At 48.9% G+C, this 57,671-nt stretch carries 50 protein-coding genes (2 of these 50 running past the window's edge); 44 read left to right on the top strand and 6 right to left on the bottom strand.

Annotated elements, in window-relative coordinates; genetic code table 11:
• The 8 genes from C7U56_RS06100 to C7U56_RS06065 form a co-directional block, all read left to right on the top strand.
• On the top strand, nucleotides 1-686 hold the 3' portion of the coding sequence (locus tag C7U56_RS06100; RefSeq protein WP_107000987.1) for a 2,5-dihydroxypyridine 5,6-dioxygenase NicX family protein. The gene continues 361 nt to the left of window position 1, outside the view; the window shows 686 of its 1,047 coding nt (coding positions 362-1,047); its start codon lies off the left edge, out of view; its stop codon occupies nucleotides 684-686.
• 32 nt (nucleotides 687-718) lie between these two features.
• Nucleotides 719-1,951, top strand: coding sequence for a M20 family metallo-hydrolase (locus C7U56_RS06095; RefSeq protein WP_107000604.1), 1,233 nt, complete (start codon nucleotides 719-721; stop codon nucleotides 1,949-1,951).
• Nucleotides 1,952-1,988: 37 nt separating this feature from the next.
• Nucleotides 1,989-3,041 (top strand): 2,5-dihydroxypyridine 5,6-dioxygenase NicX family protein, encoded by a 1,053-nt coding sequence (locus C7U56_RS06090; protein WP_107000603.1) that lies wholly within the window; start codon nucleotides 1,989-1,991, stop codon nucleotides 3,039-3,041.
• A gap of 96 nt (nucleotides 3,042-3,137) precedes the next feature.
• Nucleotides 3,138-4,652 (top strand): PucR family transcriptional regulator, encoded by a 1,515-nt coding sequence (locus tag C7U56_RS06085; protein WP_146143911.1) that lies wholly within the window; start codon nucleotides 3,138-3,140, stop codon nucleotides 4,650-4,652.
• 27 nt (nucleotides 4,653-4,679) lie between these two features.
• The gene (gene sdaAB / locus C7U56_RS06080; protein ID WP_107000601.1) at nucleotides 4,680-5,342 is read left to right on the top strand and encodes an L-serine ammonia-lyase, iron-sulfur-dependent subunit beta; all 663 of its coding nucleotides are present in this window, start codon (nucleotides 4,680-4,682) and stop codon (nucleotides 5,340-5,342) included.
• Between the two features lie 111 nt (nucleotides 5,343-5,453).
• Nucleotides 5,454-6,329, top strand: a complete 876-nt coding sequence (sdaAA, locus tag C7U56_RS06075; RefSeq protein ID WP_107000600.1) for an L-serine ammonia-lyase, iron-sulfur-dependent, subunit alpha — start codon at nucleotides 5,454-5,456, stop codon at nucleotides 6,327-6,329.
• On the top strand, nucleotides 6,326-7,369 hold the full coding sequence (locus tag C7U56_RS06070; protein ID WP_107000599.1) for an asparaginase: 1,044 nt from the start codon (nucleotides 6,326-6,328) through the stop codon (nucleotides 7,367-7,369). The genes sdaAA and C7U56_RS06070 overlap by 4 nt, the downstream gene beginning before the upstream one ends.
• A 166-nt stretch (nucleotides 7,370-7,535) precedes the next feature.
• A complete protein-coding gene (locus C7U56_RS06065) occupies nucleotides 7,536-8,276 on the top strand; it encodes a YoaK family protein (RefSeq protein ID WP_107000598.1) in 741 nt (246 codons plus the stop codon).
• Nucleotides 8,277-8,403: 127 nt separating this feature from the next.
• Here the strand turns inward: C7U56_RS06065 and C7U56_RS06060 are convergent, their stop codons facing one another.
• Entirely contained in the window at nucleotides 8,404-9,216 is an 813-nt protein-coding gene (locus tag C7U56_RS06060; RefSeq protein ID WP_107000597.1) for an ABC transporter permease, read from the bottom strand.
• Complete coding sequence (locus tag C7U56_RS06055; RefSeq protein WP_107000596.1) at nucleotides 9,206-9,988, bottom strand: ABC transporter ATP-binding protein; 783 nt, start codon at nucleotides 9,986-9,988, stop codon at nucleotides 9,206-9,208. The genes C7U56_RS06060 and C7U56_RS06055 overlap by 11 nt, the downstream gene beginning before the upstream one ends.
• A 388-nt stretch (nucleotides 9,989-10,376) precedes the next feature.
• Between C7U56_RS06055 and C7U56_RS06050 the strand changes: the two genes are divergently transcribed.
• The 25 genes from C7U56_RS06050 to C7U56_RS05930 all read left to right on the top strand — a co-directional run bounded on the left by C7U56_RS06050 (nucleotide 10,377) and on the right by C7U56_RS05930 (nucleotide 39,066).
• On the top strand, nucleotides 10,377-11,210 hold the full coding sequence (locus C7U56_RS06050) for a carbon-nitrogen hydrolase family protein (RefSeq protein ID WP_022358927.1): 834 nt from the start codon (nucleotides 10,377-10,379) through the stop codon (nucleotides 11,208-11,210).
• 112 nt (nucleotides 11,211-11,322) lie between these two features.
• Nucleotides 11,323-12,438 carry a response regulator transcription factor gene (locus tag C7U56_RS06045; protein WP_107000595.1) on the top strand — a complete coding sequence of 372 codons (1,116 nt, stop codon included), beginning with the start codon at nucleotides 11,323-11,325 and terminating at the stop codon, nucleotides 12,436-12,438.
• A gap of 39 nt (nucleotides 12,439-12,477) precedes the next feature.
• Nucleotides 12,478-14,067 (top strand): sensor histidine kinase, encoded by a 1,590-nt coding sequence (locus tag C7U56_RS06040; RefSeq protein ID WP_107000594.1) that lies wholly within the window; start codon nucleotides 12,478-12,480, stop codon nucleotides 14,065-14,067.
• A gap of 179 nt (nucleotides 14,068-14,246) precedes the next feature.
• The gene (locus C7U56_RS06035; RefSeq protein ID WP_107000593.1) at nucleotides 14,247-15,305 is read left to right on the top strand and encodes an ABC transporter substrate-binding protein; all 1,059 of its coding nucleotides are present in this window, start codon (nucleotides 14,247-14,249) and stop codon (nucleotides 15,303-15,305) included.
• A gap of 189 nt (nucleotides 15,306-15,494) precedes the next feature.
• A complete protein-coding gene (locus C7U56_RS06030) occupies nucleotides 15,495-17,009 on the top strand; it encodes a sugar ABC transporter ATP-binding protein (protein WP_107000592.1) in 1,515 nt (504 codons plus the stop codon).
• Between the two features lie 2 nt (nucleotides 17,010-17,011).
• Nucleotides 17,012-18,070, top strand: coding sequence for an ABC transporter permease (locus tag C7U56_RS06025; protein WP_107000591.1), 1,059 nt, complete (start codon nucleotides 17,012-17,014; stop codon nucleotides 18,068-18,070).
• Nucleotides 18,071-18,073: 3 nt separating this feature from the next.
• On the top strand, nucleotides 18,074-19,087 hold the full coding sequence (locus C7U56_RS06020; protein ID WP_107000590.1) for an ABC transporter permease subunit: 1,014 nt from the start codon (nucleotides 18,074-18,076) through the stop codon (nucleotides 19,085-19,087).
• A 456-nt stretch (nucleotides 19,088-19,543) separates the two neighbouring features.
• Nucleotides 19,544-20,746, top strand: a complete 1,203-nt coding sequence (locus C7U56_RS06015) for a sugar ABC transporter substrate-binding protein (protein WP_107000589.1) — start codon at nucleotides 19,544-19,546, stop codon at nucleotides 20,744-20,746.
• 137 nt (nucleotides 20,747-20,883) lie between these two features.
• Entirely contained in the window at nucleotides 20,884-21,855 is a 972-nt protein-coding gene (locus tag C7U56_RS06010) for an ABC transporter permease (RefSeq protein ID WP_107000588.1), read from the top strand.
• Between the two features lie 18 nt (nucleotides 21,856-21,873).
• Complete coding sequence (locus C7U56_RS06005) at nucleotides 21,874-23,373, top strand: sugar ABC transporter ATP-binding protein (protein ID WP_107000587.1); 1,500 nt, start codon at nucleotides 21,874-21,876, stop codon at nucleotides 23,371-23,373.
• Nucleotides 23,374-23,383: 10 nt separating this feature from the next.
• The gene (locus tag C7U56_RS06000; RefSeq protein ID WP_107000586.1) at nucleotides 23,384-24,355 is read left to right on the top strand and encodes an ABC transporter permease; all 972 of its coding nucleotides are present in this window, start codon (nucleotides 23,384-23,386) and stop codon (nucleotides 24,353-24,355) included.
• A gap of 32 nt (nucleotides 24,356-24,387) precedes the next feature.
• Complete coding sequence (locus C7U56_RS05995) at nucleotides 24,388-25,500, top strand: GntR family transcriptional regulator (RefSeq protein WP_107000585.1); 1,113 nt, start codon at nucleotides 24,388-24,390, stop codon at nucleotides 25,498-25,500.
• Between the two features lie 23 nt (nucleotides 25,501-25,523).
• Complete coding sequence (gene araA, locus C7U56_RS05990; RefSeq protein WP_107000584.1) at nucleotides 25,524-26,963, top strand: L-arabinose isomerase; 1,440 nt, start codon at nucleotides 25,524-25,526, stop codon at nucleotides 26,961-26,963.
• A gap of 161 nt (nucleotides 26,964-27,124) precedes the next feature.
• A complete protein-coding gene (locus C7U56_RS05985) occupies nucleotides 27,125-28,732 on the top strand; it encodes a xylulokinase (protein ID WP_107000583.1) in 1,608 nt (535 codons plus the stop codon).
• A gap of 3 nt (nucleotides 28,733-28,735) precedes the next feature.
• The gene (locus C7U56_RS05980) at nucleotides 28,736-29,434 is read left to right on the top strand and encodes an L-ribulose-5-phosphate 4-epimerase (protein ID WP_107000582.1); all 699 of its coding nucleotides are present in this window, start codon (nucleotides 28,736-28,738) and stop codon (nucleotides 29,432-29,434) included.
• A 147-nt stretch (nucleotides 29,435-29,581) separates the two neighbouring features.
• On the top strand, nucleotides 29,582-30,238 hold the full coding sequence (fsa, locus tag C7U56_RS05975; RefSeq protein ID WP_107000581.1) for a fructose-6-phosphate aldolase: 657 nt from the start codon (nucleotides 29,582-29,584) through the stop codon (nucleotides 30,236-30,238).
• 135 nt (nucleotides 30,239-30,373) lie between these two features.
• Nucleotides 30,374-30,841: a ribosome maturation factor RimP gene (locus C7U56_RS05970; protein WP_022358582.1), complete on the top strand. Its 468-nt coding sequence runs from the start codon at nucleotides 30,374-30,376 to the stop codon at nucleotides 30,839-30,841.
• A gap of 23 nt (nucleotides 30,842-30,864) precedes the next feature.
• The gene (gene nusA / locus C7U56_RS05965; RefSeq protein WP_107000580.1) at nucleotides 30,865-32,055 is read left to right on the top strand and encodes a transcription termination factor NusA; all 1,191 of its coding nucleotides are present in this window, start codon (nucleotides 30,865-30,867) and stop codon (nucleotides 32,053-32,055) included.
• A 105-nt stretch (nucleotides 32,056-32,160) separates the two neighbouring features.
• On the top strand, nucleotides 32,161-32,436 hold the full coding sequence (gene rnpM / locus C7U56_RS05960) for an RNase P modulator RnpM (protein WP_107000579.1): 276 nt from the start codon (nucleotides 32,161-32,163) through the stop codon (nucleotides 32,434-32,436).
• Complete coding sequence (locus tag C7U56_RS05955) at nucleotides 32,423-32,731, top strand: L7Ae/L30e/S12e/Gadd45 family ribosomal protein (protein ID WP_107000578.1); 309 nt, start codon at nucleotides 32,423-32,425, stop codon at nucleotides 32,729-32,731. Before rnpM ends, C7U56_RS05955 begins: the two co-directional genes overlap by 14 nt.
• A 73-nt stretch (nucleotides 32,732-32,804) precedes the next feature.
• Complete coding sequence (infB, locus tag C7U56_RS16145) at nucleotides 32,805-35,705, top strand: translation initiation factor IF-2 (RefSeq protein WP_107000577.1); 2,901 nt, start codon at nucleotides 32,805-32,807, stop codon at nucleotides 35,703-35,705.
• Nucleotides 35,706-35,721: 16 nt separating this feature from the next.
• A complete protein-coding gene (rbfA, locus tag C7U56_RS05945) occupies nucleotides 35,722-36,114 on the top strand; it encodes a 30S ribosome-binding factor RbfA (RefSeq protein WP_022360140.1) in 393 nt (130 codons plus the stop codon).
• Nucleotides 36,107-37,078, top strand: coding sequence for a DHH family phosphoesterase (locus C7U56_RS05940; protein ID WP_107000576.1), 972 nt, complete (start codon nucleotides 36,107-36,109; stop codon nucleotides 37,076-37,078). Before rbfA ends, C7U56_RS05940 begins: the two co-directional genes overlap by 8 nt.
• A gap of 82 nt (nucleotides 37,079-37,160) precedes the next feature.
• Nucleotides 37,161-38,138: a tRNA pseudouridine(55) synthase TruB gene (gene truB / locus C7U56_RS05935; protein WP_107000986.1), complete on the top strand. Its 978-nt coding sequence runs from the start codon at nucleotides 37,161-37,163 to the stop codon at nucleotides 38,136-38,138.
• A gap of 1 nt (nucleotide 38,139) precedes the next feature.
• Entirely contained in the window at nucleotides 38,140-39,066 is a 927-nt protein-coding gene (locus C7U56_RS05930; RefSeq protein WP_107000575.1) for a bifunctional riboflavin kinase/FAD synthetase, read from the top strand.
• A 21-nt stretch (nucleotides 39,067-39,087) separates the two neighbouring features.
• Here the strand turns inward: C7U56_RS05930 and C7U56_RS05925 are convergent, their stop codons facing one another.
• The gene (locus C7U56_RS05925; RefSeq protein ID WP_107000574.1) at nucleotides 39,088-39,513 is read right to left on the bottom strand and encodes a DUF3842 family protein; all 426 of its coding nucleotides are present in this window, start codon (nucleotides 39,511-39,513) and stop codon (nucleotides 39,088-39,090) included.
• A gap of 410 nt (nucleotides 39,514-39,923) precedes the next feature.
• Between C7U56_RS05925 and carB the strand changes: the two genes are divergently transcribed.
• A complete protein-coding gene (gene carB / locus C7U56_RS05920; protein WP_107000573.1) occupies nucleotides 39,924-43,136 on the top strand; it encodes a carbamoyl-phosphate synthase large subunit in 3,213 nt (1,070 codons plus the stop codon).
• A gap of 157 nt (nucleotides 43,137-43,293) precedes the next feature.
• Here the strand turns inward: carB and C7U56_RS05915 are convergent, their stop codons facing one another.
• Nucleotides 43,294-44,058, bottom strand: a complete 765-nt coding sequence (locus C7U56_RS05915; protein ID WP_107000572.1) for a TMEM164 family acyltransferase — start codon at nucleotides 44,056-44,058, stop codon at nucleotides 43,294-43,296.
• A gap of 322 nt (nucleotides 44,059-44,380) precedes the next feature.
• Between C7U56_RS05915 and C7U56_RS05910 the strand changes: the two genes are divergently transcribed.
• The 5 genes from C7U56_RS05910 (at nucleotide 44,381) to C7U56_RS05885 (ending at nucleotide 48,753) form a co-directional block, all read left to right on the top strand.
• A complete protein-coding gene (locus C7U56_RS05910; RefSeq protein WP_107000571.1) occupies nucleotides 44,381-44,980 on the top strand; it encodes a methyltransferase domain-containing protein in 600 nt (199 codons plus the stop codon).
• Nucleotides 44,977-45,447 (top strand): LURP-one-related/scramblase family protein, encoded by a 471-nt coding sequence (locus tag C7U56_RS05905; protein WP_107000570.1) that lies wholly within the window; start codon nucleotides 44,977-44,979, stop codon nucleotides 45,445-45,447. The genes C7U56_RS05910 and C7U56_RS05905 overlap by 4 nt, the downstream gene beginning before the upstream one ends.
• 866 nt (nucleotides 45,448-46,313) lie before the next feature.
• Nucleotides 46,314-47,147, top strand: a complete 834-nt coding sequence (locus C7U56_RS05895; protein ID WP_107000569.1) for a basic amino acid ABC transporter substrate-binding protein — start codon at nucleotides 46,314-46,316, stop codon at nucleotides 47,145-47,147.
• A gap of 174 nt (nucleotides 47,148-47,321) precedes the next feature.
• Complete coding sequence (locus C7U56_RS05890) at nucleotides 47,322-48,011, top strand: amino acid ABC transporter permease (protein WP_107000568.1); 690 nt, start codon at nucleotides 47,322-47,324, stop codon at nucleotides 48,009-48,011.
• 19 nt (nucleotides 48,012-48,030) lie between these two features.
• On the top strand, nucleotides 48,031-48,753 hold the full coding sequence (locus C7U56_RS05885; RefSeq protein ID WP_181357209.1) for an amino acid ABC transporter ATP-binding protein: 723 nt from the start codon (nucleotides 48,031-48,033) through the stop codon (nucleotides 48,751-48,753).
• A 477-nt stretch (nucleotides 48,754-49,230) separates the two neighbouring features.
• Here the strand turns inward: C7U56_RS05885 and C7U56_RS05880 are convergent, their stop codons facing one another.
• A complete protein-coding gene (locus C7U56_RS05880) occupies nucleotides 49,231-50,178 on the bottom strand; it encodes a tyrosine-type recombinase/integrase (RefSeq protein ID WP_233430203.1) in 948 nt (315 codons plus the stop codon).
• Nucleotides 50,179-50,380: 202 nt separating this feature from the next.
• The gene (locus tag C7U56_RS05875; RefSeq protein WP_107000566.1) at nucleotides 50,381-50,881 is read right to left on the bottom strand and encodes a MarR family winged helix-turn-helix transcriptional regulator; all 501 of its coding nucleotides are present in this window, start codon (nucleotides 50,879-50,881) and stop codon (nucleotides 50,381-50,383) included.
• 260 nt (nucleotides 50,882-51,141) lie between these two features.
• Here C7U56_RS05875 and ftsH point away from each other — a divergent pair, with 260 nt between their 5' ends.
• The 5 genes from ftsH to C7U56_RS05850 all read left to right on the top strand — a co-directional run.
• Nucleotides 51,142-53,019 carry an ATP-dependent zinc metalloprotease FtsH gene (ftsH, locus tag C7U56_RS05870; RefSeq protein ID WP_107000565.1) on the top strand — a complete coding sequence of 626 codons (1,878 nt, stop codon included), beginning with the start codon at nucleotides 51,142-51,144 and terminating at the stop codon, nucleotides 53,017-53,019.
• A gap of 429 nt (nucleotides 53,020-53,448) precedes the next feature.
• Nucleotides 53,449-54,642 (top strand): BMP family ABC transporter substrate-binding protein, encoded by a 1,194-nt coding sequence (locus C7U56_RS05865; RefSeq protein ID WP_107000564.1) that lies wholly within the window; start codon nucleotides 53,449-53,451, stop codon nucleotides 54,640-54,642.
• A gap of 191 nt (nucleotides 54,643-54,833) precedes the next feature.
• Nucleotides 54,834-56,390 (top strand): ABC transporter ATP-binding protein, encoded by a 1,557-nt coding sequence (locus C7U56_RS05860; protein ID WP_107000563.1) that lies wholly within the window; start codon nucleotides 54,834-54,836, stop codon nucleotides 56,388-56,390.
• Nucleotides 56,387-57,463 (top strand): ABC transporter permease, encoded by a 1,077-nt coding sequence (locus tag C7U56_RS05855; RefSeq protein WP_107000562.1) that lies wholly within the window; start codon nucleotides 56,387-56,389, stop codon nucleotides 57,461-57,463. The genes C7U56_RS05860 and C7U56_RS05855 overlap by 4 nt, the downstream gene beginning before the upstream one ends.
• Nucleotides 57,460-57,671, top strand: the 5' portion of a protein-coding gene (locus C7U56_RS05850) for an ABC transporter permease (protein ID WP_107000561.1). It continues 751 nt past the right edge of the window; 212 of the gene's 963 nt are visible here — the first part of the coding sequence; its start codon is at nucleotides 57,460-57,462; its stop codon lies off the right edge, out of view. Before C7U56_RS05855 ends, C7U56_RS05850 begins: the two co-directional genes overlap by 4 nt.

The raw sequence follows: 57,671 nt of genomic DNA, 5'->3' as shown, positions 1-57,671 counted from the left end.
CGGAACTGTTGGTTCGCAACATTGGTAAAGTAGACAACATTCTTCTGAACAAGTTTATCCAGGGATTCTCGGATTACTGTGAGGCAGGACATCATATGCGCTTTACAACTCCGGCAGGAACGGATTTGGAGTGTGATAATGAACCGGGTCGTGATTATGTAACGGCGGATGGATTCGTTCGTAAGAATGATATTAAGATGTTCCCAGGTCAGATCAGCTGGTCTCCGAACTTTGAGAGTGTAAATGGCGTGCTTGTGGTTGATGGAACTCTTTCTCCGCCAATCGGAGCATTACAGGGACCGGTTAAGTTCTATATCGAGAAGGGCTATATCAAAAAAATTGAAGGTGGAAGAGATGCTGAAAACTTCCGTGCATGGCTGGAGAGCTTCGATGATCCGAATATGTTCCTGATGGCTCATAGTGGTCTTGGATTTGGACCGATGGCACAGCTTAACGGCGACATCGTAGAAGATGAGCGTGTATGGGGCTGTACAGAATGGGGTATCGGAAATGTTGGTCCGCAGCTGGTATCTGATATGGAAGGTGGAATTGCTGCAGCTTCTCATTCGGACGGTATTGCATTGAACTGCAGCCTCTGGATTGATGGTGTGCAGGTTCTTGATGAAGGTAAGGTGGTCGGCCCGACCGAAGAGTTTGTAGAGCTGGCAAGACAGCTTGGTCATTAATCAATAAGTAATAAATTACGGAGAGGTACACGATGGATGTTCAGAAATTGCAGAATCTGATTTCAGAAAAACGGGAACAGATGGTTGCAGATATGATAGAGATGAGTTCGATACCTGCTGTCAATCCGAAGATGGGAGGCACCGGCGAATATGCAAGAATGCAGTGGATCATGCGATGGTTCGATAAGCGCCAGATCCCCTATGAGGTATACGAGGTTCCGGACGAAAATGTCAAAGAAGGCGTGCGCCTCAACGTAGTTGTGACAATCCCCGGAACTAAGCTTACGGATCGTTCTCTGTGGTTTATCAGCCATGTGGACACCGTAGGTCCGGGAGATTTAAGTGCCTGGGATACGGATCCTTTTACTCCTACAGTAAAGGATGGAAGAATCTATGGACTTGGATGTGAAGATAACAGCCAGTCAGTGATTACTACCATGTATGCATGCGAGGCGTTGTTTGCCGAACATATCCAGATAGATAGGAATTTGTGCTTCTATTATGCGTCGGATGAAGAAACTGGAAGTGATTTTGGCATGAAGGCACTTCTTGATAAAGGACTCATTCAGCCGAAAGATGAGGCAATTGTTCCGGATGGGGGCAGCGCGGATGGCTCTTTTGTTGAAATTGCAGAAAAATCGCAGATTTGGCTTAAATTTACAATAAACGGAAAAACATCTCATGCAGCGATGCCACATCTGGGTATCAATGCATGTTATATAGGAATGAAATTTGGTGTTGAATTGGAGGATGCTCTTAAAACGAGATATGATAAAGAAGACACCATGTTCAATCCACCAATGTCGACCTTTGAGGTGACACAAAAATTTGCCAATGTGGAAAGTCCTAATGTCATGCCGGGAAAAGATGTATTTTGTATGGATTTAAGAATTTTACCGGATTATTCAGTGGATGAAGTGATGGAGTTTATCCAAGGACTTATGAAGCAATATGAGGCAAAATACCCGGGAATTAACATGAATGTGGAGTATCTGACCCGGGTGGTTGCACCGCCGCCTACCTCGCCGGAAAGTAAGGTAGTACGGAGCTTGATGGAGGCAATCTCGGAGACGGGAACAAAGGCCTACTGCGGTGGTATCGGAGGCGGCACCTGTGGCGCCATTCTCCGGGAAAAAAATATTCCTGCTGTAATCTGGTCTACACTGGATGATATGTGTCATACACCGAATGAATATGTGGTAATTGATAACTTGGTTCGTGATACAAAGATTTATCTGGCTGCGTTGGCTAGATACGAAGAGTAGGATAAGAAAACAATAAAATGATAGGAGGTACACATACATGTACGAATTAGAATTGACGAATGCGTGCTATAAGCTGCTTCATGATATGTTTGATTTGCAGCCCGGAGAATCCCTTGCTATTACGTGTGATACAGAGTCGAATATGGACGTTGTAAACGCAACAGCAAAAGCTGCTTTTGCGCTGGGGGCAAAACCGCTGGTCCTGAAAATGTCAACACCAAGAGACTGTGGAAAAGCCGGAGATATTGATATGCCGATTGAGCCGTTAGTGGCAGCTATCAAGGGATGTGATGCCTGGGTAGAGTATAACAATAAATGGATCTTCTATTCAACTGCATATGATAAGATTGTAGCGGATCCGGAAGATAGACCAAGATACATGAATCTGTGTGGAGTTAATCCGGAGCTGATGGTTCGTAATATCGGTAAAGTTGATAATAATCTTCTGACTAAATTTATCATGGCAATCTCTGATTTCTGTGAGGCTGGAAAACATTTTGTAATCACATCTCCAAATGGTATGCACCTGGAATGCGATAATGAGCCGGGTAGAGCTTATGTGACAGCAGATGGACATGTACGTAAGGGCGAAATTAAGATGTTCCCAGGACAGATTAGCTGGTCTCCGAACTTTGACAGCATCAATGGAACGATCGTGGTAGATGGTACTATCACACCGCCTCTGGGAGCTGTAAAGAATCCGATTACATTTACCATTGAAAAGGGTTATGTTACCAAGATTGAAGGCGAAGGAACGGATGCAAAGGCTTATGCAGAGTGGATGAAATCATTCAATGACAAACAGATTTATCTGGTTGCTCATGGAAGCTTTGGTTTTGGACCGAATGCAATGCTCAATGGAGATATCGTAGAAGATGAGCGAGTATGGGGATGTACAGAGTGGGGATTTGGTAATGTTGGTCCTCAGCTTGTTTCGGATATTCCGGGTGGTATCCCGGCAGCAACCCATTCTGATGGTATTTGCTTAAACTGCAGCGTATGGGTAGATGGTGTTCAGATTCTTGACGAAGGTAGAGTTGTTGGCCCTACTCCTGAAATTGTAGAAATGGCACATCAGTTAGGTCATTGATCAGGATAGAAAAATAGGCAAGGGGATGCTGCAGATTTGCAGCATCCCCCTTTTTTGAGGGTTTGTGTAATGTGTTGAGTTGAATCTTTATTTTAGGTGCGGGTTCGGGCAATTTGTAGTATAATTGATCGCTATATAACACGACTCGGAGGTGCTGGCAGAATGATAAGAGCAATTGATATATTGAATCTGCCTTCCATGCGTGAAGGCTATATTGCAGCGGGAGGAAATGGTGCGTATCGTGTGATACGACGATTCGAGATTCTAGAAGAGACCTATCCAGCGGTTGTTCAGTATTTGGATGAGGGGATTTTTTATCTGACGAGTTTCTGGAGCCTGGCGGATAATAAAGAAAACCGGATACATCTGATTGAGGCGATGATCGAGCATCGATGTGCTGGGATCGGGATAATGCCTGGAAGTTACCTAAATGAGGAGATAGATCCTGAGATATTGAAATTGGGAAATGAATGTGGTTTTCCGATTTTATATATTCCTGTAACTGTTCGGTGGGGAGATATGGTTTCGGAATATAGCATCATCGCAAACAACAGCATGGAATCGATCGAACGCAGTTGGATGGATATGGCATTGGGGACCTTTGTTGATTTTCATGTGAATAAAGATCCGGATATGCTGTGCCGGAAAATGAGTGAGATTTTGCAGCTTCCGATTGTGATGAGTGCATTGACGGTTTACAGTTATGGAACAGAAGGAATTACGGTAGCTTTTTTGATTTCCCGGATTCAGAAGATACGACAGAATGAGGGGAATACGATGCAATCTCCGATGATGCTTCGAATTGATAGTTCACGCCTGGCAGTTGTATATTTTGGAGAAAACAGCATGGTGGCCTGCTGTCCGAGCCGGGGGTCAGTGCAGGAGAATATGCTTCAGCTATATCATCAGATGGCGCCTTATATAGTTCGGGAACTGGATAATATTTCTCAGGGCAGTAAAATACGAAAAATTGAACCAGCAATACCATACTACGGGAAAGCAAAAATATACATAGTGTTCATGCGATTTGATAGTTTTGACAAATCGAAATTAAACTTTGACAGAAAGTATATTTTGTATGAAAGTAACTATAATCAGAAATACTGTATTTTGTTAATTCCGGAAGAGGAAGGGATGAAATCGCCATATGATGTTTATTGCAGGTTGTCAGAAGATAATAAACCGAATTTGTTTGTGTTTTCACAAAGAAAATATAAAAATAAGGAACTGCATCGAGAGATCATGCGAATAAAAAATTTATTGAATTCTCTTCTGTTTTTGAAGGGACTTTACAGTATGGATGAGCTTTCTTTACTTTACCTGCTTACGAATGCGCCGAGGGAACAGAAAGTTCTTTTGTATTCGGCGGATCAATTAAAAATCAAATATTCAGATGAAGTGATAATTTTTTTGAACACACTTCGCCTTTATCTGGTTCTTCGCAGTATTAAAGAAGTATCACAGCTTTTGGGAATTCATGTTAATTCCGTAAAATATAGAATTGAAAAAGCAGTACAGTATATGGAAATGGGGAGCGATTTATCATTGAATGAAATATCATCGCTAGGAACACTTCTTTATCTGGAACGGATGACGGCAGAAAGACGTTAATGCACTCTGACTATCAGGAGGAGAAAGATGGATATTAGTATTATGGATGTGATAGGACCGGTCATGATAGGACCGTCCAGTTCCCATACAGCAGGGGCTGCAAGATTGGGAGGGGCTGCCCGCGCACTTTGCGGAAAAACGTTTAACAGAGCAGAATTTGGCTTACATGGATCGTTTGCGAAAACATATCGCGGACATGGAACTGATCTGGCATTACTTGCGGGTATTATTGGTATGAGTCCGGAAGACGGGCGGATTCCCGACGCGTTCCAGATTGCTGCTGAACAAGGACTCACCTGGAAATTTTTTGAAAAGCAGATGGAGGGAGTTCATGAAAATGCAGTAGAAATTCGCCTTTTTGATGGAGAGGAGCAGGTTCTTTGTATGGTAGGATCGTCTATTGGAGGTGGTCGTATCATGATTAATGATTTAAATGGCTGCCGGATTGATCTTTCAGCTGAGTTGCCTGCAATTGTGATTAGTCACATGGATCGAAAAGGCATGATTCATCAGATTACCAGCGTTCTTTTGGACGAAGACATGAATGTAGGAACTCTGAAGCTGACGAGAAATACGAAAGGAGAGCATGCACTGAGCATTATAGAGGTGGATGAGTCGGTGGATGATAAAATTCTTGAACGTCTTCGCCGGATTCCGGATGTATTGAGTGTACAGGCAGTACAGATATAACTTTCGGCAGGAAGGCCTAAGGTTACTGGGCACGTATGCGTGAACAGTAACGACCTAAGATATGTGCCAGGAATATGCAGTAGAATATAGAAGAAAGTGGGGAAGGCAGAGGTGTATAATACAATTGAGGATTTGTGCCGTACAGCCGAGGAACGAAATCAGCCGATGTGGATGGAGATTCTTGAAGATGAGATGCGTTGTACGGATAAATGTGAGGATGATGTCTGGAAAGAGCTGGAGAATCGATATGACATCATGAAAAATGGAACGACAGCGGCACTTGGTGAATCTGGAAAACGCCTTCGGAAAACAATGATCACCGGTATGGCGGAGCGCCAGTTCAGCTATGCAGAAAACGGAAATAGTCTGTGTGGGGTGGGTATCAATAAAATGATGGCACGTGCCATTTCGTTAAGTGAGACGAATGCGGCGATGGGTAAGATTTGTGCGGCCCCGACTGCAGGCTCGTGCGGAATTCTTCCAGCCGTTCTGGTTACGATGGAAGAAGAGTGGAATCTATCTAAGAGAAAGATCCTGGAAGGACTTCTCATTGCTTCCGGAATTGGAGCGGTGGTAGTGAAAAATGCCACTGTTGCAGGAGCGGAGGGAGGATGTCAGGCAGAATGTGGAGTGGCGGCTGCTATGGCAGCTGCAGCCGTAGTGTATCTGGCAGGCGGAACCTGCAGACAGCAGGCAGCAGCGGTGTCATTGGCATTGATTAATGTGATGGGATTGGTCTGTGATCCGATTGCAGGATTAGTTCAGATACCATGTGCACAGAGAAATGCGTCTCAGGCGGTGAATGCCATTGTCAGTGCAGATTTGGCACTGGCAGATACGGTGTGTCCGGTTCCGGCAGATGAGGCAATTGAGGCTATGTACAGAGTAGGAAAGCAACTGCCAAGAGAACTTCGGGAAACTGCATTAGGAGGAATTGCGGAGTCTGAGACAGGGAAGAGAATTGCCGATGAAATAAGGAATCAATGAGTAGTTTAGTAAAAGACAGGGTATTAAAGCGAATTTTAATGCTTGGAACGGGAGGCACGATTGCCTGTAAAAGCAGTGAGGATGGGCTCAAGCCCCTTCTTACATCGGAAGAACTGCTTAGGTATGTTCCGGATACAAAAGAGTTTTGTAAGGTGGATTCGCTGCAGGTGATTAATATTGACAGTACGAATATGCAGCCGCGTTACTGGCTGATGATTGCAGAGACCATTGAAAAACACTATGAAGATTATGATGGATTTGTGGTCTGCCATGGAACCGATACCATGGCTTATACGGCGGCAGCGCTTTCCTATCTGGTGCAGAATTCGAGAAAACCTATCGTTGTGACCGGCGCACAGAAGCCGATTGATTTGGAAATCACTGATGCCAGAACAAATCTTTCAGACAGTTTGCGGTTCGCCAGCAGCGATAAGGCATATGGTGTAACGATTGTCTTTGACGGCAAGGTGATTGCCGGAACCAGGGGAAAAAAAGAAAAAACGAAGAGCTACAATGCCTTTTCCAGTATCAATTTCCCTTATATTGCAGCCATCCTAGATGGGCATATTATTTTCTATCTGGATGATAAAGAGCAGATGAAAGAACCGGTGAGGTTTTATCATTCATTGAATTCGAAAGTGGGCCTTTTGAAGCTGATACCGGCCATGGATTCCGGCGTGCTGGATTACATGGCAGAACACTGTGATGCGGTGATTTTGGAGTCCTTCGGTGTCGGAGGCATTCCAACTTATGATTCGGGTGATTTTCATAAATCCATTGAAGATCTGGTGCGGACCGGGAAAACAGTTGTCATGACCACACAGGTAACCAATGAGGGCAGCAATATGTCAGTCTACGAGGTGGGAAAAAGCATTAAAAAGGAATTTGACCTCTTGGAGGCCTATGATATGACGCTGGAAGCGGTTGTGACAAAATTAATGTGGATTCTGGGACAAACCAGTGATCCGGAAGAAATACGGGAGATGTTTTATAAAACCATTAACCGGGATATGCTTTTTACTTGTGCGGTGCATGATTAAAGGAGATAGAAAAAACACTTCGGACAGTTTTTTTGGGAGACTATCCGGAGTGATTTTTTTGCCATTATATAGATAATGTCTATGATAGAAATGGTAATTTTTTGTAAATTGTCATTGACGATCCAGCCGCCGCGCGATACAATCAACCGCGAAAGGCGGTAATGGTATGGTACAGAAAGTGATTCGGGATCGCCTGGATGCGATCCTTCATTGGAATATATCCCTGGTCGGGGGATTTCTCGGAGCCTATGCGATTTTGCTTCATGCCGGAAACTTTGGCTCTGCTCAGACAGGCAACCTGATGGAGATGGGAGCGGAACTGGTATCGATGGAATGGTTTAACGTCCTTCTGCGTCTGGCTGCGCTGGTGCTGTTTGGACTGGGCGTGGCATCCGCATATCTGCTCACGAACTTTACGAAAATAAACATGCGGAAATTTGCCCTCTGGGTGGATGCGGCTGCGCTGGCACTGGCGTCGATGCTGCCGCTTGAACCGGCGCTGGTTGGAATTTATCCGATTTTCTTTGCATCCGCATTTCAGTGGGGCGTCTATTCCGGTGCCGACGGATTTAACAGTGCGACGATCTTTATGACGAACAACTTCAAACAGTCGGTGCTTGGCTGGCTGCAGTATGGTCTGACAAAGGATAAGGAATTTAAGAGAAAAGCAATTCTTTATACCTATACGGTCATCAGCTTTTTCCTGGGCGTGGTACTCGGAGCGTGGGCGGTCGGTCAGTTCGGCATCTACAGCGCCTATGTAGGCTTTCTGCCATTGGCGGCTGCGAGAACCTTTATCGCGGTCGGTACGGCTCCGCTTGAAAGCGAGACTCCGGAGGAGACGGCAGTCGAGGCGGCAGAGGAGATGGAAGAAGCAGAGAAGCTGGAGAAGGAGCAGAAGCTGTAAAGTCTGTTCCCTGCAAGTTTTCTACAGGATGAGGGAAAGAAAAGCGGCAGGAAACAGGCTTCGGCGGGAACAGGATGCGGAAAAATGCAGGCGTTTAAGAACAGCAAACGTGAAGCAGTGGACAGATTTAATGCTGGTGATATTGCTGCTGTAGAAATTTTCCCAGTATTCCTACTCCCTGATATAGCGCCGCAGACATAATACATAAAAGAATAATACTCATCACAACCATATCCATCTGGAATACCTGTGAGCCGTAGATGATCAGATATCCGAGTCCCTGTTTGGCAGCGAGAAATTCACCGATGATGACGCCGACCAGGCAGAGACCGATGTTGACCTTCATGTTGGCGAGAATCAGTGGGATTGAGCCTGGCAGCAGGACTTTGGTTAAAATATGAATCCGGTTTCCTCCGAGGGACCGGATTAATTTGATCTGGTCGGGATCCATCGAGGAAAATCCGTTGTGGAGTGTCAGGATCGAGCCGAAGACAGCGACCGAGATGGAGGCAACGATGATCGTGCGGATGTTGCTTCCAAGCCAGACGATGAGAATCGGGGCGAGGGCAGATTTCGGCAGACTGTTGAGCATGACGAGGTACGGCTCCAGAATCTCTGAAAGATTCCGGCTCGACCAGAGGAGAACCGCGCCGATCAGCCCGCAGAGGATGACCAGTGTAAAGCTGATCAGCGTTTCATAGAGCGTCACGCCGGTGTGGATGAGGATGCTTTTGTCCTGCATCATCCGCAGGAAACAGCGCACGGTGCGTGACGGGGAACTGAAAATAAACGCGTCGATGAGCCCCAGTCGGGCGCTCATTTCCCAGCATATTAAAAAGAAAACGAATAAGAAAATCCGGCAGAAGAGAACCAGACGGCGCCGATGGAGCTGGCGGCGGAGGTAGGCTTTCTGGGCGGTGGATTCTTTCTTACATTTCATACTTTTTGCCCTCCCCTTGCAGTGTCTTCCATAGTTCATTGAAATAAAGAGAAAAAGCCGGATCATTCCGGCGTTCCAGCGGTCGGTTAGCGGACAGCGGGAAGGTAACCGGCAGGATGCGGCAGATGGTTCCGGGGCGTTTAGTCAGAACCAGGATGCGGTCGGCGGCACTCACGGCTTCGGAGAGGTCGTGGGTGATCAGAATCGCTGTTTTGCGGCTCTCCCGGATGATGGTGCTGATATCGTCGCAGACGGTTAAGCGTGTCTGATAATCGAGCGCCGAAAATGGTTCGTCGAGAAGCAAAAGCTCCGGTTCCAGCGCCAGTGTCCGGATCAGGGCGGCGCGCTGGCGCATTCCACCGGATAGTTCGGAGGGGCGGGAATGCTCAAATTGTTCCAGTCCGTAGATTTTTAAGAGCCGGTGAAGGCGGTCTTCCGCGGCATGATCCATTTTTTTCTGAATTTCCAGCCCGAGGGCAGCATTCTGGATGATCGTCCTCCACTCGAAAAGCTGGTCGCTTTGCAGCATATAACCGATGCGGCACTGGCTTTTCGAGAGCGGAACCCCATTTATAAGAATGGAACCTTCTTCCGGCGGCAGGAGCCCGCTGATTAAGGAGAGCAGCGTGGATTTTCCACAGCCGGACGGTCCGACAATGGCGATAAATTCGCCGGTTTCTACCTGAAATGATATATCAGAAAGGGCTTTCGTCTCCCCGGATATCGTGTGGTAGGAGTAGGAAAGCCCGGAAACTTCCAGAATGGGCGGCATAAGCAAATACCTGGGTAACTGTGTATCAGTGGGACAGTTACGCTCCTTGAAACATTCTTACTTTAATAATATGCGGAAGTGAAAAGCCGGGTTACTGTATACGGGTAGGCACTTTTGGAACCGAAAGTGCCGTAAGAAAACGTGGTGGCAGCAGGAATTTGCCGTATTGAAATGCGAAGCCACGGCAAATTCCGTTACTGGACACGCATGCGTGTACAGTAACAAAGCCGGGTTACTGGTTCAGGCATACGTGCCCAGTAACAGCCGGGTTACAGGTTGTGTGAGAAGCGCCTTGCATTGGTTGACCCGTGTGGAAAAGAGATGCTATAATAAAATATAGGTAATTGTGGAGAGAAAAGCGTTTATAGACAGGATACAGGGGGTATTTATGATACGCAGATATACAGTGGCATTGATGCAGATGGATACACAGAATGATAAAGGAAAGAATCTGGAGACGGCATGCGCCTGGATTGACGAGGCGGCGGCAAAAGGGGCGAAGCTTATCTGTTTCCCGGAGGTGATGAATCTGATCGGCAAAAATATCGGTGAAGGCGGCGGACGCGAGGAAATTCCGGGGTACACGACCGAGCGCCTCTGCGCGAAAGCGAAGGAACACGGCGTCTATATTCACGGGGGCAGTATCACGCAGGCACTTCCGGGGGAAAAACGATCGGCAAATACGAGTGTGCTGATTTCTCCGGAGGGGAAGATTCTGGCGACATACAGCAAACTGCATATGTTTGACATCACGCTGGCGGACGGCACGCCATACCGGGAGTCGGACCGGGTCAAACCGGGCGATTCGATTGTGACGGTGGAGACGGAGCTGGGCGTTTTTGGAATGTCGATCTGCTATGATGTGCGTTTTCCGGAGATTTACCGGCTCATGGCGCTTCGCGGGGCGCAGGTTATCTTTGTTCCAGCGAGCTTTACGATGCCGACGGGAAAGGATCACTGGGAGGTTCTTCTGCGGGCGCGGGCGATCGAGAACGGCTGTTACATCGTGGCACCGGGACAGATTGGACAGAAACCGGCGTATGCGGCATACGGCAACAGCCTGGTGGCAGATCCGTGGGGAACGGTGATTGCACGGTCAAAGGATGCACCGGGGATCACCTATGCGGAGATTGATTTAGATTATCTGGATAAGATACGGAAGCAGATTCCGTCGCTGGAAAACCGGCGGAGTGATTTGTATGAAGTGAGTGAGAAGAAGTAAGGCGTGAATATTTTCAGCCGGCAAAATGGCATGTGGACGGAAATGAAAAACGGGTGTATTCGGGCAAATGGATAAAAAGAACAGAGAAAAATGGAGTCCAGGGGGGAAAACCATGGTAAAGGTGTTTCTGGTAGAGGATGAGGCGATCATCCGGCACGGTATACGGGATAATATTGACTGGGCGAGCCACGGATTTGAATTTGCGGGGGAGGCGGGCGACGGCGAGTACGCGTATCCGCTGATATTGAAGGCACAGCCGGATATTCTGGTAACGGATATCAAGATGCCGTTTATGGACGGGCTGGAGCTGAGCCGTCTGGTGAAAAAGGCGCTTCCGCGCACGCGGATCATTGTGCTCAGCGGCTACAATGAATTTGAATATGCAAAAGAGGCGATCAAGATAGGAATCAGCGATTATCTGCTGAAACCGGTATCCTCGGCGGGACTCATCGACGCGTTGAAAAAGGCGGCGGACGAGATCCGGGAAGAACGGGAAAAATCGAGGCTTCTGGAGCGGTATTTTGTCAGCTACGAAAAATATACGGAATTTCTGGATAAAACGGATTACAGCGGTGTTGACCGGAAGCTCATCAACGATTTTTTAAAGCTCGGCTCAGTCGAAGAGTGCAGTCCGTTTGTCGAGGAGTATTTCGCAGCGATCGGTGAACATAATTACAAATCGCTCTTGCTGCGTCAGTATATGACGATGGATATTTTTTACTGTGTGCAGGAGTTTTTGAAGAAATTGAAAGCGGATCCGCCGGAGGTTCCGGAAAGTGTGGTTGACATAAAACGGGTTCCGAAGGTGATCGAGAGCGTGGAGATGACGAAAGCCTATCTGGTCGATGAGTTTACGGTTGCCCTGCAGGCGCGTGACCGGGCATCGAACGACCGTTATGGCAGCGTGATCCGGGATGCAAAGGAATATATCCGGGCAAATTTCAGCCAGAGCGACCTGTCACTGAACCGGATTGCCGTGCACATTGGCGTCAGTCCGAGCTATTTCAGCTCGATTTTCAAGCAGGAGACGGGGCAGTCCTTTGTGGAGTATCTGACGCAGGTGCGGATGGAACGTGCATGTGAGCTCTTGAAATGTACCTCCTACCGGACTTCCGAGATTGGAGAGCAGGTGGGATACAACGATTCACACTATTTCAGCGCGGCGTTCAAGAAAGCGATGGGACAGTCGCCGAAAGAGTATAAGGCGAGCCAGACGCGGCAGGAGTAAGAAAAGTGTCAGTACATAACTGAAAAAGGGAGGAAAGATATGGGAGTGGAGCAGGGGCAGATTGGAAAAACAGAAGAGATGGCAGAGTTGAATAAAAATCAGGATCCGGGCGTTGATTCGTTATCCGCTGCCCGTCCATATCGCCCTCTTTCTCTCCGCGCCCGTCTGATCCTTCTCCTCTTCGTGATTGCCATTCCATTAACAGGCATGGCGCTCGGATTCCAGAAGATGATCGCCTCCTATTCTGCTTCCTACGACGCGATTCTGGCAAATCTCAAGACGGCGAATGAGTACAACATAAAGTTTAAATCGGATATGGAGTATTCGATGTACCGTGTTATGATCGGGCTGATTGACGCGGAACAGTTCGAAAATGGAGATATTGTCGAGGGCGAGACGAAGTATGCGACGGTGGTCAAGAATCCCCACAGCCTGATTGCGTCGGCGAGACAGGCGTTCGGAACGACGATCGAGCGGGAACCGGGGTCGGACTGTGATATCAAGATAAGAGGTATCCTCTCCTGTCTGGATTCCCTGGAGCGGGCAGTGGATAAAATGATTGGAAATGCCGCCGCCGGTGGATATTACGATGAAAATGTCAATATCTGGGAGAATGACATCCAGGGTCTGTGCTCGATGATTCAGGATTACATCACGCAGTATACCTATTATGAGATGATCAACATGGAGCAGCTTCAGAAAGAGCTGAAGGTGCAGATGGCGGATCAGATGCAGAGCTATCTGGCGCTTCTTCTGGTGGTGCTGGTGGTCGGTATGTTTCTGGCAGTCACGATCACGAAATCCATCACGGAACCGCTGCAGCAGTTACAGAGGACGGCAGAACAGCTCGGCCGCGGGAACCTGAATGCGAGGGCGAGAACGGGCGGACTGGAAGAGATCAACGTGCTGGCACGGGCGTTTAACCAGATGAGCGACCGCATCCGGCGGCTGCTTGATAAGACGAGGCAGGAGCAGAAGAACCTGCGGGAGCTGGAGCTGCGCCTCCACCAGGAGCAGATCAGTCCCCATTTCCTCTATAATACACTTGATTCGATCGTATGGATGGCAGAGGGCGGCAACAACCGCCAGGTCGTGGAGATGACGACGGATTTAAGTGACTTTTTTCGCACGGTTTTATCGGGCGGGCGCGATTTCATCACGATCGAGGAGGAAGAATCACACATCCGGAGCTATTTAAAGATTCAGAAGATCCGGTACGAGGACATTCTCGACTATTCGATCGAGATCGAGCCGTCCATCCGGCACCGGATTGTGCTGAAAATGCTGCTGCAGCCGCTGGTGGAAAATGCCCTCTACCACGGCATCAAAAATAAGCGCGGCGGCGGATGCATTGTGCTCCGCGGCTATGAGGATCGGAATGGGCTTGTCTTTGAGGTGGAGGACGATGGGATTGGCATGGATGAGGCGGAGCTTGCCGCCGTGCGCGCCAAGCTGACACTGGAGCCGGAAGAGGAACTTGCCCCGATCGGCAGCGGCGGATTTGGGTTACATAATGTGGCACAGCGGATTCAGATGTATTATGGCGATCAGGCTGAGATCCTGGTTGAATCTGAAAAGAATATCGGCACCTGCTTTAAGGTTTATTTGGGAAATCAAAAAAAATCATAACTTTTTCGAAAAAAATTGTAATTTTTTAAAGACATACCCGGAAAAACACAGAAAACGACAAACATCGCAAAAAAATAATATACCTTTTTCCAAAGATGCCCCGTATCCATGATGCGGGGTGTTTTGTTATAATAAATACGCAAAAACAAATATATTGGGTCTTATAAGGAGGAAACAGTATGAGAAAAAGATTAGTGTCCGCAGCTTTAGCAGCAGCAATGGCGTTATCCATGACCGCTTGTACAAGCAATCCGGCTGAGAAAGAGACGGAGGCAGCAGCTCCGGCTGATACAGAGGCAGCAGAAGAGGGCGAAGAGAAAGAAGCGGCAGCAGACGGCGATCTGATTACCGTAGGTTATGCACAGGTTGGTGCTGAGTCTGACTGGAGAACAGCCAACACCGAATCTTTCAAATCTACATTTACTGAGGAAAATGGTTACAAACTGATTTTCGACGATGCACAGCAGAAACAGGAAAATCAGATTAAGGCAATCCGTTCTTTCATCCAGCAGGGTGTTGACTACATCGTAGTTGCTCCGGTTGTTGAGACTGGCTGGGAGACCGTTCTGGAAGAAGCAAAAGAGGCTGGTATCCCGGTTATCCTTTCTGACCGTCAGATGCAGCTTTCTGATGACAGCCTGTATGAGGCATGGGTAGGCGGAAACTTCGTAAAAGAAGGCGAGACCTGCGGCGACTGGCTGGCTAAATACTTAGAGGATCAGGGACGCGGTGACGAAGAGATCAACATGGTTACCATTCAGGGTACCATCGGTGCATCCGCACAGGTTGGCCGTACAGAAGGTATGGACAACAAGCTGAAAGAGCACTCCAACTGGAAGATGCTTGACAGACAGTCTGGTGAGTTCACACAGGCAAAAGGACAGGAAGTTATGGAGTCCTTCTTAAAGAGCTATGATGACATCGACGTTGTTATTTGTGAGAATGATAACGAGGCATTTGGCGCCATCGATGCTATCAAGGCAGCTGGCAAGACCTGTGGTCCGGAGGGCGACATCATCGTTGTAAGTTTTGACTCTGTAAAGGCAGCTTTCGAGTCCATGATCGCTGGTGACTTAAACGCAACCTTCGAGTGCAACCCGCTTCATGGTCCGCGTGTAGCTGAAATCATCCAGAAGCTGGAAAAAGGCGAAGAGGTTGAGAAGATTCAGTACGTAGACGAAGCATACTTCGATACAAGCATGGATCTGGAAGAAATCTTAAAGACAAGAGCTTACTAATTCGATTTTGAATGGTATTTTTAAATGTAAATAATCGGACAGGCAATCGCTTTTGACCGTAAGTGAATGAGTGTCAGACCGGAGGTTTCGGCGGACGGCAGGCACTTGGCAATCAGGAGGCGCGGGGCTGGAGGCTTAGGTTTCCGTCCCTGCGCTTTCTTTTTCAAAAAATAAGGAGGCAAAGCTTTTATGGAAAAGGATTCCGTTCTTGAGATGAGGCATATTTATAAGACATTCCCGGGTGTAAAAGCTCTGCAGAATGTGGATTTTACCTTAAAAAAAGGCGAAATTCATGCCCTGATGGGGGAAAATGGCGCAGGAAAATCCACGCTGATCAAAGTCCTGACGGGTGTAGAGGAGTTTGAAACAGGGGAAATCATGATAGACGGCTGCGATCATGCGATCATCAACCGCAGCCCGCAGGAAGCACAGAACCGGGGCATCAGCACCGTGTATCAGGAAGTCAATCTCTGTCCGAACCTGACGGTTGCAGAGAATCTGTTTATCGGACGCGAACCGCGAAAAGGCGGATTGATTGACTGGAAAACAATGAATAAAAAGGCCAGCAAACTGCTGCAGGACCTTGACATACATGCAGATGTAACACAGACGATCGACAATTATTCGATTGCAATTCAGCAGATGGTAGCGATCGCCCGTGCAGTCGATATGTCGGCAAAGGTATTGATTCTTGATGAACCGACCTCCTCCCTTGATGATGGGGAGGTAGAAAAGCTCTTTAATCTGATGCGCCGCCTGAAATCCGAAGGCGTCGGCATCATATTCGTTACCCATTTCCTGGAGCAGGTGTATGCAGTCTGCGATAAGATCACCGTTCTTCGGAATGGGCAGCTGGTAGGACAATTTACGACGGCGGAGCTTCCGAGAGTCCAGCTGGTTGCCAAGATGATGGGAAAGGATTTCGATGATCTGGCAGCGATCAAGAATTCCAAGAGTGAGGAGAAACACGGCGAAGAGGACATCGTCATCAAGGCGGTGGGACTCGGAAAGAAAGGATACATAAAACCGTTTGATCTGGTGATTCACAAGGGTGAAGTTGTCGGATTTACCGGGCTTCTGGGTTCGGGACGTTCTGAGACGGTTCGTGTCCTCTATGGAGCGGAAAAACCGGATGAGGGCGAGCTGAGCGTCAAGGGCAGACCGATCGCGGCGCGCCACCCGCTGACTTCGATGAATGCCGGCATGGCATATCTGCCGGAGGATCGGAAAAACGAGGGTATCATCGCGGATCTGTCCGTGCGTGAGAACCTGATCATGGCGCTTCAGGCAAAACGCGGTATGTTCCACCTGCTCAGCCGCAAGCAGCAGGAAGAATTTACCGATAAATACATTGATATGCTTCAGATTAAGACCGCCAGCCGTGAGACACCGATCAAATCACTCTCCGGCGGCAACCAGCAGAAGGTAATCATCGGACGCTGGCTTCTGACAAACCCGGATTTCCTGATTCTGGACGAGCCGACCCGTGGTATCGACGTCGGAACCAAGACAGAGATTCAGAAATTGGTCGTAAAACTGGCAGAACAGGGCATGGCAGTCGTGTTTATTTCTTCCGAGATCGAGGAGATGCTCCGTACCTGCGACCGCATGGTCGTTATGCGCGATGGTGCAAAGGTAGGAGAACTTTCCGAGGATGAGATGAACCAGTCCAACATTATGTCAACCATTGCAGGAGGACAGTAGCTATGAAAAATATGACGTTCAAAAAAATTACCTCGCAGAGGCTGTTTCTCCCGATTTTCTGCCTTGCGCTGGTATTGCTGGTAAATATCGTCACGACGCCGAACTTCTTCGCGATCGAGGTGCGGAACGGCGTTCTCTACGGATACTTAATCGATATCATCAACCGTGCGTCAGAGCTGGTGATTCTGGCAGTCGGCATGACGCTTGTCGTATCGTCCTCCGCTGGAACAGATATTTCCGTCGGCGCGATCATGGCGGTCAGTGCGGCAGTCTGCTGCAACCTCTTAACCGGCGGCGAGCGCGCAGCAACTGCATATGCCAATCCGCTGATTCTCGGCTTCATGGCAGCGCTCATCGTCGGCGCGGCGATTGGCTGCTTCAACGGTTTTCTGGTTGCAAAGTTAAACATCCAGCCGATGGTAGCGACTCTTATCATGTTTACCGCCGGGCGCGGTATCGCCCAGCTGATCACGGATGGACAGATCACATACGTGCGCGTGGACAGCTACCGTACCCTGGGCGCTTCCCTTCCGGGATTCCCGGTTCCTACCCCGTTTATCGTGGCGGTCGTCGTTGTGGCGCTGACTTCATTACTCTTGAAGAAAACGGCACTGGGTATGTACATCCAGTCGGTCGGTATCAATAAACGGGCGTCCCAGCTTGTCGGCATCAAGTCGGTCATGATTATTTTCCTCACCTACGCGTATTGTGGACTCTGTTCCGGTCTTTCCGGTCTGATTGCTTCCAGCCGTATCTACTCGGCGGATGCGAATAACATCGGTCTTAATATGGAACTGGATGCGATCCTGGCAGTTGCCATCGGCGGAAACTCCCTTGGCGGCGGTAAATTCTCGCTGGCAGGTTCCATCATCGGCGCGTATACGATTCAGGCGCTGACGACCACTCTGTATGCGATGCACGTATCCTCGGATCAGGTTCCGGTTTACAAGGCGATCGTGGTTGTCATCATCGTAGCACTCCAGTCACCGGGATTTGCTAGATGGAGAAAATCCCTGGCACAGAAAAAAGAACTGGGCGCGGCAGGAAAGGAGGCGGCATAAATCATGAAAGAAAAGAAGAGATTAAATCAGAACACGTTCCTGCTTCTTGTCACGATCCTGCTGTTCTTCGTGATGTACGCGATCGGCTGCGTGCTCTTTAACGCACAGGGCTTTGCCAAGACACAGAACTTCTTAAACCTCTTTATTTCCAATGCGGGTCTGATTGTCATCGGTATCGGCATGACGATCGTCATGATCACCGGCGGTATCGATATCAGCGTCGGTTCCTTCGTGGCGATGGGCTGTATGATGTTGGCATGGATGATGGAAAAAGGCGGTATCGGTGCGGTTCCGGCGGTTCTCATCGTGCTGGTGACCGGGATTGTCTTTGGTCTGGTACAGGGATTTCTGGTTGCCTACATGGATATCCAGCCATTCATTGTTACCCTGGCGGGTATGTTCTTTGCCCGCGGCATGACTGCGATCATTTCCAAGGACATGATCAGTATTACGAATGAAACTTTCATGGCATGGGCGAAGATGAAACTTTATATTCCGTTCGGCGGCTATCTCAACAAAAAAGGCATGATGATTTATCCATATATCTATCCGACGGTTGTGATTGCGCTGGTTCTTCTGGTTCTGGCATTTATCATGCTGAAATATACGAAATTTGGACGCAGCATTTATGCGATCGGCGGCAACGAGCAGTCAGCGCTGATGATGGGCTTGAATGTGCGCCGGGTAAAACTGAAAGCCTATATCCTGGACGGTTTCCTTTGCGGCGTCGGCAGTGTCCTTTTCTGTCTGAATACGCTGGGTGGCTTCGTTGAGCAGGCAAAGGGCTTCGAGATGGATGCGATCGCTTCCTCTGTTATCGGCGGCACGCTCTTGACCGGCGGCGTCGGTAATGTATTCGGAACCCTGTTTGGCGTCCTTATCAAGGCGACGATCGAGGCATTTATCACTTTCCAGGGAACACTTTCTTCCTGGTGGACCCGTATCACGATCGCGGCGCTTTTATGCTTCTTCATCGTGCTTCAGTCGATCCTTGCGATGGTAAAGAAGAAAAAGTAGAAATTCTCTTCCGGAGACAGACAAACCGGCATGAATGTCTGGTATGACAGCATCAAGATAGAACAGTCAAAATGACGGGAAATATCCATGCAAAGAGAGAGAAGACATCTGAAAAAAGTACAGTACATATTAGAAACAATATAAAGCTGTATTCTCTTGATTCGACATAATTCGAGAGGAAATCAGCAAACCTATACATGATGCATAAATATTTAGCGAAAACAGCCGCTTTAATTTATGCATCATTTGTATTCCTGCTAAAATGATGTCAAAATCAGGCGTTAAATTTATAACAATATACAAAATAAAATACAACTTTATGAAAAAATGCTCTTGTATTTACTTGCACAATTTGTCCTGGATTGTTATAATAAAGTTACTAAAAGTTGTGAAAAGCAACAAAGCAGTGCGGCTGGGGTGCCGCTTGCAAAGAAAATTTTATGGGAGGTAGTTAGAATGAAAAAAATGTTCAAACGTGCCGCTGCATCCATGACAGCAGCAGCGATGGCAGTGAGCATGACCGCATGCGGCGGCTCTGGAGCAGCAAATGCGACACAGGCAGCAGATGCTTCTGCAGCAGAAGGAAGCGAGGCAGCAGCTTCGACGATCGACAACAAAGACATTAAGATCGGTGTTTCCATCTGGTCCTCCACCGATGTTCTTGGTTCCCAGTGTAAGCTGATCATCGACGAGGCAGCAAAGGCTCTGGGCGTTCAGGTTCAGTACGTTGACCAGGGTCATGTGTCGGAGAAGGTTACCGCATCCGTAGAGCAGTTAGCAGCAGCAGGATGCCAGGGTATCATCATCTGCAACTCTTCTGATACAGAGATGACATCCGCTATTAAGACATGTAATGACAATAAAGTATATCTGGCACAGTTCTTCCGTGTTATCAGCCAGGAGAACAGCAAGGATATCTATGATTTAGCAACCGCATCACCGTACTACATCGGCGCTGTTCATGAGAACGAGCCGGAGAACGGTGAAAAATTAGTTCAGATTCTTCTGGACAAGGGCGACAGAAACATCGGTCTGATCGGCTGGGAGCAGGGCGACGCTACCTGGCTTGGCAGATGGGAAGGCTACAAAGCTGGCGTTGAGAAATGGAACGCAGAGCATCCGGATGATCAGGCAAAACTGTCTGAGCCGCAGTACGCAGGTACTTCTTCTGAGGGTGGTTCCAAGGCAGCAGAGGCTCTGATGTCCGCAGATCCGACTCTGGATGCACTGATTCCGGCAGGCGGCGGCGGTGACCCGCTTCAGGGCGCTATCGCAGCAGTTGAGCGTGCAGGCAAGACTCAGGATATCGACATCGTTTCCACAGACTTCCTTCCGGATCTGGGCGAGAGACTTGAAAATGGTTCTATGGCCGGTGAGTCCGGTGGACATTACTGCGATCCGCTTATCGCTTTCATGATGGTTTACAACGCAATCAAGGGCAACTACACAGGTATCGAGGGCAACTTCGAGGATGTTCCGTTCCCGTATCTGTATGTATCTTCTCCGGACGACTACAAAGCATATGAGCAGTACTTCGTAGATCAGCTTCCATACACCGATGAGGAACTGGTAGCTATGTCCGAGCTTAGCCTGGATGACCTGAAAGCAACTGCAGCTGGTATCTCCATCGAGGATGCTGCACAGAGAGCAGGCAACTAATTAGTTCAGAAACTGATTCGAATTATAGAATTTTAAGAGGCTGAATGTAATAGAAAAGGCCGGTATCGCACGGCGCGATGCCGGTCTTTTCTTTAAAAGAAAAAAGAAACTGAGCAGTTATGAATGAGGTATAAAATATGGGTTCTTCTGTTGTTGAAACAACCGGAAAGAAAAAACTTTCGGGAACTGCCAAGGGTTATATCATCCTGGTGGGTTTGGTAGTGCTTTCCTGGGCGATTTTTAAAGCTCTGACGCCGGGCAATTTTGGTTCTCCGGCCAATATGCTGAGTTATTTTCAGGCCAGCCTGATCGCGACGGTTGGCGCTGTTGGTTTTTACTTTGTTATGGTTATGGGTATGTTCGATTTCTCCATCGGCGCGAACATCATGCTTTCAGCGATTGTAGGCTGTGTATTTGCCTCTCGTTTCGGCATGGGATATGCCGGTCTTATCATCGGCAGCGTGCTGACTGGTACGATTGTCGGACTTTTAAACGGTGTTTTTTATGTAAAACTCCGTATCCCGTCCATGATTGTAACGACGGGTCTGGCTCTTATCTATGAGTCGGTTGCCAACTACATCGCAGGCGGCGTGGAGCAGACGCTTCCGTCCAACCTCCGTGCATTCGGACAGATGCCGTGGAACATTATTCTGGCACTTCTGGCATGTGTGGCAGCTTACATTTTCTTAAATTATACAAAGATTGGTACTTATACATATGCGATCGGCAGCAACGAGTTCGTAGCGAAAAACATGGGTATCAATGTCAATAAGTACAAAGTGCTTGCATTTATTTTGAGCGGCGCATTTTTAGGTGTTATGGCTATCTTGACGATCAGCTATGGTTCCTCTATGGTAGCGGTAACCGGTATGGCGTCGATGAGCCGTAACTTCGTTCCGACGATGGGATGCTTCTTCGGTCTGGCATTTAAGAAATATGGTATGCCGCTGCAGGCGATTGTCATCGGAGAGTTCGTTATCAACATTATTTTCTTTGGTTTCATCGCGATGGGCGCACCGACAGCAATTCAGGACGTTATCACGGGTCTGGCACTGTTAATTATCATCACGCTGACCACAAAAGCAGAAAAAGGCGAGATTGTCAAGTAAATCGAGGGAGGAAATGCAATGAGCGAGGTAAGATTACAGGTAAAAAATCTTTGCAAGTCCTTCGGTATCACGAAGGCAGTTCAGAATGTGTCTTTTAATGTCAATAAAGGCGAGGTTCACGCGCTGATCGGAGAGAATGGTTCCGGTAAATCGACGCTGACCAACATGCTGACCGGCATCTACAGTATCGGAAGCGGTACCTTCATTCTGGATGGGAAAGAGATTCATCCGAAGAATCAGGTAGAGGCCAACAACGAGGGTGTTTCTATCATCGTACAGGAGTTAGGAACCCTGTCGGGACTTACAGTAGCGGAAAATATATTCCTGGGACACGAAGATCAGTTCGTACATATGGGAATTAAAAATACAAATGCCATGAATAAAAAGGCGACGGAGCTTCTGAAACAGTACGGCTTCGAGCGCATCAAGGCGGCAGACATCATCGACAACTACAATTTCGAGGATCGGAAGCTGGTCGAGATCGTAAAGGCGACCTACTTCAATCCGAAGATTGTTGTCATTGATGAGACGACCACGGCACTTTCCCAGGAAGGTCGTGAAGAACTTTACAAACACATGAACCGCATCCGTGAGAGCGGCAACACGGTTATCTTTATCTCCCATGACCTTCCGGAGATTCTGGAGAAGTCAGATACCATCACGATCCTGCGTGACGGCGTTTACATTGATACCGTCAAGAGCAAGGATGTGACCGAGGACGATCTGAAACGTCTGATGGTAGGCCGTGAGGTAACGGGTGATTATTACCGTGCAGATTACGGCGAGAAAGTATCAGATGAAGTTGTTCTTTCTGTTAAGAACGTGACGGTTCCGGGACTCATCGAGGATGTCAGCTTTGATCTTCACAAGGGCGAGATCCTTGGCTTTGGCGGTCTGTCCGAGTCTGGTATGCATGAGATCGGCAAAGCAATCTTCGGCGCTTCCTATGACAGAACCGGTACGGTACAGCTGGCAGACGGAACGCAGATCAACGATATCCCGAGCGCGATCAAGCACAGCATCGCGTATACGTCGAAGGATCGTGATAATGAGTCGGTTGTTTTAAACCAGAGCATCGGCGACAACATCTGCCTGCCGTCCCTGGATTCGCTGGCAAACAAGCTTCACCTGTTGAGCGATAAGAAATTAAGAGAATTTTCCAACCAGTTTGCAAAACAGATGTCCGTTAAGATGGTAAACGTAAACCAGTTCGTTTCGGAGCTTTCTGGTGGTAATAAGCAGAAGGTCGTTCTGGCAAGATGGATTGGAAAAGATTCCGATATTGTCGTTCTCGACAGTCCGACCCGTGGTATTGATATCAAGGTTAAACAGGACATTTACCAGTTAATGAACCAGATGAGAAAGAACGGAAAATCGATTATCATGATTTCCGAGGAGCTGATGGAGCTGATTGGTATGTGCGACCGCATCATTATCATGAAGGACGGCAAGATCAGCGGTGAGCTGGAACGTGATGAGGCGATGGATGAGAACAGCCTGATCACGATGATGGTATAAGGAGGATGCAATGGAGAATCAAGTTAAGACAAGTACGGAAAATAAAGAGCAGCAGCTCAAAAAGTTATCAAAAATGACGATGATCCGTTCGCTTCTGCCGATTGCGGGACTGATTATTATCTTTCTTATGTTCAATGCCCTGACGAATTTCCGGATGATGAATAACCTTCCTCTGGTACTTTCCCAGGTGTATGTCACTATGATTTCGGCAACCGGCGTATTCTTTATCATGACGATGGGCGGTCTGGATTTCTCCCAGGGTTCCATCCTTGGTATTGCATCGATTGTTGTCTGCATGGTTTCCAAGACCAGCATTCCACTGGCGATTGTGGCAGGTATCGCGGTTGGTGCAGCGATCGGTGCCATCAACGGTTACTTCTATGTATACCGCAAGATTAAATCCTTCATCGTTACGATTTGTACGATGTTCTTATTCCGTGGATTTATCAAATATCTGACGACCAACGCGCCGGTAGCCGGCTCTGCGATGTTAATCAACTTCGACAGCACTGAATTAAAGCTGGCTTGTACGTTGGTGGTCCTGATTATCGGATTTATTTTATTCCGCTTTACCAAGTTTGGTACTTATTTAAAGGCGATCGGAGCAGGTGAGAAAGCAGCGATGTTCTCCGGCATCCGTACCGACCGCATGAAGTTCCTTATCTACACACTGGCAGGTGCGATCACAGGATTTGCCGCATTTATCAATGTTATCAAGGTTGGTTCGGTTACTTCTTCCGGTGGTAACCAGCTTGAGACCCAGATCCTGATTGCACTGGTACTGGGCGGTATGCCGATTTCCGGTGGTGCGAAGGTACGTTTTGAGAATATCATCGTTGGTTCTCTTCTGTACATCGTCCTGAACAGTGGTCTGACGATGATGGGCTTTACCACACAGATGATGCAGCTCATCCAGGGTGTTGTATTCCTGATATTCGTAGCTGTATTCGCAGACCGTCAGTCTCTGCAGGTTATCAAATAGGACAGACAAAAGCGACATCTGGAGGTTACAGTATGAGGGAGAACAGCAGCCGGAATCAGGGTGGACTTAAATATCAGAAGCTCTACAACTGGGGTCGGACGCTGATTATGAGCGGGGTGCTCCGGAATATGGACAAGTTTCCATCCGAGCATATGCTCCAGAATAAATTTGGATACTCCCGCCAGACGGTCCGCAACGCGCTCGACCGCCTGGAGCAGGACGGGCTGATTGCCCGGGTCAAGGGAAGCGGCACCTACGTTTCCTATGCGCCGGAGAAGGATAAGGAAGAACGTCCCCGCATCGGACTGATTCTCAGTTATTTTTCAGATTACCTGTTTCCGCAGGTGTACGAGGGAATCGAGTCCGTCCTGCGGGAGGAAGGTTATGAGATCAGCGTTTCGGTCACGCGTAACCGCTTAAATGATGAGGCCCTGTATCTCAAGGGGATGCTGGGGCGCAATGTGTCCGGACTCATCATCGAGGGGACGCGTTCCAGTTTCCCGAATCCGAATCTGCGGCTTTACAAGGAGATACGGCGGAGAAATATTCCGACGCTGTTTATTCACAATCATTACCAGAATGAGACGTTTGACAGCGTGGAGATGTCGGATGCGCGCGCGGGCTATGAGTTGACGCGGATTTTGATACAGAACGGACATACCCGGATCGGCGGTATTTTCAAATACGATGACTGGCAGGGGATCGAGCGTTACCGCGGCTTTATCGAGTGCCTGTCGGATTTCGGGATCGATTTCCAGGAGGACTGGATCCGCTGGTATTCGACCCGGGATATGGAAGAAAAATTAAGCAAAAAAGGACTCCAGCGGATGTACCGCCGGACGAAGGACTGTACCGCGATGATCCTCTACAACGACGAGGTAGCGGGCAGCTATATGGATTTTTTAAAGGACCGCGGACTGCGCGTGCCGGAAGATATTTCCCTGGTATCGTTTGATGATGCCGGACCGGTGCAGGAGGGGGATCTCACGATCTTGTCCGTGATTCATCCCAAGTACAATCTTGGGCGGCTGACAGCGCGCAATCTTCTGCGGATGATAGAGGATTCGGATTGGCAGGAAAAGAAGTATTCGTACCGGTTTCCGGTGATGTTTAACAACGGAAATTCGGTTCGGGATATACATTGAAAATGACAAGGAGGCAGATTAAAATGAAAAAGTTATACTTTATTGTGGGTTCCCAGGACTTATACGGAGAGGAATGCCTGAAACAGGTTGCAGAAGACAGCCGTCAGATGGTTGCATTCTTAAACGAAAAAGTGGGCGATCTGGCAGAGATCGAACTTCTTCCAACCGTAGAGACTTCTGAAATCTGTATTCAGGATATGCGGAAAGCTTCCAATGATGATGACTGTGTCGGCGTTATCACATGGATGCACACCTTCTCCCCTGCAAAAATGTGGATCAAGGGTCTGCAGGAATTAAGAAAACCGCTGCTTCATTTACATACACAGGCAAATGAGAAGCTTCCGTATGATGAGATCGACATGGATTTCATGAACCTGAATCAGTCCGCACATGGCGACCGTGAGTACGGCTTCATCGTTGCCAGAATGGGTATTCCGCATGAGGTTGTAGCTGGATATTACAAACATGATGATGTGGTAGCAAAGATCCGCCAGTTTGCATCCGTTGCAAAGGCCATCTCCTACTCTAAGTCCTTAAAGGTAGCTTCCTTCGGCAACAACATGCGCGAGGTGGCGGTTACCGACGGCGACCGCGTAGAGAGCCAGATCAAATACGGCTGGGAGTGCAACTACTATGCACTGGGCGATCTGGTTGACATCATCAACCAGATAACCGAGGAAGAGATCGACGCGAAGATGAAAGAGTATACCGATAAGTATACAATGAAGACCGACCGCATTGATTCTGTCCGCGAGCAGGCTAAATACGAAGTGGGTCTGGAGAAATTCCTCTCCACGAACGGAATCGGTGCATTTGCAGACACCTTCCAGGATCTGCACGGCTTAAAGCAGCTTCCGGGTATCGCAGCACAGAACCTGATGGGCAAAGGCATCGGCTTTGGTCCGGAGGGCGATTACAAGATTTCCGCTCTGTCTGCAGTCCTGATGAAGATGTCCGAGGGCAAAGAGGGAGCAACCGGATTTATTGAGGATTATACCTACGATCTGACTCCGGGACAGGAGTTAGAGTTAGCTTCCCATATGCTGGAGGTTCCGCCGGCATTTGCAGCAACCAAACCGGAGATCGATGTAATTCCGCTGGGTATCGGCGGCAAGGAAGATCCGGCAAGACTGATTTTCGACGGCGTGACCGGCGATGGTATCCAGGTAACGATGGTAGATATGGGCGATCATTTCCGCATCATCTGTGCAGATATCGAGCTTGTAAAACAGCCGAAACCGATGCCAAAACTTCCGGTAGCGAGAATTATGTACCGTCATAAACCGAACTTCCAGATCGGTACGGCTGCATGGTGCTACGCAGGCGGCGCTCATCACTCCGTTGTATCTACCGCTCTGACGAGAGATGACATCGCTATGTTCGCGCGTCTGACCGGTACCGAGTTAATTACAATCGGCGAAGATACGACAGAGGCTGATTTACAGAAATTCTTTATGAAATAATAGGGCGTTTGAAAGATAAAAATTTTTGAAAAAGACGTAACTGCATAAGTTTTTGCCACAACTGTGAAAATAGAATAGTTATGAATGACGGGGCGTGCCGCAGCCAAGGGGATGAAAATTCCGGCGGCGGTGCGCTTTTTGCTACAATGAGGAGGATGGATATGGGCCGCAGTGCGGAAGAGATCAAGAAAGACATAGAGAGCGGAAATACAGCGCTCGGAATTGAATTTGGTTCGACCCGAATCAAGGCAGTCTTGACGGACGGCACGACCGCGCCGATCGCGCAGGGGAGCTATGAGTGGGAAAACCGTCTGGAAAATGGTATATGGACCTATTCCCTGGAAGATATCTGGAAGGGCTTAAAGGACTGCTATGCGGATCTGGCTGCCGATGTGAAGAACCAATACGGTTTAACGCTTAAAAAGGTTGGTGCGATGGGCGTCAGCGCCATGATGCACGGCTATATGGCATTTGATGCGGACGGAAAACTGCTCGTTCCGTTCCGTACCTGGAGAAATACGATGACCGCCGAGGCGGCAAGACGCCTGACGGACCTGTTTAACTACAATATCCCGCAGAGATGGAGTATTGCACACCTGTATCAGGCGGTGATCAACGGCGAGGAGCATGTATCCCGCGTGCATTTTCTGACCACCTTAGCCGGATATGTACATTGGAAACTGACCGGTAAGCAGGTACTTGGCGTCGGCGATGCTTCAGGTATGTTCCCGATCGACCCGGCAACCGGACAGTATGATGCTGAAATGCTGGATAAGTTCGAAGAAATGATGGTTCCGAAGGGATATCCGTGGAAGCTGCGCGACCTTCTGCCGGAGGTTCTGAGCGCTGGCGATGAGGCGGGAACGCTGACGGAGGAAGGCGCGAAGCTGCTGGATGAGAGCGGCAATCTGGAAGCTGGCATTCCGCTGTGCCCGCCGGAGGGCGATGCAGGAACCGGTATGACTGCAACCAATAGTGTGGCAGTCCGCACCGGTAACGTATCTGCCGGAACTTCCGTATTTGCAATGGTTGTTCTGGAAAAGACTCTGGAGACGGTTCACCAGGAGATTGACATGGTAACTACGCCGGACGGTCATCTGGTCGGCATGGTTCACTGCAACAACTGTACCTCCGATCTGAATGCCTGGGTAGGTCTGTTTGAAGAGTTCTATGAGCTGATGGGTCAGAAAACAGACCGCAACACCCTGTTTGGAACCCTGTACCGCAAGGCGCTTGAGGGCGATGAAGATTGCGGAGGACTGATGTCCTACTGCTACCTCTCCGGCGAGCCGATCACCGACTTCGAGGAGGGACGCCCGCTGTTTATGCGCCATCCCGACAGCAAGCTGGGACTGGCAAACTTCATGCGTACCCACTTATACAGTTCCCTGGCAACCCTGAAATATGGTCTGGACATTCTGTTCAAGGAAGAGCACGTGACACTGGATAAACTGATGGGTCATGGCGGATTCTTCAAGACTAAGGGTGTTGGACAGCGTATCATGGCGGCAGCGGCTGACGTGCCGGTATCCGTTATGGAGACAGCCGGTGAGGGCGGTGCCTGGGGTATCGCGGTTCTGGCGGCGTACCGCAAGGATAAGAAGCCGGGACAGAGCTTGTCCGATTACTTAAATGAGCAGGTATTTGCAGATGCAAAGGCGGAGACGATGGAGCCGGATGCAAAGGATGTCGAGGGCTTCAATGCGTTTATGACAAGCTATATCAATGGTCTGGCTGCCGAGAGAGGCGCCGTAGAAGGAAGGTTTTAATCGATGCTGGAAGAATTAAAAAAAGAAGTATACGAAGCCAATATGCTGCTTCCGAAATACGGTCTGGTTACTTTTACCTGGGGCAATGTTTCCGGGATTGACCGCGAGAAGGGGCTGTTTGTCATCAAACCGTCTGGCGTGGACTATGACAAACTGACGCCAGATGATATGGTTGTCATGGATCTGGAAGGAAACCGCGTTGAGGGAACGCTGAATCCGTCCTCTGATACAAAAACCCACCTGATTCTTTATAACCGTTTTCCGAAGATCGGCGGCGTGGTTCACACGCACAGCCCGTGGGCGACTTCCTGGGCGCAGGCGGGACGCGACATTCCGTGCTACGGAACGACCCATGCAGATTATATCTACGGTTCCGTTCCATGCGCGAGAAACTTAAATGAGGAAGAATTAAAGAATTATGAGTGGAACACAGGCGTGCTGATCGCAGATTTGTTTGAGGAGAGGAAGCTCGACCCGATGGCGGTGCCATGTGTGCTCTGCAAGAACCATGGACCGTTTACTTGGGGCAAGGATGCCCATGAGGCGGTTCACAACGCGGTTGTACTCGAGGAGGTTGCCAAGATGGCGGCGCGCTGCGAGATGATCAATCCGGATGTGAAGGAAGCGCCGCAGTGCCTGCAGGATAAACATTATCTGCGCAAGCATGGCCCGGGGGCGTATTACGGACAAGGGAATTTGTAGTTACTGGGCACGTATGCGTGAACAGTAACAATTTGTAAAATATAGATTCAAGTATGGAAATAGATGGGACAAGTATGGTATACTTATGTATAGCAGATATAGGAGATACTGGCTATCTATCTTATAAAAATTAGGAGGATATGGGAAATGAAATTTTTTATTGATACCGCGAATGTTGATGAGATCCGTGAAGCGAATGATATGGGTATTATCTGTGGCGTTACCACAAACCCGTCTCTGATTGCAAAAGAAGGCCGTGATTTTAATGAGGTTATCAAAGAGATCACCAGCATTGTAGACGGACCGATTTCCGGTGAGGTTAAGGCTACGACTGTGAAGGCAGAGGATATGATCGCTGAGGGCCGTGAGATCGCTAAGATTCATCCGAACATGGTTGTTAAAATCCCGATGACTACCGAGGGCTTAAAGGCTGTGAAAGCTCTGTCCGCTGAGGGCATCAAGACCAACGTAACCCTGATCTTTTCTGCCAACCAGGCACTTCTGGCTGCAAGAGCAGGCGCTACATACGTTTCTCCGTTCTTAGGCCGTCTGGATGACATCTCCACCAACGGTACAGACCTGATTTACGATATCGTAGAGATCTTTGACAATTATCCGGAGATTTCCACCGAGATTATCTGTGCTTCCACCAGACATCCGATGCACATCATCGAGTGCGCGAAGGCTGGTGCTGACATCGCAACTGTTCCGTTCAAGGTTCTGATGCAGATGGTAAAACACCCGCTGACCGATGCTGGTATCGAGAAATTCAAAGCAGATTATGAGGCTGTATTCGGTAAATAAAGAGAAACAATAGGAAATACCTCTTGAACTTCCGAAAAAAGCATGTTATACTAGGCACGATAACATAATAGACTGACTGGAAAGAGTGGACAAAAAAGTCCACTCTTTCTAATTTCATAGAAAGGTGGTGGGGGTGTGGCAAAGGGAGAGCAGTACGAAGCACGGGTAGAGGCGTGGATCACGCCGGTTCTGGAGCAGCATCAGTTTGAGCTGGTTGATGTGGAGTATGTCCGCGAGGTCGGCGTCTGGTATCTGCGGTGCTACATTGACAAAGAGGGCGGTATTACCGTTGATGACTGCGAGGTAATCAGCCGTCTGCTTGGTGAATGGCTGGATAAGGAAGATTTCATCGAGGACAGCTATATACTGGAGGTGAGTTCTCCGGGACTGGGACGTCCTCTGAAGAAAGAGAAAGATTTTGCAAGAAGCATCGGCAAAGATGTGGAGATCCGCCTGTATAAAGCGATCGACAAACAGAAGGAATTTACAGGAACGCTTACGTCCTATGACGCGGATTCCGTGACACTCACGATGGAGGACGGCAGCGAGCGTACATTTGAAAAATCAGGGATTGCTTTGATTCGTTTAGCCTTTGATTTTTAGACGGTAGGAGGAGATAAAATAAAATGAATAAAGAGTTGATTGAGGCAATAAATCTGCTGGAAAAAGAAAACAATATCAGCAAAGATGTTCTTTTAGAAGCAATTGAAAATTCTCTGCTGACAGCATACAAAAACAATTATGGCCGGGCAGATAATGTCAAGGTAAACATCAACCGTGAAACAGGAGATTTTTCCATCGTGGCAGAGCGTGAGGTTGTGGAGACCGTAGAGGATCCGATGACCCAGGTAAGCCTGGCAGAGGCAAAGCTCTTAAACAGCAAGTATGAGCTGGGCGATGTCGTTCAGTTCTCTGTCAATTCCAAGGAGTTTGGACGTATCGCCGTTCAGAACGCGAAGAATGTTATCTTACAGAAACTTCGTGAGGCAGAGCGCAACGCCCTGTATGAGGAGTGGCACTGCAGAGAGAAAGATATCGTAACGGGTATCGTACAGCGCTATGTAGGACGCAACATCAGCATCAACTTAGGCAAGATCGACACGATCCTGAACGAGAGTGAGCAGGTAAAGGGCGAGGTATTCAAACCGACCGAGCGTATCAAACTGTACGTCATTGAAGTAAAAGAGACACAGCGAGACCCTCGTATCACCGTATCCAGAAGCCATCCAGATCTGGTAAAACGCCTTTTTGAGTCTGAGGTTGCCGAGGTCCGAGACGGTACCGTAGAGATTAAGGCGATCGCACGTGAGGCAGGTTCCCGTACGAAGATGGCAGTCAGCTCCAACGACCCGAACGTCGATCCGGTCGGTGCATGTGTCGGCTTAAACGGCGCGCGTGTCAGCGCGGTTGTCAATGAGCTGCGCGGTGAGAAGATCGATATCATCAACTGGGATGACAACCCTGCATTCCTGATTGAGAACGCGTTAAGCCCGGCAAAGGTTATCCTGGTTGCAGCAGATGAGGAAGCACGCGAGGCACAGGTGATCGTTCCGGATTACCAGCTTTCCCTGGCAATCGGTAAAGAGGGTCAGAATGCACGCCTGGCAGCCCGCCTGACCGGCTTCAAGATCGATATCAAGAGTGAGACACAGGCAAGAGAGTCCGGTCTTTTAGATGAGCTTGAGAGCGGTTATGAGGAAGGCTTCGAGGGCTACACCGATGACCCGCTGATCAGCGTGGCAGAGGAAGACGCAGCCGAGGCAGCAGAAAATGAGGCGGCTGAGGGCACAGAAGAGCCGGCAGCGGAGCAGGAATAATCCTGACAGATAATGTGCGGGGATGCTGATTTCGGGCGGAACGAGCAGATTTGGCAGAAAGAAAGCAGCAGAACCGGGATTTGACAGAAATGGAAGTGATAGACAGTGGGAGCAAAGAAAGTGCCGCTCAGACAGTGCATCGGATGCGGAGAAATGAAGAGCAAAAAAGAAATGATCCGCGTTTTAAAGACAGCCGACGATACGATCGAGATTGACGCGACAGGCCGTAGGAATGGACGCGGCGCCTACCTCTGTCCTTCGATGGACTGCTGGAAAAAGGCGGTAAAGAGCAAAGGATTGGAGCGGTCGCTCAAGATGGCGATTCCGAAGGAAGTCTATGAGACGCTGGAAAAGGAGATGGAGCAGTTTGGAGAATCGTAAAAAGGTGCTGAATCTTCTGGGACTGGCGACGCGCGCCGGTAAGACGGCAAGCGGCGAGTTCATGACCGAGAAAGCGATCAAGAGTGGAAAAGCGTATCTGGTGATCGTGTCAGAAGAAGCGTCGGATAATACAAAAAAGATGTTTGAAAATTCATGTGCATACTACAAGGTTCCCGTGTACCAGTTCGGCATGAAGGAAGAGCTGGGACACGCGATGGGAAAAGAGATGAGAGCGTCTCTGGCCGTTTTGGATTCCGGTTTTGCAAAGGCGTTAAGAGAGAAGTTGGATGATTAACGCTTTTCTGGGCGGGCTCTTTTAGGAGCTTATGCAGAACGGGAAGGCAGTGCCGGAACGGAGGTAGCAAAACATGAGAGTTAATGAGTTGTCAAAACAGATTGGCAAATCAAATAAAGAAGTTTTAGAGATACTGCAGAAAAACCATTTTGACGTAAAAAGCCATTCTTCCAAGGTGACGGAGGAACAGGCAGAAGCAGTCAGATGTTTCCTTGCAGGAGCAAAGAGACAGACGACAGCGTCAAAGACAGATACAGGAAAGGCGGAAACAAATCGAGTGGAAGATATAAAGAAAGAGCCGTTAGAGGCAGAGAAGAAAGAGGCGGAGAAGACAACTGAGCCGCCGAAAAAGCGGATTGCAGCGGTTTATCGTCCGCAGAACAGCGTACAGAGAGGAAGCCGTCCGGCAGGCAAGGCCAATGCAGGAAACGCAGCCAAGACCGGCGCACCGGCAAGCCGTCCGGCAGCAGCAGGCGCAGATCAGACCGTACAGCCGGCTAAGAGCGCAGCTCCAGCGGAGAACCGTGATGGACAGAGAAGCGGCTATCAGGGAAACCGCGACGGCCAGAGAAGCGGCGGCTATCAGGGAAACCGCGATGGCCAGAGAAGCGGCGGCTATCAGGGAAACCGTGACGGCCAGAGAAGCGGCGGCTATCAGGGAAACCGCGATGGCCAGAGAAGCGGCGGCTATCAGGGAAACCGTGACGGCCAGAGAAGCGGCTATCAGGGAAACCGTGACGGCCAGAGAAGCAGTGGCTATCAGGGAAACCGTGACGGCCAGAGAAGCGGCGGCTATCAGGGAAACCGCGATGGACAGAGAAGCGGTGGCTATCAGGGAAACCGTGACGGCCAGAGAAGCGGCGGCTATCAGGGAAACCGCGATGGACAGAGAAGCGGCGGCTATCAGGGAAACCGCGATGGCCAGAGAAGCGGCGGCTATCAGGGAAACCGTGACGGCCAGAGAAGCGGCGGCTATCAGGGCGGCCGTGATGGTCAGAGAGGCGGACGCGATGGACGCGGCGGTTTAAATATTCCGAAGCCATCCTTCGACAGCCCGGTTGTACAGAAACCGCAGAACAACAAGCAGAATAAGAATAATTACAAGAACGATAAATATAGCAAGATCGACCATGAGGAAGAGATGCACTCCAAGGGAAGAGGCGGAAAGAACGTAAAGAGCGCTGTTCAGCCGCCGCAGAAGAAGGAGGCAAAGGTTGAGGAGATCAAGACAATCACGATCCCGGAGGTAATCACCATCAAGGATCTCGCAGACAAGATGAAACTTCAGCCGTCTGTGATTGTAAAGAAGCTCTTTTTACAGGGCAAGGTTGTCACCATCAATCAGGAAGTAGATTACGAGCAGGCAGAAGAGATCGCGATGGAGTTTGACGTACTCTGTGAGAAAGAGGTCAAGGTTGACGTCATCGAGGAACTTCTGAAAGAGGAAGAAGAGGATGAGAAGGACATGGTAACCCGTCCGCCGGTTGTATGTGTTATGGGTCATGTCGATCATGGTAAAACCTCCCTTCTGGATGCAATCCGCCAGACCAATGTAACTGCAAAAGAGGCAGGCGGTATCACCCAGCACATCGGTGCGTACATGGTAGAGATCAACGGACAGAAGATCACATTCCTCGATACGCCGGGACATGAGGCATTTACCGCAATGCGTATGCGTGGTGCAAAATCCACTGATATTGCAATCCTCGTTGTTGCAGCGGACGACGGTGTTATGCCGCAGACCATCGAGGCGATCAACCATGCGAAGGCAGCAGGTGTTGAGATCATTGTAGCGATCAACAAGATCGATAAGCCGAGTGCCAATATTGAGAAGGTAAAACAGGAGCTTATCGAGTACGAACTGGTTCCGGAGGACTGGGGCGGCAGCACCATCTTCGTTCCGGTATCTGCACATACCAAGGAAGGTATCAAGGAACTGCTTGAGATGATCCTTCTGACCGCAGAGGTCAAAGAGTTAAAGGCAAACCCGAACCGTAATGCGAGAGGTCTTGTCATCGAGGCGGAGCTGGATAAGGGTAAAGGTCCGGTTGCGACCGTCCTGGTACAGAAAGGTACCCTGCATGTCGGTGATCCGATCGCGGCAGGCGCCTGCTACGGCCGTGTCCGTGCGATGATGGACGATAAAGGACGCCGCGTCAAAGAGGCTGGTCCGTCCACTCCGGTCGAGATTCTGGGTCTTAATGACGTGCCGAACGCCGGCGAGGTATTTGTACAGCCGGAGAACGAGAAAGAGGCAAGAAGCTTTGCAGAAACCTTTATCTCTGAGAGCAAGAATAAGTTAATTGAAGATACAAAGATGAAACTTTCCCTGGACGATCTGTTCTCCCAGATCAAGGCAGGAAATGTAAAGGAACTTCCACTGATCGTAAAGGCAGACGTACAGGGTTCTGTCGAGGCAGTAAAGCAGAGCCTGATGAAGCTGTCCAACGAGGAAGTTGTAGTCAAGGTCATCCACGGCGGTGTTGGTGCGATCAACGAGTCCGACGTCAGTCTGGCAGCCGCATCCAACGCGATCATTATTGGTTTCAATGTGCGCCCGGACGCAACCGCGAAGTCCATCGCAGAGCGTGAGAAAGTAGACGTTCGTCTCTACCGCGTCATCTATCAGGCAATCGAGGATGTCGAGGCAGCGATGAAGGGTATGCTTGACCCGATTTACGAGGAGCAGGTAATCGGTCACGCCGTTGTACGTCAGACCTTCAAGGCTTCCGGCGTTGGTACTATCGCTGGTTCCTACGTCCTGGATGGTAAATTCCAGAGAGGCTGCAAGGCACGTATTACCCGTGACGGCGAGCAGATCTTCGATGGTCCGCTGGCATCCTTAAAGCGTTTCAAGGACGACGTGAAGGAAGTTGCTTCCGGATACGAGTGTGGTCTTGTATTTGAGAAGTTCAACGATCTGCAGGAAGACGATATGATCGAAGCATATGCGATGGTAGAGGTTCCGCGCTAGAAAGGCAGAGGGATTCATGCGTAAAAATAGCATTAAAAATACAAGAATTAACAGTGAAGTACAGAGAGAGCTGAGTTCCATCATCAGCCGTGAGCTGAAAGATCCGCGGATTCATCCGATGACAACGGTTGTCTCCGTGGAGGTAACTCCGGATCTCAAGTACTGCAAGGCGTATATCAGCGTGTTAGGCAACGAGGAAGCGGCGAAGGATACGATCCAGGGACTGAAAAGTGCTGTCGGATTTGTCCGCACCCAGCTTGCAAAACGCATTAATTTACGGAATACGCCGGAAATTACATTTATTCTCGATCAGTCGATTGAGTACGGTGTACACATGACCCGCCTGATCGATGAAGTAACTGAAAATCTCAGAGACTCAGAATCGGGAGATGAGGAAGAAAATGAGTAAAAATATCTTAGAGGCGTCACTGGAAGGGGCGGAGCACATCGTACTGCTTGGTCACATCCATCCAGACGGGGACTGTATCGGAACGACTCTGGGACTGCTTAACTATCTGCGGGAGAATTATCCGCAGATAGAGGCAGAACTGTTTCTCGACCATCCGGCTGCTAAGTTTTCTTATATGAATGATTTTGAGAAAATTCATACCGAGATTGTGCCGGAAAAACAGTTTGATCTGTGCATTACGCTGGATGCCAGCGACAAAGAGCGTCTGGGCGGCTACGCGGTCTATTTTGACAGCGCCGTCAAGACACTCTGCATCGATCATCACAGAACCAATACAGGATTTGCAGAACAAAATTACATCATTCCGGATGCAAGCTCCTGCAGCGAAGTGTTATACACGCTTCTTGATGAGGCAAAGATCAGCAGGGAGGCGGCAGAGTGTCTCTATACCGGAATTGTGCATGACACAGGTGTATTTAAGTACAATTCAACGACCCGGAAAACGATGGAAATCGCGGGCGCGCTGATGGAAAAAGGCGTGAACGCGGCGAAGATCATCGACGACAGCTTTTACCGCAAGACCTACGCACAGAACCAGATTCTCGGAAAAGCGCTGCTTGGCAGTACACGGATTCTGGATGGAAGATGTATTTTCAGTGTAGTTTCCCAGAAAGAAATGGAGTTTTACGGTGTCGATACGAACGATCTGGATGGCATTATCGATCAGCTCCGGATTACCGAAGGAGTGGAATGTGCCATTTTCATCTATGAAAAGGCGTTCAACGAGTACAAGGTCAGCCTTCGTTCCAACGACTATGTCGATGTGAGCAAGGTGGCGGCGTATTTCGGCGGCGGCGGACACATCCACGCGGCGGGCTGCACGATGCAGGGACATCCGAGGGATGTGATCAACAACCTGACGGGACATATTGAGAAACAGATGGATGCCCGTAGGGAGGAATAGGAGGTTCTGTTGCTGATTGCGCTGCCTGCTTTCAGGTGCACAGCGCATGGACGGTAATAGTTCTGATTTTTTAGGAGATTTTATGTTTCACGGTGTGATAAACATTTATAAAGAACCGGGGTTTACGTCCCACGATGTGGTGGCGAAGCTCCGGGGCATTTTGAGACAGAAAAAGATCGGTCATACGGGTACGCTCGATCCGGCAGCGGAGGGCGTACTCCCTGTATGTCTGGGGAAGGGCACGAAGCTGTGCGACCTTTTGACGGATAAGAGAAAGACGTATCAGGCAGTTCTTTTGCTGGGAACCGAAACCGATACGCAGGATACGACAGGAACGATTCTTTCGGAGAAACCGACGGAACAGCTGACAGAACCGGCAGTCCGCGGGGCGGCGGAGAGCTTTGTTGGTCCGTATATGCAGGTACCGCCGATGTATTCGGCGCTCAAGGTCAACGGAAAGAAGCTCTACGAGCTGGCGAGAGCCGGAAAAGAGGTAGAGCGGGCAGCACGTCCGGTGGAAATCTATGATCTTCAGATAGATGCGATGGAACTGCCGCGTGTGACGATGACCGTGACCTGTTCCAAGGGAACCTACATCCGTACCCTGTGCCATGACATCGGTGAAAAGCTGGGATGCGGCGGCTGTATGGAAAAACTGATCCGCACCCGCGTCGATCGATTTGTGATCGGGGACAGCCTGCGCCTGTCCGAGGTGGAAGCGCTGGCGAAAGCCGGTCAGATCGAGGATAGGATCGTGCCGGTGGATGGAATGTTTGAGGACTGCCCGGCGTATGTGTCGGAGAGCGAAGTTCTGGATAAGCTGCTGCAGAATGGAAATCCATTCCCGAAGGGGCTGGGACCGAGAGACGGCTGCTTAGTGCAGATCGGAAGCAGTTTGGCTGAACACCAGGTTTCTGCGGATGGAAACTCAGAGATGGTACTTCCAGATTCTGGAATCATCCGCGTCTATGACAGCGCAAACCAGTTTATCGGTCTCTATGCCTATCAGCCGGAGAAGAAACAATGGAAACCACGTAAGATCTTTCTGGGAGGAGAGTAAGATGCAGTATTTTGCCGGAACCAGAGAATTTCAGATAAAAGAGCCGACTGCGGTCACGATCGGTAAGTTTGACGGTCTTCACAGAGGACATCAGAAGCTGCTGCGGGAAGTGATGCGGTATCGGGAAAAAGAATATAAACCAGCGGTGTTTACCTTTGAGACGGCACCGGGAACCTTGATCCGGGGAAAGCTGCAGACGATGATCACGACCAACGAGGAGCGCGAGGAGAACCTGCGCGAGGCGGGGGTGGAGTATCTGGTGGAATATCCGTTCAACCAGGAAGTCGCACATATGGACCCGGAACAGTTTGTTGCCGAGATTCTGGTCGGCAAGATGGGCGCAAAGGCGATCGTGTCCGGTCCGGACTGCCATTTTGGCTACCAGCGGAAGGGCGATGCTGAACTGCTTCGGAAACTGGCACCGAAATATGGATATGAGGTATCGATCGTTGAAAAGGCGATGGATGGCGAACGCGAGATCAGCAGCACCTATATCCGGGAAGAGCTGGCGAAGGGAAATATCCGCAAGGCGAATGAACTGTTGGGATACGAGTACCGGATCAGCGGACAGGTGGTACACGGGGAGCATTTAGGCTCCACCCTAGGGTTTCCGACGGCGAATATCCTGCCGGGAATCCAGAAACATCTTCCGGCGTTCGGGGTATATCTCTCCCGGACGGTGATTGATGGTGCTTCTTATGGAAGTATCACGAATATTGGAAAAAAACCGACGATTGCCGGAAAACGACCGGCGGGGGCGGAGACATATATCTATGATCTGGATGAAAACCTGTATGGGAAAAAGATAGAGGTTCATTTTTTAGATTTTATGCGGCCGGAGATGAAATTTTCCGGGGTGGATGAGTTGAAGATGCAGGTTTTGAAGGATAAAGAGACCGGGAGAAAAATGCACGGAGCGGAACGATGAGAGTTCAGCTTCGTGCATTTTTTAAATATGATTCAGGTAGGCAGCTGCTTCCTCTGCCGCCAAATGGATATATTCATTCATTGGTAAATTCTGTGTTCCTACTAAAATATGGCGGCAATAGGAGCTTCCACTGACAGGAATCAGGATTTTCTGGGCGCGGCTTTGTCCGATGGCGGCTGCCATGGCGGGGGTGATTTCTCCTAAGAGGGAGTCTGCAATGACGATGCCGATTGGTCCGATGATTAGGTCGGCATCGCGGCAGGCGACGAGAACGGGGTTTTCTCCGGTGGCGCCCATGGCAGCTCCGGCTTTCATCATCGCGGCAGTGGCAGTGGTGTTGGCACCGAGCGCGAGAAGCGGCTGTCCGGGACAGAGTTTCTGGATTTCTTCTACGAGAGCGCGCCCCATGCGTCCGCCCTGACCGTCGATGATGACAACTTTTTTCATAATGGATACCCCCTTTCCTTTTCGTAGGATTTTCGTAGGACAAGATAATAAAAAAGAATATGCCTTGGCACATTCTCGCGCAGGAACGAAAATAAGAGGGTCTAAATCTGCCTTTTGGACAAAATAAACACCCCAGTATATCTTTACTATAATATCATACATTTTGAAAAAAGAAAAGCAAAAAAGATCGATTTTTGTAAAATTTTTTGTTTACAAATAAAGCGCTTTCTATTATAATGCTGATAATGGCTAACTGGGGTCTGGCAGAGCTGCGATTGGCGGAGGCTGTCAGGGTGACGGAAGATCAGACAGACGCGCGTGAAGGCACCGCGGAGGTGCTTGATTTTTAGTTGATCCGGGAGGCCGCTTTTTTAAAGCCAAAAAACAGCAGACAATGAGAGGGAGAAAACATGAGGAGAAATGACATTCACAAAGTATTGATTATCGGTTCCGGTCCAATCATTATCGGACAGGCGTGTGAGTTCGATTATTCGGGAACACAGGCGTGCAAGGCACTGAGAAAACTCGGCTATGAGATTGTGCTGGTCAATTCCAATCCGGCTACGATTATGACGGATCCGGAGACAGCAGATGTGACTTATATTGAGCCGCTGAACGTAGACCGTCTGACTCAGATCATTGAAAAAGAGCGCCCGGATGCGCTGCTCCCGAACCTGGGTGGACAGTCCGGACTGAACCTCTGCTCCGAATTGGCAGCAGCAGGTGTTCTGGATAAATATGATGTTAAAGTAATCGGCGTTCAGGTTGATGCTATCGAGCGTGGTGAGGACCGTATCGAGTTTAAGCATACAATGGAAAGCCTGGGCATCGAGATGGCTAGAAGTGAGGTTGCCTACAGCGTTGAGGATGCACTGGCAATCGCAGATAAACTGGGTTATCCGGTTGTTCTTCGTCCGGCTTACACCATGGGTGGCGAAGGCGGCGGTCTTGTATATAACGTAGAAGAACTGAAGACCGTGTGTGCAAGAGGCCTGCAGGCCAGCATGGTTGGTCAGGTTCTGGTAGAGGAGTCTATCCTTGGATGGGAAGAGCTTGAGCTGGAAGTTGTCCGCGATGCGAAGAACAACATGATCACTGTCTGCTTTATTGAAAATATTGATCCGCTGGGCGTACACACCGGAGATTCCTTCTGTTCTGCTCCGATGTTAACCATTTCGGAAGAAGTACAGAAACGTCTGCAGGAGAAATCCTACAAGATCGTAGAAGCAATCCAGGTAATCGGCGGTACCAACGTACAGTGGGCACACGATCCGAAGACAGACCGTGATATTGTTATCGAGATCAACCCGAGAACCTCCCGTTCGTCCGCTCTGGCATCCAAGGCAACTGGTTTCCCGATTGCACTGGTATCAGCGATGCTGGCAACCGGTATGACTCTGGATGAGATTCCATGCGGCAAGAGCGGCACTCTGGATCAGTATGTTCCGTCCGGCGACTATATTGTTATCAAGTTTGCACGCTGGGCATTTGAGAAGTTCAAAGGCGCAGAGGACAAGCTGGGAACCCAGATGAAGGCAGTCGGCGAGGTTATGAGTATCGGAAAGACCTACAAAGAGGCATTCCAGAAGGCAATCCGAAGCCTGGAGAGAGGCCGCTACGGTCTAGGTCATGCGAAAGACTTCGATAAGAAGACAAAAAAAGAACTGCTTGCGATGCTGCATGTTCCGAGCAGCGAACGTCAGTTTATTATGTACGAGGCACTTCGTAAGGGCGCTACCGTAGACGAGCTGTTCGAATTAACCAAGATTAAACATTACTTCATCCAGCAGATGAAGGAACTGGTAGAAGAGGAAGAAAGCCTGATGCAGTATAAGGGCGAGGTTCCGCCGGTTGAGGTTCTCCGCCAGGCGAAGCTGGACGGTTTTGCAGATAAATATTTAAGCGAGCTGTTAGGCGTTACAGAGGAAGAGATCCGCGATGCAAGAACCAAAGAAGGTATCGTAGAAGGCTGGGAGGGCGTACACGTAAGTGCCACACCGGATTCTGCATACTACTTCTCCAGCTATCACATCAAGGATCAGAGTCCGTGCAGCGACAACAAGAAGATCATGATTCTGGGCGGCGGTCCGAACCGTATCGGTCAGGGTATTGAGTTCGACTACTGCTGCGTACATGCAGCTATCGCTCTGAAAGAGCTTGGATTTGAGACAATTATCGTTAACTGCAACCCAGAGACCGTATCTACAGACTATGATACCTCCGATAAACTGTATTTCGAGCCGCTGACTCTGGAAGATGTATTAAGCATCTATCATAAGGAGAAACCGCTGGGAGTTATCGCACAGTTTGGTGGCCAGACACCGCTGAACCTGGCAGCAGACCTGAAGAAATATGGTGTCAATATTCTGGGTACAACTCCGGAAACCATCGACATGGCAGAGGATCGTGACCTGTTCCGTGCGATGATGGATAAACTGCAGATTCCGATGCCGGAGTCAGGCATGGCAGTTACCGTTGATGACGCATTAGAGATTGCGAATAAGATCGGTTACCCGGTTATGGTTCGTCCGTCCTATGTACTTGGCGGCCGCGGCATGGAGGTTGTTCATGACGATGAAGCGATGACCTTCTATATGAGAGCAGCTGTCGGTGTAACTCCGGATCGTCCGATCCTGATTGACCGTTTCCTGCATCATGCAACCGAGTGTGAGGCAGATGCTATCAGCGATGGCGAGAACGTATTTGTTCCGGCTGTTATGGAGCATATCGAGCTGGCAGGTATCCACTCCGGTGACTCCGCTTGTATCCTTCCGTCCAGAAATCTGACCAAGGATCAGGTAGAGACAATCCGCGATTACACAAGCCGTATCGCAAAAGAGATGCACGTAGTAGGTCTGATGAACATGCAGTATGCAATCGAGGACGGCGAAGTATACGTGCTGGAGGCAAACCCGAGAGCATCCCGTACCGTGCCGCTGGTATCTAAAGTATGCAACATCAAGATGGTAAAACTGGCAACGGATATCATGACTTCCTACTTAACAGGCCGTCCGTCACCGGTTCCGGCACTGAAAGAGAAGAAGATTCCGCACTACGGTGTTAAGATGCCGGTATTCCCGTTCAAGATGTTCCCGGAGGTTGACCCGGTACTTGGACCGGAGATGCGTTCCACCGGTGAGGTTCTTGGTATGTCCACCAGCGTTGGTGAGGCTATCTACAAGGCACAGGAAGCAACCCAGACACGTCTTCCTTCCTCAGGAACTGTCCTCCTGAGTGTCAATGACAAGGATAAGATAGAGCTTATCGAGGTTGCAAGAGGCTTCTACGAGTGTGGCTTTACCCTGATGGGTACAGGCAGAACCTGTGATGTGATGGTAGCAGCAGGACTTCCGGCTGAGAAGGTATGCAAGATCAACGAAGGCCGTCCGAACATTTTAGATAAGATTACCAACGGAGAAGTGGCAATCATTATCAATACCCCGAACGATAAGAAGGGCAGAGGCGATGACAGCTACATCCGTAAGGCAGCTGTAAAGGCGAAGATTCCGTACTTCACCAACATGGCAGCAGCAAAGGCTACCGTACAGGCTCTGAGAAGTATCAAGAAGAACGGACATCTGGAGGTTAAGTCCCTGCAGGAGTTCCATAGCGAGATTCAGTAAATAAAAATAAAAGGGTAAAATCCATTGTTACAGAGTCGTTTCGGTGGATTTTACCGTGACAGTGAATTAATTGAGCTATTATAGAAAAGAGCGTCTGCCCGGCTGTGAATGCGGGGCTGGCGCTCTTTTAAAGTTGCCATGCATCTGGAAGAGGCTGTCAGTGGCAGGTTCTGTGGGAGAGAATTTCATATACGAGATGCAGTAGCCAGGCACCCAGGATGATCGAAAGCACGTACACTGCGTTTCCGGCAAAAATTCCAAATTTAGCAGCGATCTGGGAGTACACAATCTGCGTGGTTGCGTAGTACGGCGTGATATAAAACATATCCGCGTTTCCATACGGATGCGAGGTAACATTGATGATGGTTGCGATGACACATCCGACCGCAAATACAACTGTAGACTGCCAGAATCCTTTGGCGGTTGGCAGCACCATGCGGGAAAAGGCGATGAGCAGTCCGATGAAGATCAGAAGGATATGCCAGATAAATCCATGCAGGGTCAGCGTCCAGTACGGGTGCATCAGACCGGACGGATCGATGAACACCATGACGGCACCGAGCAGGTTGTAATTATACATAAAAGTGCAAAAAATACGTTGATATTTATGCGGAACAAAGGGCAGTAGCAGGCAGAGGTACATCGGCAGGCTGCAGAGCTGGAATGGAAAATACCACCAGTCGTAGTGCCGGTTGTTTTCTATGTAATAGAGAAAAAGCTGTTTGTAGACCTCGGAAAATGCCAGAAAAACACCGCAGGCAAAGAGCAGATGCAGACGGAACGCTTCGGAGCGCGTCCGCAATTTCCATGCGGCAAAGGCGGCGAGCAGGATGCCGATCAGCATAAATGCTAAATGAAAGGGAGACCAGACTGCGGGCGGTGTCATGGACCAGGCAGTTAAGGTAAGTAGACGGGAAATCATAAAAAGCCTTCTTTCGTAATAAAACCTAAGGAATGGTTCCGTATCTTGTGAATCAGGTGCGATTTCTTTGTTTCATGGGAAACTGTGTCCTATGAAACAAAAACGCGAAACCGATGCCCAGTACAGAGAAAACGGTACAGAATAGTTATAGTACGAAATATTAGATTTGCCAAGAATTAACAACCAGATCTGTCCGTAATAAGACGATGGAGATTTACATATTTGCAATTTTTTTCTTTCCAAAGCTGCAAGTTGACAAGCGCTGCCAATTTCCTATATTCTGTAGATATAAGAATCGAGTAAATGATACGGGAGATATACCATGAACCAAAATGAAACTCAATGGGATAGATTTCTGAAAATCCGAACAAGCGGCAGAGACGATTCGCATGCGGATCAATACCGATACCCATACGAACCGACGGCATACGTGGTCCTGGAACGGTTGGCGAACAGCGGATTAATCCGTAAGAATAATACCTTATTGGACTATGGGACCGGCAAGGGAAGAGTCTGTTTTTATTTGTCCTATCAGACAAGGTGTAAAACAATCGGAATCGAATACGATGAACGTATTTATCAGGGGGCAACAGAAAATAAGGAGACGGCAGTGTCCGGAAACCGTACTTCCTTTATCTTAAGCAGTGCGGAGAACTATGAGCTTCCTCCAGAAGTGAACCGGTGTTATTTTTTTAATCCATTTTCGTTAGAGATATTGCATTCTGTTCTTGCCAGGATATATGAGTCCTATTACGAAAATCAGAGAGAGATACTGCTGTTTTTTTATTATCCATCGGAGGAATATATCAGTTGTCTGATGACGGAGGAACAGCTAATGTTTTATGATGAGATCGACACATCGGATTTGTTTCCGGGCGAGGACAAAAGAGAACGGATTATGATATTTGAGGTGATTTTATGAAGCTTTTATTTAAACAGCGGTTATTTTCGTGGTTTGACAGTTATGATATTTATGATGAGTTTGGCAATACAGTATATGTGGTAAAAGGCCAGTTGTCCTGGGGCCATAAGCTGGTGATATATGATGCAGACGGCAATGAAATTGGAATGGTTGTTCAGCGTGTACTGACATTTCTGCCCAAATTTGAGATATATAAAAACGGCACCTATATCGGATGTCTGAGTAAAGAAATCTCTTTTCTGACACCGCATTACAACATTGATTACAATGGCTGGCATATCGATGGTTCGATTATGGAATGGGATTATAATATCCTCGATCAAAGGGGATATTCGGTTGCCAGTGTCAGCAAAGAGCTGTTCCATATGACGGACACGTATGTTATTCAGGTAAATGAGCCGGAATATGCATTGGATGCATTGATGTTTGTGCTGGCGATCGATGCGGAAAAATGTTCGAGGAAGTAAGAAAGGGTGCGTCTGCTTTTGGATACAAGAGCACCGAGGTATTCTTGAATGATTTAATATATTCAGGATAGAAATGTTGATACGACATGCTACAGACGGAAATTTATATCTGTATGACATGGTGAACATAAAAAAAGAAACGAGCACCCCGCTTGAGCAATAGCTGTACGGTAACAAACCCATTTCTTGATTATATGATACATTGAACAGTATTAAATGTCAACGAAAAAAGCATAAGAAATCTCAATGAAAAGCCAGCCAAGCTATTCATCGGAAAGACCATAGAAAAGCCAGGTTCAGATACACCAGTCTTTGGCAGTTGAGTGAAAATAAAATCGCTGTAACCTTTGTATTTGCTGGGGTGCAGCGATTTTTGTTGCTGTTGCAGACTATAGTATTTTTTTCTTCCTTGTCCATTTTTGGAATTGTTCTCATTTTACTGTTCGTTATGAATTGATAATCCGTTCGGAAACCGGAAACATTCTTCGAGATGTCATCTGCTTTCATTTACTTTCAAAATTTCACCAACCGCATCATCCAGAAGATCCGTACATACGGAGTAAGAAGTGCTGCCATTTGCTTTCGTGTAGGAATGACAAATATAAAAAGTCTCTGCGTTTTTTGATTATGCAACTATTAAACTCCCGTGCCAAGAATTAACAACCAGATCTGTCCGAAACTGGAACCGTACAAATTGGAAAAGAATGCATAATCATACAAAACCCTGTAAAAAACAGGAATTCAGGCTTGATTATTTATAAAAATGCGGTATAATGTATTCCTAGATACAATAATAAAAGTAAGAATATTCGTATTTACTGCATAAAAATACAAAAGCAGCGAATAGAAATGAGGAGGAATTTATTATGAAAAAGAAATTAGCAGCAATCGCTATGGCAACTGCTATGGCAGCATCGTTAGCAGCATGCTCTTCCAAACCGGCAGAGACAACCGCAGCCGCAGAGGAGAATGAGGAGACAACCGCAGAGGCAGCAGAGGGCAGCGAGGCAGCAGAGGCTGGCGACAGCGCATTTGCAGGAAAGACTCTGGTTATGTCCACCAACGCTGAGTTCGCACCGTATGAGTACCACGATGGAAATGATATCGTAGGTATCGACGTAGATATTGCAAACGCTATCTGCGAGGATATGGGAGCATCTCTGGAAATCACCGACGTAGCATTCGATTCTATCATCCCGGAGGTTCAGTCTGGCAAAGCTGATTTCGCAGCAGCAGGCATGACTGTTACCGAGGATCGTCAGACCCAGGTGGATTTCTCTGACACTTACGCAACCGGCGTTCAGTCTGTTATCGTAACCGAGGACAGCGACATCAAATCCCTGGATGATTTAAAGGGCAAACAGATCGGTGTTCAGCAGGGTACCACCGGTGACCTTTACTCCACCGATGATTTCGGCGAGGAGAGTGTACAGAGATTTTCCAAGGGCGCAGATGCAGTACAGGCACTGTCCACTGGCAAGATCGATGCAGTTATCATTGACAACAAACCGGCACAGGTATTTGTAGACGAGAATGACGGCTTAAAGCTTCTGGAAACACCGTATGCAGAAGAAGAGTACGCAATTGCAGTTAAGAAGGGCAATACAGAGCTTCTGGACGCTATCAACGCATCCATCGCAAACCTGGAAGAGTCTGGAAAACTGGATGAGATCGTTGCAAAATACATTACCGCTGAGTAATATAAAAGAGAATTGAAATGAATCGTCAGACGGATGGATTCAGGTGATCCGGAAAACACCCGGAGTGTTTCCGGTATCTGACGGAACGGAAAAAGGTTGCTGCAGAATGGCGAAAACACGGTTCGGCGGCAGCCCTTTTTCAAGTCTATATCACCTTACAAGGAGGAAAACAGATTGGAGAAACTCAAGCAGGCCTTATATTTAAACCTGATCAAGGATGACAGGTGGCAGTATCTGACAGGGGGCCTGAAAAATACCCTGATCATCACGTTATTTGCGACCCTGATCGGCATTGCCCTTGGTCTGCTGATTGCGATTGTCCGTGCAACTCACGACAAAACCGGAAAAATGAAATTTTTAAATGGTGTCTGCCAGATATATCTGACGGTCATCCGGGGAACGCCGGTTGTCATCCAGTTGATGATTTTCTACTACTGTATTTTTGTATCACGTGTATTTGCTGGCGTCTTTGTCGGTGTGATCGCGTTTGGTCTTAACTCGGCAGCGTATGTAGCGGAGATCTTCCGTTCCGGTATCATGTCGATCGACGAGGGACAGATGGAGGCAGGTCGAAGCCTTGGTTTTAACTATGTGCAGACGATGCGCTATATCATTATGCCGCAGGCATTTAAAAACGTACTTCCGGCACTTTGCAATGAGTTTGTTGTTCTTCTGAAAGAGACTTCGGTAGCCGGTTACGTGGCGGTGCAGGATCTGACGAAGGGCGGCGATATCATCCGTTCCAGAACGTATGACGCGTGGACACCGCTTCTGATAGTGGCTGCTGTTTATCTGGCGCTGACGATGATCTTCAACCACTTTGCACAGAATCTGGAAAGGAGCCTGAGAAAGAATGAACGATAACGTACAAAACGGAGAAGTGATAATTGACATCAATGACCTTTCCAAGGCGTTCGGTGATTTAAAGGTCCTGACCAATATTTCCACCCAGATACGCAAGGGGGATGTTGTCTGCGTGATCGGACCATCTGGTTCCGGTAAATCCACATTTCTGCGCTGCATGAACCTGCTGGAAACTCCGACCGGCGGACACATCTATTTTGAGGGAACGGATATCACGGATCCGAAGACAAACATTGACAAACTTCGTCAGAAAATGGGAATGGTATTCCAGCAGTTCAACCTGTTCCCGCATATGACGATTCTTGATAATATGACGCTGGCACCGATGAAACTGCTCGGACGCCCGAAGGACGAGGCGGAGACGGAGGCATTGAAACTTCTGGAGCGTGTCGGATTAAAGGAAAAGGCATCCGCCTATCCGGGACAGCTCTCCGGCGGTCAGAAACAGCGTGTGGCGATCGTCCGCGCCCTGGCAATGCATCCGGATGTGATGCTCTTTGACGAGCCAACCTCTGCACTTGACCCGGAGATGGTAGGCGAGGTATTAAACGTAATGCGCCAGCTTGCCGAGGAACACATGACGATGGTCGTGGTTACCCATGAGATGGGCTTCGCCCGCGAGGTGGCAACCCGCGTCATGTTCATGGAGGGCGGCAACTTCATCGAAGAAAACGAACCGAAGGAGTTCTTTGAGCATCCAAAGAGCGAAAGATTGAAGGCATTTTTGAGTAAGGTGCTGTAAGGAAATTTAATATTAGGAAAAGCCCGGTAGGGAGAGAATGTCATAGCACATTTTCTTTCTGCCGGGTTTTTTTTATGCCTGTAATATCTTTATGCGTTTTCTATTATCCATCTGGTTCTTCTAACTTCCGTTTTGAAAAATGTTTATTTGGAAAGAAAAGTTGTTAAAAAAATTGCAAATATATAAAACCAAATGAAATCTCCCATCGTCTTATTAGTAGAACAGCAGAAAAGGAGGAAGATTCTGAAAAGAAGGCGGAACAGAATGTTGAGACAAAGCTGGACAGTGGGAAGCAGGAGAAAAAAGAGAATGCGGTAGAACGGTCGGTTAAAAACATTAGAACCGATAGCGCTGAGGAAGCACTTCCATATGAGCTCGTGATTGTGGAGGCAGAGAAAAAATAAATCTATAATAAAGGGGAAAGAATTGTGGAAAATGGCAGTTCTTTCCCCTTTTATGGTTTTCACACGCCTGTGCCTACCACGTCACCACCCGGTCAATCACCGTCTGCTGTTCCTGACTCGATTTCATCAGGTAAATCCGGGTTGTTTCGAGATTTTTGTGTCCAAGCAGATCGGAGAGCAGGGAAATATCGCCGCATTTTTCGATAAAACTCTTGGCAAACCGGTGGCGGAATGCATGCGGATGTACCATTTCCGGTGTCATGTGGTAGGAGAGGGCGATGGTTTTGAGCTGGCTGCGGATGCCGCCTGGAGAGATGGGCGAACCGAAGCGGTTGAGGAAGATGGGACCGTGGGATTTGTGGAGAAAGGAAAGCCATTTGAGGGTATCGGTTCGGAGTGACTGTGGAATGTAGATGCGCCGGACTTTATTTCCTTTGGAATAGATGTCCTTATAGCCGGAGAAAATATCTTCTGCCTGGAACTGAATCACCTCGCTGACCCGGACGCCGGTTGCCGCCATGAAACGGATGAGAAAATAGTAAGTGTACCGTTCATCCCGAAGCAGGCAGCGTTTCAGGTATTCATAATCCGCCTCGCTGATTATGTGATCCAGATAGGTTTTCTGCTGGATTTTTACCATGGGAAGATGCCCGGGATAGAGCTTTTTAAAATCCAGGTAGGCATTCAAAGCCCGGATCCGCTGGTTGATGGTCTGCGGCTTGTAGTGCTCGAGCAGAAAGATTTTGTATAGCTTTAAATTGGGGTAGGTAATGTCACGGTAATAGGTAAAATATTGCCGTACCGCATAAGTGTAAGCGCGGAGTGTCTCATCGGCAAGGTTGCGCGTGAGCAGGTAGCGGGCAAATTCGTCCGCGGCCTTTTGGGCTCTTGCAGGTGCGGCAGCACGCGTTTGACCGGAAAGGCGTGGAATGGCAGCAGAAGTTTGCCTGGATGAGAGGGGGAGAGTGTGCTTGTTATGAGCAGCGTGTGGAAAAATATGATTTTCTATCATTTGTGGCATAATATGTAGGAACCTTCTTTCTGTATCATTGAGAAACGTCCATTGGCACAGAAAGAAAACTCTGCTGAGGCGTGGAACACACCGGAACGGATGAAAGGATGAAATGGCAGAGAAATCAATCCGGAATGCTGCTGGACGTTACAAAAGTCAATTATACAGGATTTAAAAGAAAGCGGAGAAAAAAGTGTCTCCGGTGTCTTTATCATACGGATACATTCTTCGCAGGTTCATCGGTTTCACAGTTGAATTTCTTCATTAATTCCATCAGGCGGCACAGGCACTCGTCCATCGATGCCAGTTCTTCCGGGGTGTAAGCGCGCAGCCCAAACAGGGTGGAAGACAGCATTTCCTGCTTCATCTGGTTCATCATCTCACGGCCGGAATCGCAGATGCGGATGTAGACGCGGCGGCGGTTGGCTGTATCATGGATCCGCTCGACCAGACCGCGTTCCTCAAGAACCTTGATCATATGGGAGAGCTGCTGCTTTGTGATACTCAGCTTGTCTGCCAGCTCAGACATGGTATAGTCCTGATCTGCCCAGCTGTCGAGCGCGATCAGGGCGAAAAATGGAAGCGAGTTGACTTTCATATCATGGCTTGGCTGGTAGTGGCATTTCGCCAGGGAGAGAAAGCCGAGTGCAAACTCCAGGAAGTGGATACCGGTGTTTTTTAAAAGATTTGAATTTTTTTTGCCTGGATTCATAGGAAAACCTCCAAATTTAAATATCAAAGTAATAAAATGCGGTCCATTTCACAAACATAAATTGCAAACAAGGAAACATCAATTTACTTGTACTCTAGCACATCCAGACAAAAAGGTCAACAAATATAAAAAGTAAATAAATATTTACTATTGTGGATTGACAAATAACAAAGAATGCGGTATATGTTAATGTATCACGAAACGATGTGACAGAAACACAGAAACCACCTGTCACAGACTCACAATAAGGAGAACAATCTATGGTAGAGAATACGAACGGAGGCGGAAAGCAGCCGCCCAGAAAATCATTTCTATATTATTATGGACTGGTAATGCTGGTTGTCATGCTGTTAAACATTTTCCTCTTCCCATCCATGATGGATCGGACGCAGGAAGTGCGGTTTGACCAGTTCAGTGAACAGCTGAAAGAGAATAATGTCGATGAGGTGTATGTGACGACGAACAATGAGATCGTCTATACGCTGAAAAATGACGATAAAAACAAGACCTGGAATGTCACCTACAAGACTGGGGAGATTCCGGGGGTAAACCTGTATGAGCTGCTTGATGGAAAAGATGTAAAATACAGTGCGGAGATCAATACACAGGCTTCTCCGCTTCTCAATTTCCTGCTGACCTGGATTCTGCCGCTGATTCTCTTTGTGGGAATCGGACAGCTCATGGGACGTTCACTGATGAAACGGATGGGCGGCGGACCCGGCAACGCAATGACGTTTGGCAAGTCGAATGCGAAGATTTATGCAGAATCCGAGACAGGTATCACATTTGCGGATGTGGCTGGCGAGGAAGAGGCGAAGGATGCGTTAAAAGAGATTGTCGATTTTCTGCATAAGCCGGAAAAATACTCGGAGATCGGTGCGGTGCTGCCGAAGGGCGCCCTGTTAGTCGGACCTCCAGGAACCGGTAAAACGATGCTGGCGAAGGCCGTTGCCGGGGAAGCACACGTTCCGTTCTTCTCGATCTCCGGTTCGGAATTTGTTGAGATGTTTGTCGGCATGGGTGCGGCGAAGGTGCGTGATTTATTTAAACAGGCCAATGAAAAAGCGCCGTGTATCGTATTTATCGACGAGATCGATACGATTGGTAAGAAGCGTGACGGCGCCGGCATGGGCGGCAATGACGAGCGCGAGCAGACGCTGAACCAGCTTCTGACTGAGATGGATGGTTTTGACGGCAAGAAGGGTGTTGTCATTCTGGCGGCGACCAACCGTCCGGAATCCCTCGATCCGGCGCTGCTTCGTCCGGGACGTTTTGACCGCCGGATTCCGGTAGAGCTACCGGATCTGAAAGGCCGTGAGGCAATTCTGAAAGTCCATGGCAAAAAGGTTAAAGTGGATGAGAGTGTGGATTACAATGAGATCGCCCGTGCCACCAACGGTGCGAGCGGCGCGGAGCTGGCAAACATTGTCAATGAGGCGGCGCTGCGGGCAGTCCGGATGGGACGAAAGACCGTGTCCCAGCAGGATCTGGAAGAGAGTGTCGAGACGGTTATTGCCGGATATCAGAAGAAGGATGCCGGTGTTTCCGGGGATGAGAAGAAGATTGTCTCCTACCATGAGATCGGTCATGCGCTGGTAGCGGCGTTGCAGACGCACTCGGCTCCGGTCCACAAGATCACGATTGTGCCGCGAACCTCCGGGGCACTCGGATATACGATGCAGGTGGAGGCGGATCAGCGCTTCCTGATGAGCAGGGAAGAGGCGTTCAACAAGATCGTGACACTGACCGGCGGCCGTGCGGCGGAGGAGCTGATCTTCCATTCTATCACGACTGGGGCTTCGAATGATATCGAACAGGCAACCAAGATCGCCCGTGCGATGGTGACGCGTTACGGCATGAGTGACCATTTCGGCATGGTAGCGCTCGAGACGGTCAACAACGCCTATTTAGGTGGCGATACTTCCCTGGCTTGTTCGGCAGAGACGGCGGCGAGGGTCGATGAGGAAGTGATTGCGCTGGTAAAGAGCGCGTATGAGAAAGCGAAAGCTATTCTTTCCGGGCATGAGGATAAGCTTCATGAGCTGGCAGACTATCTTCTGGATAAGGAGACGATCACCGGTGAGGAGTTTATGAAGATTCTGGAAGAGAAGAAAGAAGCTGGCGAGGCAGAGGCTTAAAACGGAGCCGTGTATTATCAAGGTGGACGGTTACGTGTTTGCCGAAGTTATAAGAGAAATCAGTTACAGTGAGCAGAGCAGGTATCAGGCATTTTGAAAGGAAATGTCTGGTGCCTGTTTTTGTGTTGTCTGCGTCGAAAAAAGATGCTGGCAGCTGATTCCTCCGGTGTTCCCTTCCTGCATATCGGGGGATTACAGGAGAGAAAAAGAAATAAGTAAAACTTATGAAAAGAGATTAATAAATATCACAGTAAAAATCAGGCAAATTCCTTGAAAAGCGTCTGTAAATATGCAATAATATCTCCTGTATCGATCCAAATTTTCGGGAATGCGGTTTTATTTTCGGATTTCAGGTTCCGCGAGGGAATTCTGATAAACGATGAGAAAGGGAAAGAACCGCATTCGCAGGCATTCTTAGGAGGAAATGTTATGAGAAAAGTAGTAAGCGTGTTACTGAGCGCTGCCATGGCGCTGTCCCTGTGTGCAGGCTGTTCTTCTTCGTCTTCTGATACAGCAGATACGAAGGCAGCGGAGGAAAAGGGAGCTGACGCGGCAGACACAGAAGCAGGCGAGGCAGCAGAGGGCGTGATGCCGGCAGTTGCTAAAGAGGATCTGAAGGTCGGAGTGATTCATATTGGAAATCCGGCGGATGGTTCCGGTTACAGCTATACGCATGATCAGGGTATCGTAGCGATGCAGAAAGCCGTTGGTCTGGAGGATGATCAGATTATCCGCAAGAACAACGTAGCGGACGATGATCAGACTGCCATCGAGACAGCAATGCGCGAGTGTGTCGAGGAAGGATGCCAGATTATCTTCGCGACAAGCTGGGGCTACATGGATGCATGCGAGGCACTGGCAGAAGAATATCCGGACGTTATCTTCTCCCATGCAACCGGCTACAAATCCAACGGTGTGAACTTTAACAATTATTTTGGACGGATTTATCAGTCCCGTTACCTCACTGGTATCGCGGCTGGTTTAAAGACAGAGAGCAATAAGATCGGTTATGTCGGCGCCTGGGGCAAGGACAATGCCGAGGTTACCGGCGGATGTGACGCATTTGCAATGGGTGTATATTCTGTAAACCCGGATGCAACCGTTTACATCAAGACCACCAACAGCTGGTACGATCCGGAAGGTGAGAAACAGGCAGCCGTAGCCCTGATCAACGAGGGCTGTGATGTCATTGGACAGCACTGCGATACACCGAACCCGCAGCTGGCAGCTGAGGAAGCTGGCGTATTTGGTGTTGGTTACAACTCTGATATGAGCAAGGATGCTCCGAAGGCAGTTCTGACCTCCACCGTTTGGAACTGGGGCGCTTACTATACCAAAGCTGTACAGGATCTGATTGATGGTACATGGACAGGCGAGAACTACTTCGGCGGTCTGGAGGAAGGTCTGGTAGACATTTCCCCGTTATCTGACCTGTGCGTAGATGGTACGCAGGAGAAGATCGATGAGGCACGTGCGAAGATCGAGTCTGGCGACTGGGATGTATTTGATGGCGTGATCGAGTGCAACGACGGAACCACCGTTGGCACCGAGGGCGAGCATATGTCTGATGCAGATATCACAGGCAATATTCACTGGTACTTCAAGAACATCGTAGAGAAATAATCACGGAATTATATACCTGGAAGCGATGCTGAAACAGGTTCGGAAACGCTTCCGGGTGTTGCAGATTTCAAGAGTATATAACAGATAAAAGGAGGCAGCTTCAAATGGATCCACTTTCATTTGCGGCACCTCTTTTTTCTTTTTTAGGAAATTGATAAAAAATTGGTTAAATATTCATTTGAGGTGACGATATGACAGAACAGTATGCCATTGAGTGTAGGCAGATCACGAAAGCATTCGGAAGCGTCGTGGCGAACGATAAGATTGATCTGACCGTCCGGTACGGCGAGATTATGGCACTTTTGGGAGAAAATGGTTCCGGTAAGACAACGCTCATGAACATGCTTTCCGGTATCTACCACCCAGATGCCGGTTCGATTCTGGTTGGAGGAAAAGAAGTCTCCATAAATTCGCCGGTAGATTCGAGAAATTTAGGAATAGGTATGATTCATCAGCATTTCAAACTGGTGGATGTGTTCAGTGCGATGGATAATATCGTGCTGGGAACCAAGGGAAAACGGCTGGGAAGAAAGGCGTTGCGGGAAAAAATTGAAGCGCTTGGACAGTCATTTGGACTTGAAATTGAACCGGAGAAAAAGGTCTACGACATGTCGGTCAGCGAGAAGCAGACGGTCGAGATCCTGAAGGTATTATATAGAGGCGCCCAGATCCTGATTCTGGACGAGCCGACGGCAGTCCTGACGCCGCAGGAGACGGAGCGGCTGTTTAAAATCCTGCGCCGGATGCGGGAACAGGGCTGTGCGATTATTATTATTACCCATAAATTAAATGAGGTCCTTTCTATCAGTGACCGTGTCACGATTCTGCGAAAAGGAAAGAGCATCGAGACGGTGGAAACTGCCGGATGTGATGAGAAGAAACTTACGGAGCTTATGGTTGGACGACCAATCAGCCTGAATATCGAGCGCCCGGAGATGGAGAAGAGAGAGACTATTTTGAAGATTGTCGATCTGACCGTCGATAAGAGTGACGGCGGCGTGGCGCTGGATGATATTTCTTTTGAGATTAAAACAGGCGAGATTCTGGGCGTTGCCGGTGTTGCCGGAAGCGGCCAGAAAGAACTCTGCGAGACGCTGACCGGGTTGATGGACGCGAAAAAGGGCGCTATTTTGTACCGTAAGGAAAATATCATTGGTAAGACTCCGGCGGAGATCATCCGCCTCGGAATCAGCATGAGTTTCGTGCCGGAGGATCGTCTCGGCATGGGACTGGTTGCTTCAATGGGTATGGTTGATAATATGCTGCTCAAGTCCTATTCGGAAGGGAAAGGATTGTTTGTAGACCGGAAACCGGCGAGGGAGATGGCAGAACGCCTGATCGGAGAACTGGGAATCGTGACGCCGGGCGTTGATACGCCGGTGCGTATGATGTCGGGGGGCAATGTCCAGAAGGTACTTTTGGGACGTGAGATTGAGTCGAGCCCGCAGGTGCTGATCACGGCTTACCCGGTGCGAGGGCTTGATATTAATTCTTCCTATCTGATTTACGACCTCCTGAACCAGCAGAAGAAAAAGGGCGTGGCGGTTGTCTATATCGGCGAGGATCTGGATGTGCTTCTGGAGCTTTCAGACCGGATCATGGTACTCTGCCATGGAAAGATCACGGGTATCGTGGATGCGAAGAAGCTCACGAAAGAACAGCTGGGACTGATGATGACCGGTACCGAGGCGGGCGAGCTGGGGCTGGATAAGAGTATGGCATCCGAAAAGAAGGAGGAACAGGCATGAAAGAACCGTGGATCCGCGTTGTAAAAAAGGCGGAACTTGGAAAAAGAGAAACATTGATCCTCCGTCTGGAGGCGATCGTGCTGGCTCTGGTGGCAGGCGGATTCTTTATCCTGCTGATTGGGCAGAATCCATTTGTCATTTATCAGACGATTGTAACCGGAGCGCTGCGAAGCGAGATGGCGATACAGGCGACGGTCAAAATCATGATTCCACTTTTAATTGCGTCGCTGGGCGTGACGCTGGCATTTAAAATGAAATTCTGGAACATCGGAGCCGAGGGACAGATCATTATGGGCGGTATTTTTGCCTCGTATTTTGCACTGTTCCATGCGAACTGGAATCACTGGCTGCTGGTGCTCGTGATGTTTTTGGCAGGCGCGATCGGCGGAGGTCTGTGGGGACTCATTCCGGCGTGGTTTAAGACCCGGTATGATACGAACGAGACGCTGTTTACGCTGATGTTAAACTATATCGCGCTGAATGTCATCGTATTTTTGAGAGAGGGCGCATGGCGTGACCCAGGTTCCCAGGGATATGCGAAGATTGCCCGTTTCAATAAGAATGCGGCGCTCGATAAGGTGTTCGGCATCCAGTTCGGCTGGGTGATTGCGCTGATTCTTGTGGTAGTGATAGCGGTTTACTTAAATCGTTCCAAGCAGGGATATGAGATCAGCGTCGTGGGAGAGAGCCAGGAGACAGCCCGCTATGCCGGCATGAATGTAAAAAAAGTGGTTCTGCGGACGATGTTTCTGTCCGGCGCTGTCTGCGGCATCGGCGGCATGGTGCAGGCGACCGGTTCGGATGTCACGCTGACGACGGCAGTTGCCGGAGGGGTCGGATTTACGGCGATCATCGTGGCATGGCTGGCACAGTTGAATCCGCCGGTGATTCTGCTGGTTACCTTTTTGTTCAGCGTGCTGGAAAAAGGAAGCAGCGTAGTTCAGTCTTCATTCGGATTGTCCTCGGACTGCGCGGATGTGCTGCAGGGAATCATCCTGTTCTTCATTCTGGGATGTGAACTGTTTATCCGGTATCAATTTGTATTTCGCGGAAAAGGAGGTACACGCGCATGAGCAGCGAGATCGTAATTAAATTTCTGGTGGCGGCTGTATTGGCGGGTACGCCTTTCCTGTTTGGCACGGTTGGCGAAATTTTGAGTGAGAAGGTCGGACACCTGAATCTGGGCGTCGAGGGCATGATGTCGATTGGCGCGTGCGCCGGATTCATGGTCGGCTATCAGACGGATAACTTTGTTGCGGCGCTGTTAGCTGCGGCGGTGGC

Origin of the sequence: Clostridium fessum, assembly GCF_003024715.1 — a bacterium.
Taxonomy (GTDB): Bacteria; Bacillota; Clostridia; order Lachnospirales; family Lachnospiraceae; genus Otoolea; species Otoolea fessa.
This window is presented reverse-complemented; position numbering and strand designations above follow the sequence as displayed.

Coding starts and splice junctions, on each gene's coding strand:
- ftsH (WP_107000565.1), top strand. CDS start 51,142: ATGGTAGAGAATACGAACGGAGGCGGAAAGCAGCCGCCCAGAAAATCA.
- C7U56_RS05995 (WP_107000585.1), top strand. CDS start 24,388: ATGAGGGAGAACAGCAGCCGGAATCAGGGTGGACTTAAATATCAGAAG.
- truB (WP_107000986.1), top strand. CDS start 37,161: ATGTTTCACGGTGTGATAAACATTTATAAAGAACCGGGGTTTACGTCC.
- rbfA (WP_022360140.1), top strand. CDS start 35,722: ATGCGTAAAAATAGCATTAAAAATACAAGAATTAACAGTGAAGTACAG.
- araA (WP_107000584.1), top strand. CDS start 25,524: ATGAAAAAGTTATACTTTATTGTGGGTTCCCAGGACTTATACGGAGAG.
- C7U56_RS06045 (WP_107000595.1), top strand. CDS start 11,323: ATGGTAAAGGTGTTTCTGGTAGAGGATGAGGCGATCATCCGGCACGGT.
- C7U56_RS05880 (WP_233430203.1), bottom strand. CDS start 50,178: ATGCCACAAATGATAGAAAATCATATTTTTCCACACGCTGCTCATAAC.
- C7U56_RS06095 (WP_107000604.1), top strand. CDS start 719: ATGGATGTTCAGAAATTGCAGAATCTGATTTCAGAAAAACGGGAACAG.
- C7U56_RS05980 (WP_107000582.1), top strand. CDS start 28,736: ATGCTGGAAGAATTAAAAAAAGAAGTATACGAAGCCAATATGCTGCTT.
- C7U56_RS05855 (WP_107000562.1), top strand. CDS start 56,387: ATGAAAGAACCGTGGATCCGCGTTGTAAAAAAGGCGGAACTTGGAAAA.
- fsa (WP_107000581.1), top strand. CDS start 29,582: ATGAAATTTTTTATTGATACCGCGAATGTTGATGAGATCCGTGAAGCG.
- C7U56_RS05910 (WP_107000571.1), top strand. CDS start 44,381: ATGAACCAAAATGAAACTCAATGGGATAGATTTCTGAAAATCCGAACA.
- nusA (WP_107000580.1), top strand. CDS start 30,865: ATGAATAAAGAGTTGATTGAGGCAATAAATCTGCTGGAAAAAGAAAAC.
- infB (WP_107000577.1), top strand. CDS start 32,805: ATGAGAGTTAATGAGTTGTCAAAACAGATTGGCAAATCAAATAAAGAA.
- carB (WP_107000573.1), top strand. CDS start 39,924: ATGAGGAGAAATGACATTCACAAAGTATTGATTATCGGTTCCGGTCCA.
- C7U56_RS06025 (WP_107000591.1), top strand. CDS start 17,012: ATGAAAAATATGACGTTCAAAAAAATTACCTCGCAGAGGCTGTTTCTC.
- C7U56_RS06035 (WP_107000593.1), top strand. CDS start 14,247: ATGAGAAAAAGATTAGTGTCCGCAGCTTTAGCAGCAGCAATGGCGTTA.
- C7U56_RS05985 (WP_107000583.1), top strand. CDS start 27,125: ATGGGCCGCAGTGCGGAAGAGATCAAGAAAGACATAGAGAGCGGAAAT.
- C7U56_RS05925 (WP_107000574.1), bottom strand. CDS start 39,513: ATGAAAAAAGTTGTCATCATCGACGGTCAGGGCGGACGCATGGGGCGC.
- C7U56_RS06040 (WP_107000594.1), top strand. CDS start 12,478: ATGGGAGTGGAGCAGGGGCAGATTGGAAAAACAGAAGAGATGGCAGAG.
- C7U56_RS05860 (WP_107000563.1), top strand. CDS start 54,834: ATGACAGAACAGTATGCCATTGAGTGTAGGCAGATCACGAAAGCATTC.
- C7U56_RS06050 (WP_022358927.1), top strand. CDS start 10,377: ATGATACGCAGATATACAGTGGCATTGATGCAGATGGATACACAGAAT.
- C7U56_RS06070 (WP_107000599.1), top strand. CDS start 6,326: ATGAGTAGTTTAGTAAAAGACAGGGTATTAAAGCGAATTTTAATGCTT.
- C7U56_RS06065 (WP_107000598.1), top strand. CDS start 7,536: ATGGTACAGAAAGTGATTCGGGATCGCCTGGATGCGATCCTTCATTGG.
- C7U56_RS05875 (WP_107000566.1), bottom strand. CDS start 50,881: ATGAATCCAGGCAAAAAAAATTCAAATCTTTTAAAAAACACCGGTATC.
- C7U56_RS06055 (WP_107000596.1), bottom strand. CDS start 9,988: ATGCCGCCCATTCTGGAAGTTTCCGGGCTTTCCTACTCCTACCACACG.
- C7U56_RS05865 (WP_107000564.1), top strand. CDS start 53,449: ATGAGAAAAGTAGTAAGCGTGTTACTGAGCGCTGCCATGGCGCTGTCC.
- C7U56_RS06030 (WP_107000592.1), top strand. CDS start 15,495: ATGGAAAAGGATTCCGTTCTTGAGATGAGGCATATTTATAAGACATTC.
- C7U56_RS06010 (WP_107000588.1), top strand. CDS start 20,884: ATGGGTTCTTCTGTTGTTGAAACAACCGGAAAGAAAAAACTTTCGGGA.
- C7U56_RS05915 (WP_107000572.1), bottom strand. CDS start 44,058: ATGATTTCCCGTCTACTTACCTTAACTGCCTGGTCCATGACACCGCCC.
- C7U56_RS06005 (WP_107000587.1), top strand. CDS start 21,874: ATGAGCGAGGTAAGATTACAGGTAAAAAATCTTTGCAAGTCCTTCGGT.
- C7U56_RS06000 (WP_107000586.1), top strand. CDS start 23,384: ATGGAGAATCAAGTTAAGACAAGTACGGAAAATAAAGAGCAGCAGCTC.
- C7U56_RS05895 (WP_107000569.1), top strand. CDS start 46,314: ATGAAAAAGAAATTAGCAGCAATCGCTATGGCAACTGCTATGGCAGCA.
- C7U56_RS05940 (WP_107000576.1), top strand. CDS start 36,107: ATGAGTAAAAATATCTTAGAGGCGTCACTGGAAGGGGCGGAGCACATC.
- C7U56_RS06090 (WP_107000603.1), top strand. CDS start 1,989: ATGTACGAATTAGAATTGACGAATGCGTGCTATAAGCTGCTTCATGAT.
- C7U56_RS05905 (WP_107000570.1), top strand. CDS start 44,977: ATGAAGCTTTTATTTAAACAGCGGTTATTTTCGTGGTTTGACAGTTAT.
- sdaAB (WP_107000601.1), top strand. CDS start 4,680: ATGGATATTAGTATTATGGATGTGATAGGACCGGTCATGATAGGACCG.
- C7U56_RS06020 (WP_107000590.1), top strand. CDS start 18,074: ATGAAAGAAAAGAAGAGATTAAATCAGAACACGTTCCTGCTTCTTGTC.
- C7U56_RS05930 (WP_107000575.1), top strand. CDS start 38,140: ATGCAGTATTTTGCCGGAACCAGAGAATTTCAGATAAAAGAGCCGACT.
- C7U56_RS06015 (WP_107000589.1), top strand. CDS start 19,544: ATGAAAAAAATGTTCAAACGTGCCGCTGCATCCATGACAGCAGCAGCG.
- C7U56_RS06060 (WP_107000597.1), bottom strand. CDS start 9,216: ATGAAATGTAAGAAAGAATCCACCGCCCAGAAAGCCTACCTCCGCCGC.